This window comes from Streptomyces sp. NPDC036764 (genome assembly GCF_055609385.1).
This window is the reverse complement of record NZ_JBVJPT010000002.1, coordinates 169,495-227,165: the sequence shown is the minus strand read 5'-3', so window position 1 is coordinate 227,165 and position 57,671 is coordinate 169,495. Positions and strand designations below refer to the sequence as shown.

Here is a 57,671-nt window from a genome sequence, read left to right as displayed (position 1 = left end):
CGGGATCGCCCGAGCCGTTCCAGGTCCCGCTGGCACCGTGCCAGTTGCCCGAGCGCAGCTTGAAGCGGTCGCCGTCCGCGTCGACGATCCAGCGGCCCCGGGTGCTGAGCGGAGGCGTCCAGTCCGCGGCCGCGACCGGGGCGGCCGACTCGGCGACGGGCCGCGGCTCGGCCATGGCCTGGGGGAGGGGGGTCGCAGGGACCAGGAGCACTGCGGCGGCCAGTGCCGCTCTCACCAACGTTCCGCGCACGGGCACCATCCCGAAAGCCGTGGACTTGTCATGGCGGCGTCATGCTGAGCCGGCTCATACACCGTAGTGCACGAACGCCACCCAGGCGCTGGGATGTTCGGGCAGACGCAGAGGTTCCTCGCGCAGCGCCTCATGGAGAGCCTGGGCGCCGCCGGCATGGAAGGGGGAGTGGTTCGAGCCGTCCGCCAGGAGACGGTCGTACACGCTCCTCGTGATGCGGGAGGTGGGCCGGTCGTAGACCGGCCACAGGGTGCCGATGACCGCCTGGAACCCGGAGTACATCAGGGCGGCGGCGAGGCTGATCCACTCGTCGTGCACGAGCTCGCCGCCCGCCGCGGTGGCACAGGCCGCGAGGAAGGCGAACTCGGCCTGGAGCGAGGGTAGTTCGATCAGATCCGTGCCGGTCAGCGGAGCGTCGTGCAGGTCCAGGCGGCTGCGCAACGGATCGTCCAGCTCCTGCCGCGGAAGGGCTCGTCCAGGTACTGCACGCCGTGACAGTCGAAGTGGGCCCAGAGGTGCCGTTCCAACTCCGCGCGGACCGAATCGCCGGTTGCCGCCGGCCCTTCGAGCACGGTGCGCCGCTCCGCCGGCAACAGCTCCTCCAGGTGGGCACGGGTGCGGGCGGTGCCGGGGAGGCTCGCCTGCCCGGCGGCGTCGCTCACGGACACGTGCAGGAGGCGATGGTCCGCGGTGCGGTCGCCCGCGCCGCGCTGCTCGCGGGCCCGTACCAGAACCAGCAGATTCGGGGTGTACGACGGCACGACCCGGTCCAGCACGCCGGCACCGACAGACTCCTCGCGCTCCTCGGGTGCCGGCCGCGCGGGGACGTGCCGGGGCTCCTCCCATTCCCCGGGTGCCTGTCGTGCGGCGGCGTGCTCGGATTCCTCCCGTTCCCCGGGTACCTGCCGCACGCCGGCACCGCCGGACTCCTCCCGCCCTCCGGGGGCCTGTCGTGCGGCGGTGTGCCTGGATTCCTTCCGTTCCTCGGTTGCCTGTCGCACGCCGGCACCGCCGGACTCCTCCCGCTCTCCGGGGGCCTGTCGTGCGGCGGTGTGCCTGGATTCCTTCCGTTCCTCGGTTGCCTGTCGCACGCCGGCACCGCCGGACTCCTCCCGCTGTCCGGGCGTCTGTCGTGCGGCGGCGTGCAGGGGAAGCGCGCTCAGGGGTCCCGTCGGGCACCACCACAGGCGCGGGCGGGACGTGCCGTCGGCCCCGCCGCCCTCGTCGAGTGCGTTCAGGACCGGTTCGGCGATGACGCGCCACAGCCAGTCGAGGGTCTCGCCGACCACCCGCTCCCGCCCGTCCTCCTGACCGCCCGTCATCGCCGCGACGTACCGGCGGGCCCGGTCGTGGGCCTCGTCCTGGGTGAGGCCGGGAAGGCCGATCGTGCGCGGCTCGCGCGCGCCGTCCTCGACGATGAGCGCGGCGCACCCCAGACGGCTGACGTTGACGACGACGACCGGCCCCTCCGCGCCGGCCGGGGACAGGTCCGGCCCGAATGCGGGCATGGTGAAGACCGCGTCCGGCAGCGCCTGCTGAGCGCGTATCGCAAGGCTCGGCCACTCGCGCTGCATCCTCGCCTGCGCCCGGTTTTCCAGCTTCTCCCACCGGTACACCAGGGCCATCCGCCGGTCGTTGGGCATGCCGCCGTCCCGCTCCAGGGCGGCGGCGAGCTTGTCCATCCGCCGGGGCGAGCCGCGGCGCCACCTCGTACAGCCGGCTCCGGTCGGCACGGGTCCGCAGCAACTGCTGCCACAGCACGGCGCGGCCGCCTTCGAGCAGCTCCAGCGCGTGAGCGGGCCGGCCGGCGTCCATCGCGCACGCCGCCGCGTCGGTCGCCAGGCCGGTGTGGCCGGCCAGCATGTCCTCCCGAGCCGTACGGCTGTGCCCCCACCACGCCGCCTGCGGCAGCAGTTCGACGGCGGCCGAGAGGCCGTGAAGTCCCGACGCCGGTCCGTACCGGTCGGCGGCCGCGTAGCCGTACGCACAGGCGGCGGCGAGCCGTGTCAGGGCCGGGGCCGAGGTGGTCTCGCTCAGCCGGCGGCGCAGCTCGGCGAGGTCCGGGAGGTCCGTCGCCTCCTCGGGCAGGGCCGTGCGGGCCTCCACGGCCACGATGAGATTCGCCTTCCTCACCCATACGGCCGACACTTCGTCCGCACCGGGGCCGGAACCCGCTCATCACCCGGGCAGGCCGGCCACACCGCCCCTGTGGCCGGCCCGCCCGGCAGCGCACCGCCCTTGTGCCCTTGTGGCGCCCCGGCACCGCACCGCCCCTGTGCCCTTGTGGCACCCCGGCACCGCACCGCCCTTGTGCCCTTGTGGCGCCCCGGCACCGCACCGCCCCTGTGGCGCCCCCGCACCGAGCTGAGCATGCTCGGTGGTACCGCGTCCGCATCCCCGGGCAGGAGGCACGATCCCCATGCCGGCCAAGAACCTCACCGTGAACCGCGCGGCCCTCGGCCATCGCCTCGCCTACGCCCTGCGCCACCCGGACCGGGTGCCCCGCCATCTGGCCCGCTCGGCCCGCGACATATGGCTGCGCCGCCGCCATCGGGACCATGTCTCCTACTACCGCGCCGTGATGCGCTCCGACACCCGCGCCGACCCGGACGCGGCCGTCGGCAGCCACAACAGGGAGCGATGGCTGGCGCTCGGCCAGATGCAGTTCGACTACCTAGTCGGCCACGGCCTGCGCCCCGGGCACCGGATGCTGGAGATCGGCTGCGGCAACCTGCGCGGCGGCTGGCGGTTCATCCGGCACCTGGAGCCCGGCCACTACTACGGCATCGACATCTCGCCCGACATCCTCTTCGCCGCGCAGGACACCGTCGTGGCGATGGGCCTGCAGCGGCGGCTCCCGACGCTCACCCCGGTGCGCGACCTGACCCTGCGGTTCCTGCCCGAGGCCCACTTCGACGTCGTGCACGCGCACAGCGTCTTCTCGCACTCGCCGCTGCCGGTCATCGAGGAGTGCCTGGCCAACGTCGGCCGGGTGCTGGCGCCGGGCGGCTGGTTCGACTTCACCTTCGACCGCACCGAGGGCGAGGAACACCAGGTCCTGCGGGAGGACTTCTACTACCGCACCGAGACCCTCGTGGAGCTGGCCGAACGGCACGGACTGCGGGCCCGGTTCATGACGGACTGGGAGGAACTCCCGCACGGCCAGTCGAAGATCCGTCTCACGCACCCGATGTGAACCGACTGCCCGTCAGCAGTCCACTTGTAACCGGTCAGTAGGTCATTTGTAACCGGCCAGTAGGTCATTTGTCCCGGACTCTTGACTCGTCAAGCGCCAGTGGCCATCCTCGTCGCACATATTGCGAGGTCATGACAACCCGACCCCGCTTTCCCGTCGACCGAGGGACGTGGGCTGTGACCACTGCCGGACGCCCGTACCGCAGACGCAAGAACGTCACCGTGGTGTCGCTCCTCCTGCTCGTGCTGTCCATCGCGCTCGGACCCACCCCGAGTTCGGCGGCCGGCACCAACTGGTGGGACCCGACCGCGCGGCCCGCGCCGGACTCCCAGATCAACGTCACGGGGGAGCCCTTCGCCGGCACCAACGCCAAGGGCGAGGTCCGCGGCTTCGTCGACGCGCACGACCACATCTTCTCCAACGAGGCCTTCGGCGGCCGTCTGATCTGTGGAAAGCCGTTCTCCGAGCAGGGCGTGGCCGATGCCCTCAAGGACTGTCCCGAGCACTATCCGGACGGCTCGCTGGCGATCTTCGACTTCATCACCAACGGCGGCGACGGCAAGCACGATCCGGTCGGCTGGCCCACCTTCAAGGACTGGCCCGCCCATGACTCGCTGACCCACCAGCAGAACTACTACGCCTGGGTCGAGCGCGCCTGGCGCGGCGGGCAGCGCGTGCTGGTCAACGACCTCGTCACCAACGGCGTGATCTGCTCGGTGTACTTCTTCAAGGACCGTAGCTGCGACGAGATGACGTCGATCCGGCTCCAGGCCAAGTTGACGTACGACATGCAGGCCTTCATCGACAAGATGTACGGCGGCACCGGAAAGGGCTGGTTCCGGATCGTCACCGACAGCGCGCAGGCCCGCCAGGTCATCGAGCAGGGCAAGCTGGCCGTCATCCTCGGCGTGGAGACCTCGGAGCCCTTCGGCTGCAAGCAGATCCTCGACATCGCGCAGTGCAGCAAGGAGGACATCGACAAGGGCCTGGACGAGCTGTACTCGCTGGGCGTGCGCAGCATGTTCCTGTGCCACAAGTTCGACAACGCCCTGTGCGGCGTCCGCTTCGACTCGGGCGGACTCGGTACGGCCATCAACGTCGGCCAGTTCCTGTCCACCGGCACCTTCTGGAAGACCGAGAAGTGCACCGGCCCGCAGCACGACAACCCCATCGGCAACGCCGCGGCCGCCGAGGCCGAGAAGGAACTTCCGGCCGGCGTGGACGTCCCGTCGTACAACGCGGACGCGCAGTGCAACGTCCGAGGGCTCACCGATCTCGGTGAGTACGCCGTACGGGGCATGATGAAACGCAAGATGATGCTCGAGGTCGACCACATGAGCGTCAAGGCCACCGGCCGGGCCCTCGACATCTTCGAGTCCGCCTCCTACCCCGGCGTCCTGTCCTCGCACAGTTGGATGGACATGGACTGGACCGAGCGGGTCTACGGCCTCGGCGGCTTCATCGCCCAGTACATGCACGGCTCCGAGGGCTTCATCTCGGAGGCGAAGCGCACCGAGGCCCTGCGCGACAAGTACGGCGTGGGATACGGCTACGGCACCGACATGAACGGCGTCGGCGGCTGGCCGGGACCGCGCGGCGCCGACGCCCCGAACAAGGTCACGTACCCCTTCAAGAGCACCGACGGCGGCTCCGTCATCGACCGCCAGACCACCGGTCAGCGCACCTGGGACCTCAACACCGACGGTGCGGCCCACTACGGTCTCGTCCCGGACTGGATCGAGGACATCCGCCGCATGGGCGGTCAGGACGTGGTCGACGACCTCTTCCGGGGTGCCGAGTCCTACCTCGACACCTGGGCGGCCTCCGAGGGCCACGAGGCAGGGGTGAACCTCGCGCGCGGTGCGAGCACGTCGGCCAGCTCGTCCGAGTGGAGCCTGTTCACGAGCTACCAGCCGGGCCGGGCCGTCGACGGTGACGGCGGCACCCGCTGGGCGAGCGACTGGAGCAACGACCAGTGGTTCCAGGTCGACCTCGGCTCCACCCGCCTGGTCAAACGGGTGACCCTCGACTGGGAGCGCGCGTACGGTAAGGCCTACCGCATCGAGCTCTCCACGGACGGCGTGAACTGGCGGACCGCCTGGTCCACGACCGCCGGCGACGGCGGCCTGGACACGGCCAGGTTCACCGGCACTCCGGCCAGATACGTACGCGTCCACGGCCAGGAGCGGGGCACCGACTGGGGCTACTCCCTCTACGAGGTCGGCGTCCACAGTAGCTGACACCCACGAGAGGGACTCCATGGCACGGTTGCCGTCCGCCGAGCGGCGGCGACAGCTCACCGAAGCGGCGATCAGGGCGATGGCCCGGGACGGCGTCCCCAGGACGACCACCCGGTCCATCGCCGCCGAGGCGGGCGTCTCGCTGAGCGTCTTCCACTACTGCTTCGACTCCAAGCAGGAGCTGGTCGAGTCCGTCATCACTACCATCACCGGGCACTACGTGACGCTGGTGAAGGAGGCGCTACGGCCCCGGAGCACCCTGGAGGAGACCGTGCGGGCGGGGTTCCAGGCGTACTGGGACCACGTCCGCGCCCACCCGGACGAGCACATGCTCACCTACGAGCTGGCGCAGTACGCCCTGCGTCAGCCCGGATTCGAACATCTGGCGCGCCGGCAGTACGAGCTGTACGCCGAGACCTACGCCGACCTCATCGACCAGCTCGGGCAGACGATGGGCCTGCGGCTGCGCGTCCCCGCCCCCGTGCTGGCCCGCTACCTCGCCGCGATGACCGACGGGCTGACCCTGAACTATCTGGTGCTCGGCGACGAGGAGGTCTGGAACGACATCCTCGACACCGTGACCTCGCACATCACGGGGCTGGTGAGCGAACCCTGACCGGGGTCACGCCCGCGCGACGGCAGCCCGCTCACTGTCCGACTTGTCTGAATCATTATGAAACAGCCAGTGCATCTCCGGCTCCATCACACCGCGCAGGAGCCGCCGGACGGGCGGTGTGCACAGCACCGTCACGACCGCGGCGGCCACGAGGGTGACGGCGATCGCGCCGAGCGGCCGGTGGATCCAGGCGGGGTCGTACCAGCCCTCGTACTTGGCGCCCTGCGCGACGAAACCGTGCAGGAGATAGCCGTACAGCGTGCCCGTGCCCAGCACCGTGCACCACATCCGCCGCCCGGGCACCCAGGACAGGAAGCACGCCACCAGCACCAGCGAGCAGACGAACAGGACCGGCGTCATCACCACCCCGTACCACTGCGGCGCCCCCAGCTCGTCCGCGCTGTCGCGGTGGTAGAACCAGCCACCGGTCATCCGCGGCACCGCCCAGTACGCCATCACGAAAGCGCAGGCGAAGACGGGTACGGCCGCGATCCGCACCGCGCGGCGCCGGACCAGCCGGAAGTGCTCGGGCCTCAGGGACAGCCCCAGTACGAAGTACGGCAGGAACTGAAGGGCGCGCTGGAGGTCCAGGTCATTGCCGATGGACGGCGAGAGGGTGGCCAGCATCGCCACGACCAGTGCGAGGGGCAGCGGCAGACGCACCCGCCGCCACAGCGGGGTCGTCAGCCGCCACAGGAACAGCGCCACCAGGAACCACGTCAGATACAGCGGGTCCAGCAGGCTGATCGGCCGGTCCGGCTCCTGGTCCGTCCACCGGGTGAACAGGGTGTACGCGGTCTCGAAGACGACGTACGGCACGATCAGGCCGGTGACCAGGCGTCTGAGCTGCTTCGGGCGGCCGTCGAAGCTTCGGGAGAAATAGCCCGAGATGATGATGAACGCCGGCATGTGGAAGGCGTACACCAGCATGTACGCGGCGGAGACGGTCCGGCTGCCGTCGCGCAGCGGCTCCCACGCGTGCCCCACGGCCACCAGCACGATCGCCGCGTACTTGGCGTTGTCGAAGAACGCGTCCCGGTGCTTCGAAGGCGCAGGTGACGGCCCCGCGGGGCGGACACGGGCGGTGACTGTGGCGACGGGCTGTGACATCCCACGCGTCTCACCACTTCGGGCCGAGGCAAACATCTGCGGGTGAACACGGCTCCCCGAGCGGCGCGCCGTGTGGACATAGGGCCGTCAGGGTGTGGTCGTAACCCGTGTGATCGCTTCGGATGGTGCGTCCGCAAGACATGACTGACGGTGGATCACGTCAAGGCCTGGCTCCAGTGGTGATGAAGCGTCAGCCGCCCAGGTCATGACGGAAGGATTCACCTATGCGCTCTGTTCGCATGCTGCTCGCCACCGCGACGGCCACGGCCGCGCTGGCGATCGCACCCGCCGCCTACGCCGTCACCATGGGTGACTGGGACCCGGAGGAAAGCTCCCACAGCAAGGAGCACGACAAGTCCGAAGAGCACGGGAAGACCGAGGACCCCGGTAAGTCAGAGGAGCACGGCAAGTCCGAAGAGCACGGTAAGTCGGAGGAGCACGGCAAGTCCGAGGACCACGGTAAGTGGGAGGACCACGAGGAGGAGGGCAAGCACGACGGACCGCGTGGCGGGATCCACACGGGTGGCGGAGCGCTTGCCGCCGTGACCAACGGCGACGACTGGGGCGGTGACAAGGACCCGAAGCACGACCCGGACAGCTACCGCAGCAAGGAGGGCGGCCCCGAGAAGAGCTGGGGTGGCGGCGAGGAGGACCACGGGAAGGACTCGTGGAAGGGCGACGAGGAGGACTCGTGGGGCGGTGAGAACGACGAGGAGTCCTGGCGCTCCGGGCACGACAAGCCGCACGGCGGGATGCACACGGGCGGCGGCGGCCTCGCCTCGTCGGGTGTGACCGCGGGTGGGGTTGCCGCGCTCGCGGTCGCCGGCACCGGTATGTACGTCGTGCGCCGTAAGAAGGCCTCCGGAACCGCGGCCTGATCATGCCCGATGACATAACCGCTGTGGCCGCCGCGCGTGCGCCGCGCGTCGCGGCGGCCCCGTCGGTTGTTCCCTTCTATGCGTTCGCTGCCGTGCCCCAGTGAGGTGGTGCCCGATGACCGCCGGCCGTCCCTCTTCCCCCGACACCGATCCGGCCCCGCCCGACCCGGCCGGTTCCGCCACCTCGCGGCGGATAAGACGGGTGGCCATGGCTACGTTCTGGGGCGCGATCGCCGTGATGGTCCTGGCGGTCACCCTGAGCGGTGGCGAGGACACGGCGTCCGAGGGGTACGGCCTGCCGCGCGCGTCCTCGGCCGAGCGGCGCGCCCTCGGCGAGAACGGGTCGCACGCTCCCTCGCCCAAGAGGGAGACCTCCCCCGACTCACGGCCCGTGGGCAAGCACCTGCCCCGCGCCCGGCCGCTCAGGCTGCTCATCCCCAAGATCTCGGTCAACGCGCCCTTCGCCGATCTCGTCATCGGCCGGGCCGGCCGGCTCGAACCCCCGCCGGCCGACAACACCAACCTCGTCGGCTGGTACGCGGGCGGGGCTTCCCCCGGTGAGCCGGGCACGTCGATCATCGCCGGGCACGTGGACACGGCCACCTCGGCCGCGGTCTTCGCCAACCTCAGCGGGCTGGCGAAGGGCGACCGTTTCCAGGTGGTGCGCTCCGACGGGCGCAGCGCGTCCTTCCAGGTCGACAGCGTGGAGACCTTCGACAAGGACACCTTCCCGAGCGCCCGCGTCTACGCCGACACCCCCCGCGCCCAGGTCCGCCTCATCACGTGCGCCGGCGACTACGACCGTCAGGTCAAGGACTACACCGCGAACCTGGTGGTCTTCGCCCACCTCGTGTGAGCCACGCGCCGCCGCTCAGCATTGCGGAAGCTGGGACTTCCAGGTGTTCGGGCCGCCGGTGTCGAGGTACCAGTCGTTGACGTAGCCCCAGGACCTGGGTGTGGAGACCTGCATCCAGTAGCGGTAGTTGTGGCCGTCGGCGTCCGGGTCGCCGGTGGTCCAGCAGGACAGCTCCAGCCACTGCCCGTTGCCATAGCGGGCCACCTCGCCCGCGCCGTAACGCGGTTCGGTACGCATCACCAGGGCCGAGCCCGGGTCGATCCCGATCACCTGGGCGCAGCGCGCCGGGTCGCCCGGTCCCGCGCCGGGGCACGGACGCGGGGCGGCCTGGGCGGGCGCGGCGGTGAACAGTCCGGCTCCGGCGAGCAGGACGGCGGCCGCCCCCGTGACGGCCGCCGACCTGCGCCGGGTTGAGAGCAGGCGTGAAGTGGGCATCGGCTCCTCCGTTCGATCGTGCTGATCGTCGATGCCCTTCGACCTTGGCAGCGAACGGGGCGGGAGACAGCCTGTGATGTCTCAGGGTGGTGCGGGACCGGGCGGCGCAGGACTCTGTCCCGATCACGGCACTCCGCGTTGACCTTGTGTCTTACAGTGACTTCGACCAGTTCCGGTGTCGAATCTGTGAGGTAGTCGCGAACCATGTCGACTGAGACGTTTGAGTTTCAGGTAGAGGCCCGTCAGTTGCTTCGGCTGATGATCCACTCGGTCTACTCGAACAAGGATGTCTTCCTGCGCGAGCTCGTCTCCAACGCCTCCGACGCGCTCGACAAGCTGCGTCTGGAGAAGCTGAAGGACGACACGCTCGACGCCGATGTGTCCGACCTGCACATCGAGATCGACATCGACAAGGACGCCCGGACCCTCACGGTCCGCGACAACGGCATCGGGATGTCGTACGACGAGGTCGGGGCGCTCATCGGCACCATCGCCAACTCGGGAACGGCCACCTTCCTGAAGGAGCTCCGGGAGGCCAGTGACGAGGGCGGGGCCGAGGGGCTCATCGGCCAGTTCGGGGTCGGCTTCTACTCCGGTTTCATGGCGGCGGACGAGATGACGCTGGTGACCCGGCGCGCCGGCGAGGCCCACGGCACCCGATGGACGTCGCGCGGTGAGGCCACGTACACGCTGGAGACCGTCGACGACGTGCCGCAGGGCACCTCGGTCACCCTCCACCTCAAGCCCGCCGACCCCGAGAACCAGCTCCACGACTACACCTCGCCCTGGAAGATCAGGGAGATCGTCAAGAAGTACTCGGACTTCATCACCTGGCCGATCCGGATGGAGAAGGAGACGGGCGAGAGTGACGGCGACGGCACCGACGCGCCCGAGCCCGAGACGCTGAACTCCATGAAGGCCCTGTGGGCGCGCTCGCGCGAGGAGGTGTCCGACGACGAGTACCACGAGCTGTACAAGCACATCAGCCACGACTGGCGCGAGCCGCTGGAGACCATCCGCCTGCAGGCGGAGGGCACCTTCGAGTACCAGGCCCTGCTCTTCGTCCCCTCGCACGCCCCGCACGACCTGTTCACGCGGGAGTACAAGCGCGGCGTCCAGCTCTATGTGAAGCGCGTCTTCATCATGGACGACTGCGAGGCGCTGCTGCCGCCGTACCTGCGCTTCGTCAAGGGCGTCGTCGACGCGGCCGACCTGTCGCTCAACGTCTCCCGCGAGATCCTCCAGCAGGACCGGCACATCCGGATGATGCAGCGCCGGCTGACCAAGAAGGTGCTGTCCACGGTCAAGGAGATGATGACCAAGGAGGCCGAGCGCTACGGCACGTTCTGGCGGGAGTTCGGCACGGTCCTGAAGGAGGGCCTGGTCACCGACTCCGAGAACAGCGACGCGATCCTCGCCGTCGCCTCCTTCGCGACCACGCACGCCGACGACGAGCCGACCACGCTCGCGCAGTACGTGGAGCGGATGAAGGACGGCCAGGACGACATCTTCTTCATCACCGGCGAGTCCCGGCAGAGCATCGAGAACTCCCCGCACATGGAGGCGTTCCGGGACAAGGGCATCGAGGTCCTGCTCCTGACCGACCCCGTCGACGAGGTGTGGGTCGACACGGTGGGGGAGTTCCAGGGCAAGCGGCTGCGGTCCGTCGCCAAGGGCGAGATCGACCTCGACGCCGAGGGCGACGAGAAGACCGACGGCGAGCGGGCGAAGCAGGCCGAGGAGTACGCCGGACTGCTCGGCTGGATGGGGGAGCAGCTCGGTGAGGACGTCAAGGACGTGCGCCTGTCGACGCGGCTCACCATCTCCCCGGCCTGTGTCGTCTCGGACGCGCACGACCTGACGCCGGCCCTGGAGAACATGTACCGGGCGATGGGCCAGGAGGTGCCGGCGACCAAGCGGATCCTGGAGCTCAACCCCGAGCACCTGCTGGTGAAGGGGCTGAACCAGGCGTACAAGGAACGTGAGGACCGCTCGGGGCTCGTCGAGTCGGCCGAGCTGCTGCACACGCTGGCGGTGCTCGCCGAGGGCGGCCAGCCGAAGGATCCGGCGCGCTTCGTGAAGCTGGTCGCGGACCGTCTGGAGCGCACGCTCTAACCGGCGCCGTGCCCCATGTGGCCGTGAGCGCGGGCCGTTGTCAGTGGCCCGCGCTACCTTCCTTGCAGTCGGCTTCCGGCCCTACTCCTGGAGGATCCATGGCCTCGCGTCTCAACCCCTACATCACCTTCGCCGGCGACGCCCGCCAGGCTCTGGAGTTCTACAAGGAGGTCTTCGGCGGCACGCTGAACGTCAACACCTACGCCGAGTTCGGCCAGAAGGACAGCCCGCTTGCCGACAAGATCATGCACGGCATGCTGGAGGCCCCCAACGGCTTCACGCTGATGGCCGCCGACACTCCGACGGACGACCACAAGCCGGGCAACAACATCTCCGTGAGCCTGAGCGGCGACGACGACGCCGAGCTGCGCGGCTACTGGGAGAAGCTGTCGGACGGCGCCCACGTGACCGTGCCGCTGGACAAGCAGATGTGGGGCGACGTCTTCGGCATGTGTACGGACCGCTTCGGCATCACCTGGATGGTGAACATCGCCGGGCAGGGCGGCTGAGCGGGCCGAGGATCGCTCACTTCGGCAGCCACGCGCTCAGGGCGTGGACCAGACGGTCGAGCGCGGGCTCCTCGGCGGACAGGTCCGTCCTGACGGTGCGTGAGCCGAAGCGCAGCGTGTACTGGAACAGATCCGCGGCCTGCATGTTCTTCGTGAAGTCGGAGACGTCGTCCAGCGCCGGGTCGCCGAGCAGTGTGCGCAGCTCGGTGAACTGCGCCGCGCTGGTGCGGCGCACCGCGCGTTCGCCCTTGTCGGTGGTGTGCACGGTGCCGTCGCCCCGCAGGGCCACCTCCTTGTGCACGCCCGCGAAGCCGCCGGTGACCTCCATGGTCACCAGCAATTGATCCGGTCCGGTGACGGGGACCGGCGACGGGCGGGGGGACCCCGAGGGGGAAGTCGCAGGAGTCACCGAGGGGGACGCCTGCGCGGGCGTCGAGGCGGAGGTGGCGGTCGGAGTGCCGGCCGCCACGTCCGTCGGTTCGGCCCCGGCCGCGCCCTGCTCGGAAGCGCAGCCGGCCAGACCCAGCAGCCCGGCCACCATCACAACCGCCATCCGCCTACCGAACACACCAACCCCATCCGTGGATCGTGTCGACTGCAGTGTCCCTATCACGGAAACGGGGTGCTCCGGGCCGGGCCGGCACCCGCGCGCCGGGCAGCGGTGATTTTCGGCCCACCTGTTGACGTACTGCCCAGCAGTGCAGGTACGGGGCGTAAACCACCGGATGCCGGGAAAGGAGCTATACGGCAAACCGCGGGGAGTGGTCGTCAGCGCCCGGAGTGTCGGGCCCGAAGCGCTGAGGAGGGCCGGGCATGGGCGGGCAGCCCTTGTATCTCGAACCGCGGCTGGAACCGCGGCTGCGCTCCTTGCTGAACTCCCCGGAACTGCTGCACACCCTCACCGACGCTCTCGGGTCGCCGCTGAACGTGCTCGTGCCCGACCAACTCGCCGACAATCTGGCGCGGTTCCGCTCCGTGTACGGCACCCACCACCTCTCCGGCCAGGTGTTCCTCGCCCACAAGGCGAACCGGTCCAGTGCCCTGCTGCGCAGGCTCGCCGCCACGGACGCCGGCGTGGACGTCGCCTCGCTGGGGGAGTTGCAGCACGCCCTGGGCGCCGGACTCTCGCCCGACCGGATCACGGCGACCGGGCCGAAGAACCCGGAGTTCCTGTGGCTGGCGGCCCGCACCTCGGTCACCGTCAGCCTCGACACGCGAGGCGAACTGGAGCAACTCGCCACGCTGGTACGCAAACACGCCCTGCCCCGCGTCCGTGTCCTGCTCCGCCTCTCGGGGTTCGAGGCGTCCGGCGTACGGGTGCTGACCCGGAGCAGCCGATTCGGCACCGCCGCGCGGGAGACGGCACCGCTGCTGGAGGCCGTCGAACGGCATGCCGACGTGCTCGACCTGGTCGGCGTGGCGTACCACCTGGACACGACGAGCCTGACCGAGAAGGCCCTGGCGCTCGAGGGCTGTCTGCGGGTGCTGGAGGAGTGCCGCAGCCGTGGGCTCAGGCCCCGGGCCGTGGACATCGGCGGCGGTTTCGGCGTGAACTACCTTGCCGACGGCGGCCAGTGGGAGCGGTACACGACCGCACTCACCGAGGCCGTCATGGGCATCCGCCCGCCCCTGACCTACGGCGGGCACGGCTACGGACTGCGCAACGAAGCGGGCACCCTGCGCGGCGCGCTCGGCCTGTACCCCGCCCACCGCCCGGTCGCCGCGGCCGGCTACCTCGACGAACTGCTCTCCCAGCCGGCCGCCTCCCTCGGCGGCCGACCCCTGGCCGCACTGCTCCTGGAGCACCTCTACGACCTGCACACCGAACCGGGACGCGCCCTGCTCGACCAGTGCGGACTGACCCTGACGAAGGTGCTGGAGGTACGCGACCACGAGGCCGGCGGACCCCTGCACATACGCCTGGCGGCGAAGGCCGACGACGTCGCGCTGGAGGACCACGGCGTGCTGATGGACCCCGTCGTCGTCCGACGGGACCCGGCGCACGCCGACGACACGGCAACCGCCACCGGCACGGGAACCGGAGCCGAGCCGGTCGCCGCGTATCTCTTCGGCAACCTGTGTCTGGAGGCCGACCTGATCACCCGCCGCACCGTCTTCCTGCCCCGCCGCCCCGCCCCCGGTGACCTGTTGGCCTTCGCCAACACGGCCGGCTACTGCATGGACTTCCACACCACCCGTGCCCAGCACCAGCCCGCCGCCCGCAAGGTCGCCGCCTGGCGGGAGGGCGACAGATGGCGCTGGTGCCTGGACGACCAGTACTGGCCGACCACACCCGTGGGGGGAGCGCAGTGAGGTACGACAGCATCACCGACGCCATCGGCAACACACCGCTGGTGCGCATCGACCCGGCCGTGCACGGCCTGAACCACATCGACCTGTACGCCAAGCTGGAACTGCTCAACCCCTTCGGGTCGGTGAAGGACCGGGCCGCCTGGAACATGGCACGACCGCACCTGACCGCCGCCGGACCCGAGGAGGGCGGCCAGGTCGTGGAGCTGTCGAGCGGCAACACAGCCAAGGCCCTCGCCGTACTCGCGGGCATGCACGGCCTGACCTTCAAAAGCGTCACCAACCGGATGCGCATCCCCGAGATCAAGGACCTGCTCCTGCTGCTGGGCGCGGAGATCGAGGAATTGCCGGGCCAGAGCGAATGCCTCGACCCGACCGCCACCGACGACCCGCTCACCCAGTTCCACCGCGCGCTCTGCGAACCCGGCAGCACTCTTGTGCACACCGACCAGTACTTCAACCCGCGCAACATCGAAGCCCACTTCACCGGCACCGGACCGGAGATCGTCAAGGACCTCGACGGCCGGGCGCCGGACTGGTTCATCGCCTGCGTGGGCACCGCCGGCTCGTCCACCGGGGTCGCCCGCGCCCTGCGCGAACACGACCCCGCCGTACGGGTCGTCGGGCTGGTCGCCGCCAAGTCCGACTTCGTCCCCGGCATCCGCACCATCGACGAGGCGCACGAGGTCGGCCTGTTCGACCCCGGCACCTACGACACGATCGAGTCGGTCAGCGCCGACGAGGCGATCGAGGGCATGCTGACCCTCAACCGCCGCTGCGGCATCCTCGCCGGACCCACCGGAGGCGCAGCCTACTTCGGCGCGACACGCCAACTCCGGGACATCGACGCAGAACTGACGGAGCGGCAGTCGGCCGTGTTCATAGTCTGCGACCGCGTCGAGAGCTATCTCAGCTACGTCCGCCGGCGGCGCCCCGACCTCTTCGGCCGCCCGCGCCGCGGCAACTCCCCGGCCGACCTGACGGACGCCGAGGTCCGCAGTGCACCGGCCGTCGACGTCGCCGATGCGCGGGCGTGGATCGCCACCGGAGAACCCCTCGTCGTGGACCTGCGGGGCCCCCACGCCTATGCCGCCCTGCACATCGACGGCTCGGTCAACATCGTCGACGAGCTCTTCGAGGAACTCCTGCACGGCGGGCTGCCGTTCAGCCACAACCGCCCGGTCCTGCTGGCCTGCCCGATCGGCGAGAAGTCGGCCCGCTACGCCGCCCTGCTGACCCGGATGGGACACCCGGACGTGCGCAGCCTGACCGGGGGGATCATCGCCTGGCGCGACGCGGGCGCACCCCTCGTACGGGACTGACGCCATGACCGTACCCAGGACCGACAGCCTCATCCCGGACGCTGTCGAGGAGTTGGCCGAGTGGCAGCGGGCCCTGCGCGCCCAGTTCCCGATCATCACCGCACACCCGGAACTGGCATATCTGGACAGCGCGGCCACCGCCCAGAAACCGCAGGCCGTGCTGGACGCCGTCCACACCTACCTCACCACGACCAACGCGAACGCGGGTCGCGGCACCTACACCTGGGCCAATCGGACCACCGCCCTGGTCGAGGAGGCCCGCGACCGGGTCAAGCTCTTCCTGGAAGACCCCGCGCCGGAGCGCTCGACCGTGCACTTCACGAGCGGGACCACCGAGGGCCTGCGCACCGTCGCCCGCGACTGGCTGCCCCGGCTGCTCGCCGACGGGGACGAGATCGTCGTCCCCGTCGCCGACCACGAGGCGAACATCGCCCCCTGGCTGGCGGCCCAGCGGGAACTGGCAGGGCAGGGCGTGCACATCCGCGTGCGGCCGATGCCGTACCAGCGGGCGTCAGGCGACTACGACCACACCGTTCTCGCCGAACTGGCGGGCCCGCGCACCCGCTTCGTCGCCGTCAGCCACGTCCACCACGTGTACGGCGCCGACATGAACGTGCACCGCATCCGCCGCGCGGTCGGCCCGGACGCGGTCATCTGCCTGGACGCCGCCCAGAGCGTCGGCCATCTGCCGGTGTCGGTGGCCGATCTCGACGTCGACTTCGTCGTCTTCTCCGGCCACAAGGCCATGGCCCTGCCCGGCACGGGCGCCGTGTGGGCCCGCCTGGCCCGCGGGCCTCGGTTCGCGCCCGGCGGCTGGGCCGGCACCCCCAACACCGTCGGCATCGCCTCCCTGACCGCCGCGCTGGACTGGCTGGACGCCGCGGGCACCGACCGCATCGAGCGCTGGACCGTCGCTCTCGCGGCACGGCTCACCGAGGGCCTGCGCCATCTCGATGCCTACGAGATCCTCGGCTGCCAGGCCAGCCTGGCAGCCGACTCGCCCGTGCAGCGGCGCCAGGGCATCGTCACCCTGCGCCACCACTCCATCGACTCCTCCGACCTCGGCTTCATCCTCTTCAGCCACGGCTTCATGGTTCGCTCCGACCAGCACTGCCAGGGCGGCGCGGGAGAGAAGACGGGCTCCGTGCGGGTGAGCCTGCACGTCCACAACACCGTCGAGGAGGTGGACCGGCTGCTGAGGGTCCTTGCCTCCCTCGGGTGACGCTCCGCCGTCCGGCGTAATGGGAACCGTTTCCACCTGTAGGGTCGCGCCGACAGGGTGAGTCGGGTGCGAGACGGCGAGGTGGCACGACCGGATGGGGCTGAGCCTGGCGACGGCGGAGCGATGGGTGCACCGCTGGGAACTCCAGCAGCAGCGGTACGCCGTGGACCGCGAGGAACGCTTCACGGTGATCGCCGATGTGATCGAGCAGGCCGTGGCGGGCGACGCCGCGAGGCCGCTGGTCGTCGACCTCGGCTGCGGTCCCGGCTCGCTGGCGGCCCGGCTGGCGCGGCGGCTGCCGTACGCGGACATCGTGGGCGTGGACATGGACCCGCTGCTGCTTGAGCTCGCTCGCACCCATCACGCGGACGCGGCCCGCTATGTCGACGCGGTGATCGGCGAGGAGGGCTGGACGCACGCCCTGTGCCTGGACCGGCCGCCGGACGCCGCCGTGTCGACGACGGCACTGCACTACCTCGGCCCCGACGCCCTGCACCGCGTCTACCGGCAGCTCGCGGCCCTGCTGCGGCCCGGCGGCATCCTCGTCAACGGCGACCACTTCCCGCACGACGACCCAGCGCTCGCCGCCCTCGCCGGATGCGTCGGCAGGCGCCACGCCGAACGCCGGCGAGCCCTGGCGCACGAGGACTGGGACTCCTGGTGGACGGCCGTCGCTCAGGATCCCGAGCTGACCGACCTGCTCGCCGAACGCCGGCGCAGGCAGCCGCCCTCCGGCGCCGACTGTGCCGGCCACCTGTCGGTGTCGGCACATGAACTGCTGCTGCGGCGGGCGGGTTTCGGACACGTCGGTGCGGTCTGGCAGTACGGCGACAGTCACGTCCTCGTCGCGATCCGCTGACCGGACCGGTCGCCCTCTGGTCACCAAGCACTGCTAAAGGATTCATCAGGCACCTTGACAGCGTGCGTACTGTTTCGCGACGTTTGAGCCTCGCCACAAAGTTCGACATGGGGGACACAGTGGCGACGCGCCGAAAAGCGCGTCTTGGGGGGCATTTGGGGGGAGCGGTCGCCATGCGATCCACGAGCGCCATCACGATTCACAGACCCGAGGAACTGAACGAGCAGCTACGCCGGGCGTGGCACCGGGCGATGGAGGAATCGCCCGACTACGCCAACCCCTTCCTGGCACCGGAGTTCGCGCTCGGGGTCGCCAGGCACCGCAAAGGGGCGTACGTGGCGGTCCTGCACGACGGCGGGGAGGCCGTCGGCTTCTTCCCGTACGAGCGCAACGCCTACGGCGTCGGCCGGGCCATCGGCCTGGGCCTGTCCGACTGCCAGGCCCTGGTGCACCGGCCCGGGGTCACCTGGGACGCCCGCGAACTGCTGAAGGTGTGCGGGCTGTCCGTGTTCGAGTTCGATCACCTCGTCGAGGAACAGCAGCCGTTCGGCCCGTACGTCACGGGCACGTTCGCCTCGCCCGTCCTCGACCTGAAACCCGGCGAGGACGGCTATCCGCAGTGGCTGCGCGCCACGTACCCGGGGCTGGCCAAGACGACTCTGAAGAAGGAGCGCCGCCTCGGGCGTGACGCGGGCGAGGTGCGGTTCGTCTACGACGAGCGCGACCCTCGCGTGCTGCGCACCCTCATGCGGTGGAAGTCGGCCCAGTACCGCAGAACCGGGCGGATGGACCGGTTCTCCAGACCCTGGATCGTCGACCTCGTCGACCACCTCTTCCAGGTCCGGGAGGAACACTTCACCGGCATTCTGTCCGTGGTGTACGCCGGGGACCGACCGGTCGCCGCGCACTTCGGGCCGAGATCGCGCTCGGTGTTCGCGGCCTGGTTCACGGCGTACGACCCGGAGTTCGGCTACTACTCGCCCGGGCTGATGATGCATCTGCGGCTGGCGCAGGCCGCGGGCCGGGACGGCGTGACGCTCATGGACATGGGGCGCGGGGAGAAGGAGTACAAGGACTGGCTGAAGACCCGTGAGCTGCGGGTGGCAGAGGGGTTCGCGGTGCGTCCGCACCCGGTGGCGGCGGCCCACCGGATGTGGCGCAGACCGGTGCGCGGTCTGCGCAACACGGTCCTGGCCCATCCCCGGCTGCGCGAGCCCGCCGACCGGCTGCTGAAGACCGTCGGCACGCTGCGCACCTCCGGCCCGGCCCAACCGCCGGGCGCGGGAGCGCGCGCCCGCTGAACGCATCTCGCTCTCATCACGCACCCGCCGGCGCCGTACCCGTGGCCCCGTGCGGTCCCGCATCCCTCGCACGGCGGCCTCGAACGACGTTCGAGAACGCGCTCCGCCCGCTCCGGGCGACCCATCGTCCGACCCTTCCACGGAAGAGGTGACCATGCCGTACGGATCGCGGCTCGCCGCGATGATGACACGGCGCATCGGACGCGAATGCGTCTACACGCCCTCGGCCCGACTGGCCCTCTATCTGGCGCTGCGGCGCTGGTGCCGGCCGGGCGGACGGGTGCTGATGTCCCCGGTGAACGACGACGTGATCCTCTTCGTCGTCCTCGCCGCCGGACTGCGCCCGGTCCAAGCCCCCGTGTCCCAGTGGGACGGCAACATCGACCCGGCCGCCGTACCGGAGTCCACCTGGCGCAACATCGACGCGGTCCTGACCACCAACCTGTACGGCCTGCCGGACCGGGTCGTCGAACTGCGCCGCCGCTGCGACCAGTTGGGGATCCCCCTGATCGAGGACGTGGCGCACGCGATCGGCACCCACGTGGACGGGCAGCCGATCGGTACCTTCGGGACGGCCGCGGCGTTCAGCCTGTCCAAGCACGTCGCCGCGATGGCCGGCGGCTTCCTCGCCGTCGACGACGCCCGCGCCCGCCGCGAGCTGGAGCTGCTGCGCGACGACCTGCTCACCCCGCGCAAGCTGCGCGACGACCTCGCCACCACGCTGCGCCCCCTGGCGCGCTCCGCCGTACGCACGCTCCACCTGGTGCGGCCCGCCTGGCGCACGATGCAGCGCCTCGGGCTCCTGGAACGCGACGACTTCCGCATGGCCCTGCACGCGCCCCGCCTCGCCGGCAGCGCCCGCCACGCGCCCAGCCTGGCCGCCTACGAGCCCTGGGTACGCGTCGACCTGCACGGCTTCCGCTCCCGCCACGGGGCCCTGGTGCGCGGACAGCTCGAGCTGCGGATGTCGCTGCTCGACGGCGACCTGGCCCGCCGCAGGGCCGGTGTCTCGCTGCTGTCCGGCACCACCTGGGCCACCCCGGCGCTGCGTGACCGCAGCACCCAGGAGGGCCCGCCCTCCCTCTTCCGGGTCCCGCTCCTGGTGCACGACCGCAACGCCCTCGTGGAGCGCCTGGTCAACCACGGCGTGGTCGCGGGCTACATCTACGACCCGCCGCTCGACGACTACGCCGGCGCCGAGTTCGTCGAACCGTCCCCCGCGCCAGAGGCGGCCCGCTGGTTCGCTGCGCACACGCTGCCCGCCGATCCCCTGGCGGCCCGCAGGATCGCTGCCGCTCTGACGAAGGAAGCGGCAACGCCGGCCCATCCGTCCCTGTCGGCCCGCCAGACCGCCCCCGATCCGACGAACTCCCCACCGACGCCCCTGGGCCATTAGGACCCGGCGAAGTCGACAACGGTTCGACCGCGCCCCTGAAGGGGGCGCGGGGCTGTATCGATGCGCGCCGCCGCCGCGTGGGCGCGACCAGCCACAACGAACCCGCGGACAGAAGACGACCAATCGCGGCACCTCCCTCCCCCGTCTACCCTGAACAGGTGGCACGGTCCAACGACGAGGTCGCCGCGCTGTTCCAGGAGTACGCGGACCTGATCTCGATCACCGGCGGAGACGCGTTCAAGGTGCGTGTCTACGAGAAGGCCGCCCGGGCGATCGGCGGCCACCACGCGGATGTGTCCACGCTCGACGTCAAGGGCCTGAAAGAGATCCCCAACGTCGGCAAGTCGATCGCCGAGAAGGTCGTCGAGTACTTCGCCACCGGCAGCGTGTCCGCCGTCGAGGAACTGCGCGCGAAGATCCCCGCCGGTGTCCGCCAGCTCACCGCGATCCCCACGCTCGGCCCGAAGAAGGCCCTGGTCCTGTACGAGGAACTGGGCATCTCCACCACCGAGGAACTCGCGGACGCCATCCACGAGGAGCGGCTGCGCGACCTGAAGGGCTTCGGGCCGAAGACCGAGGAGAACATCCTGCACGGCATCGACCTGCTCCGGTCCTCCGGCGACCGGGTCCTGATCGATGTCGCGATGAGCCTCGCCGAGGACATCGTCGCCGAGATGTCGCAGGTGAAGGGCTGCGAGCGGTGCGCCTACGCCGGATCGCTGCGCCGCGCCCGCGAGACGATCGGCGACATCGACATCCTCGTCGCCGCGAAGCAGGCGGCGCCCGTCATGCGGGCCTTCACCGAACTGCCGTACGTCTCCGAGGTCATCGCGCACGGCGAGAAGAAGACGTCGGTCCGTACCACCAAGGGGCTCCAGGTCGACCTGCGTGTCGTACCGCCGGACTCCTGGGGCGCGGCCATGCAGTACTTCACCGGGGCGAAGGCGCACAACATCCGCACCCGGGAGATGGCCGTCCACAAGAAGCTCAAGCTCTCGGAGTACGGGCTCTTCGACACCGAGACCGGAGAGAAGATCGTCTCCAAGACCGAGGAGGACGTCTACGCCCGCCTCGGCCTGCCCTGGATCCCGCCCACGCTGCGCGAGGACCGGGGCGAGATCGAGGCCGGGCTGCGCGGTGAGCTGCCCGAGCTGATCCAGGAGAAGGACATCCGCGGTGATCTGCACACCCACACCGACCTCACCGACGGACTCGCCCCGCTGGAGGAGATGGTCGCCGCGGCCGCCGAGCGCGGCTACGCCTACTACGCGGTCACCGACCACGGCCCCGACATGGCCATGCAGCGGATGACCGACGAACGGATCCTCGCCCAGCGCGACCGCGTGCGCGAACTCGACGAGGAGTACGGCAGGCGCGGCTCGCGCGGCGGCATGCGGGTGCTGCACGGCGCGGAGCTGAACATCGGCCCCGACGGCGAGGTGGACTGGCAGGCGGAGTTCCTCGCCGGCTTCGACCTGTGTGTGGCCTCGGTGCACTCGCACTTCAATCAGGACCGCGAGGCGCTGACCCGGCGCATCGTCAGGGCCTGCGAGAATCCGCACGTCCACATCATCGGGCACCCCACCACCCGGCTCATCGGCAAGCGCCCCGCCATCGACGTCGACCTCGACGCGGTGTTCGCCGCCTGCGCCCGCACCGGTACCGCCCTGGAGATCAACTCCCATCCGGACCGGCTCGACCTGCGCGACGAGGACATCCTGCGGGCCAGGCGGCACGGCGTGAAGTTCGCCGTCGACAGCGACGCCCACGCCGTCGTCCACCTGGCCAACCTGCGCTACGGCGTGGGCACGGCGCAGCGCGGCTGGCTCACCAAGGACGACGTGATCAACACCTGGCCGCTGACCCGGCTGCGGCGCTTCCTGGACAAGGGCTGACCAAGGTCAGAGGAACGGCGTGCCCGGGTCGACGCCCGACAGGACCCGGCCGTAGATCTCCAGGTTGGTGGCCGGGTTCACGAACGAGTGCAGGCTCAGCGCGTTCAGGTCGCGCACGGCCCGCTGCACGGGCACGTCCAGGTTCAGGGACGACGCCCCGGAGGCCGAGCCGAGCAGGTCGACGGCCTCCTTGCACAGCCGGGTCACATAGCCGTTCTGGGCGCGGATCCTGGCCCGCTCCTCGGGTGTGTACGGCTCGCCGGACCGGGCCCGTGTCTCGATGACGGTGATGAACTCGTCGGTGAGCGCTTCGGCGCAGGAGATCTTCATGGCCGCCTCGGCCACCTGCAGATGGGTGACCGTCGCCTCGCTCTGCCGGGTGTGGGGGCTGTAGGTGATGCCCCGGCGGTGGCTGCGCTCGGTGAACTCGGCCAGGGCGGAGCGGGCTAGGCCCAGGGCGTTGGGCGCCGTCCACACGCAGAACATCAGCAGGACGGGCATCCGGTAGAACGGGTCCTCGGCACTGGCCTTGGAGGGGAACACACCCGCCAGCAACGGGCCGACGGGCAGCGTACGGTGTCCGGGTACGAACACGTCCCGTGCGACGACGCCGGCGCTGCCGGTGCCCGCCAGCCCCGAGACGTACCAGTCGTCGAGGATCTCCAGTTCGGCCATCGGCACCGCCGTCCACAGCAGCTCGGGCGGTCCGTCGCCGGAGGCGGACTCGACCCGGACCGTCAGCAGATGCCAGTCGGCGTCGTGGCACCCGGTGGCGAAGCCCGAGGTGCCGTTGACGAGGTAGCCGCCGTCAGTCCGGACCGCCGTCGCGTCGGGGATGAGGGTGCCGCCGACCTTGACGTCGGGACCGGTGAAGATCTCGTCCTGCGCCTCGTCGGGGAAGAGCGCCGCGATGAAGGAGCAGCCGGCCTGGATCACGGTCTTGAACGCGGTCGAGCCGCACGCCGCGGCGATCTCGGTCACCGCGTCGACCTGGGTGCGCGGCCGGCTCTGGTAACCGCCGTACCGCCGGGGGACGTTCATCCGGTGGATCCCGGCGTCCGTCAGCGCCGCGGCGACCTCGGGCACCACCCGCCGCTCCCGCTCGGTGCGCGGCGCGTGCTCGCGTACGAGCGGCCCCAGCGCCCGTACCCGTGCGACCAGATCGGAGTCGGTACGTCCTGCTGCCATTGGGTGACCTCCCGGGCACGACGAGTCATCACCGTGACGCGGATGCCGCACCCTGTCAACGCCGCGTCCGCGAAGCCGAGTTGACGCGCCGATCGGCTCCCGGGGCTTCGATGATCTTCGCCACTTCGCCGCCCGTTTGAGCGAGGGTCGAAGAGGGGAGCGTGCGGAACGTGGGCGGAGCCGAACGGGTCCGGCTTTGCCCATGTCGCCGCAGAGGGGTTGTCCTTACATTCCGTCCCTGCCTAGGGTCGCCCTCGAAGTGCAAGCGCTTTCTGAAGCGGGCTGTCCGCCGGCCGTCCGAGGAGAACCGCATGTCCCCACGCCCCGTCCGCCGCCGCGTCGCCGTGATCGGCACCGGCGCCATCGTCAGCGGCAGTCACCTCCCCGCGCTGAGATCGCACGCCGACCGGGCGGAGCTGGTCGCCGCCGTCGACGTGGACCCGGCCCGGTTGGCGGCCTTCCGCGAACTCGCGGGCGAGCAGGTCGCCGGGTACACCTCGACCGGCGACATGCTGGACGCCGTACGTCCCGACCTCGTCCTCATCGGCACCCCGCCCTCCCTGCACCGGGAGCAGACGATCGCCGCGCTCAAGGCGGGCGCATGGGTGCTGTGCGAGAAGCCGCTGTGTCTGTCCCTCGCCGAGTACGACGACATCGCGGCGGCCGAGGAGGCGTCGGGCGCGTACGCGTCGGTGGTCTTCCAGCACCGGTACGGCTCCGGCGCCGTGCACGCCCGTGAGCTGATCGCGAGCGGTGAACTGGGCGCCCCGCTGGTCGCGCACTGCCAGACGACCTGGCACCGCGACGCCGCGTACTACGCCGTGCCGTGGCGCGGACGCTGGGCCACCGAGGGCGGCGGGCCGACGATGGGGCACGGCATCCACCAGTTCGACCTGCTGCTGCATCTGCTCGGCCCCTGGGCGGAGATACGCGCCATGGCCACGCGCATGGTCCACGACACCGAGAGCGAGGACGTCTCCACGGCCCTCGTACGGTTCGCGAACGGCGCCCTCGCCACCGTCGTCAACAGCGTCCTGTCCCCGCACGAGGTCAGCCGTATCCGCATCGACTGCGCCGACGCGACGGTCGAGCTCACCCATCTGTACGGCCACCGCAACGACGACTGGGTCTACACGCCGGCCCCGCACGTGCCTTCCGAGCGGGCCACCGCCTGGCGTACCCCGGCCGCGGACCTGCCCAGCTCGCACACGGCACAGCTCGGCGCCCTCCTCGACGCCCACGACAACGGTGTCCGGCCGCCCGGCAGCGGCCCGGACGCCCGGGCCACCCTCGACTTCGCCGCGGCCCTGTACAAGGCCGCGTTCACGGGGCACCCGGTGCACGCGGGCGAGATCGCGCCGGGCGACCCGTTCTATCCGGCCATGCACGGAGACCACCCCCACTGGGCCCCCAAGGAGCGCGCATGAGCATCCGCGTCACCCACGCGCACGGCGACCACATCGCGGTGACGGCAGCGAACGGCACCGAGATCCTCCGCTACGTCTACCGCCCCGACCCGGACGCCTTCGAGTCCCGCAAGCCCTACGCCCACCCCGTGCGCACCCTCGCCGGGCACACCGTGACCGGCTACCGGCCCAGCGACCACCGCTGGCACAAGGGCCTCCAGATGACGGCGAGCCATCTGGCCGGCCAGAACTTCTGGGGCGGCAACTGCTATGTGCACGGCCAGGGTTACCTGCCGCTGCCCGACCGGGTCGGCTCGATGCGGCACGACGGCTTCCCGGTGTTCGCCGTCGAGGACGACCGGCTGACCTTCGCCGAGGAGCTCACGTGGGTCGAGAACGGCGGCGATGAGTGGGCGCGCGAGGTGCGCGGGCTCGTCGTGCACTCGGTGGACGAGGAGGCCGGCGCCTGGGCCCTGGACTGGTCGATCCGGCTCACCAACACCCGTGCCGAGCCCCTGCGGTTCGGGTCCCCGACCACCGAGGGCCGGGAGCTGGCCGGTTACACCGGGCTCCAGTGGCGCGGCCCGCGCGACTTCACGGGCGGGACCGCCTTCGCGCCGGACTCCGACGCGGACGCCGACAAGCTGATGGGCAGTCAGGGTCCGTGGCTGGCCTTCACCACCGAGCACGACGACATCGACGGACACTCCACGCTGGTGTTCGCGCACGCTCCGGAGAACCTGGAGGCCCTGCACGAGTCGCACTGGTTCGTGCGCTCCGAACCGATCCCCACGGTCGCGTTCTCGTGGGCGTTCTTCGAGGAGTTCGAGCTGCCACCGGGCGAGTCCTTCGCCTACCGGTACCGCGTCGTGTTCGCCGACGGGGCCTGGGACCGGGAACGGGTGGCCGGCCACCTGAAGGGATTGCCGTGGTGAAGCCGCACCTGCCGCATCCGCTGCCGGGCGCCGTCGGCCTGTCCCACCTCAGCGCCTACGACTGGGAGGCCGCCGACGGCGTGTGCGGTGGCAGCCCGCATCTGCACCTGGTGTGCACCGAGGCGTACGTCGTCACCGGCGGACAGGGTGCCGTCCAGACACTCAGCCCCGACGGCTACCGGGACATCCCCCTGGAGCCGGGCTCCGTCGCCTGGTTCACACCCGGCACCGTGCACCGCATGGTGCAGGGCGGCGATCTGCGGATCACCGTGCTGATGCAGAACAGCGGGCTGCCCGAGGCCGGGGACGCCGTCTTCACCTTCCCGCCCGAGGTGCTCGCCGATCCGGAGAAGTACGCGGCCGCCGCCGTACTCCCGCCCGGCACGGGCCCGGAGACCGCCGACGCGGCCCGGCGCCGCAGGGACCTCGCCGTCGAGGGCTACCTGGTCCTGCGCGAGGCGCTCGTCGCCGGTGACAACGGCCCGTACCTGGAGTTCCAGCGCTCCGCGGCCCGCCTCGTGCGCGCCAAGGTGTCCGACTGGCGGGAGCTGTGGCGGGCCGGCGCGCGGGCGGCGGCCGAGCGGACGGGCGCCCAGCTCGACGCGCTGGCGGCGGGTGAACCGGCGTACCTCGGCGACGCGACCGCGTACGAGGCCGGGCCCACCAGGCTCGGCGGGTTCGGGATGTGCGGCCGCCGGGACGAGTACAACCTGCCGGGCACGACGCTGCCGTACGGCGGCGAATAGCACCGCTTGCTCAGGGGGGGCACAGGGGGGCTGTCAAGAAGAGCCCGAGGAGAGGAGAGGTGACCTCGGCATGCCCGGACACAGGACAAAGGGGTTCTGCGCTTCGGCCGCGGCACTGGCGCTCTGCGCGATGCTGGCGGGCTGCTCAGGATCCGGGGAGTCGGTCGGCGGCGGCAAGGTCGTGCTGCGCTACACGTGGTGGGGCAACCCCGACCGCGCGCAGCGCACCGAGCAGGCCCTCGCCCTGTTCGAGAAACAGCATCCCGACATCCAGGTGCAGACGTCGTTCTCGGCCTACGACGCCTACAAACAGAAGCTCGCCACCCAGGCCGCGGGCGGCGACGCCCCCGACGTGATGCAGCTCGACTACCGCCAGATCGACCAGTACGCCTCCGGTGGCGTCCTGCTCGACCTCGGCGAGCAGAAGGCCGTACTGCGCACCGGTGAGATCGACGCGGGCCTGCTCGCCACCGGCCGGCTGGACGGCACGCAGTACGCCGTCCCGCAGGGCCGAGGCACCGAGACCATCGCCTACGACGTCAAGGCATGGAAGGCGACCGGCGTACCGCTCCCGGACGAGAGCTGGACCTGGGGCGAATGGGCCGACACCATGCGGGCCCTGGCCGAGAAGACCGGCAAGCCGGGCGCCACCGACCCAGGGCAGAGCGAGGACTGCTTCGAGGTCTGGCTGCGCGGCCAGGGCAAGTCCCTCTACACCAAGGACGGCAAGCTCGGCTTCGGCGCCGACGACCTGACCCGCTGGTGGACCTTCACCGACGAGCTGCGGCGCGAGGGCGTCGTCTCGCCCGCCGAGCAGACCACCCAGCTCGACGGCTCCGTCGAGAACACCCCGCTCGGCCGCGGCGAAGCCCTGAGCGACGCCAACTGGGACGCGCCGGCCAGCGGTTACCTCGCCCTCATACCGAGCGGCGTCGCGCTCGCGCCGATGCCCGCCGGCGAGGACGGCACACCCGGCCAGTACTTCAAGCCGTCGATGTTCCTCGGCGTCGGCGCCGGCACCGGCCATCCGAAGGAGGCGGCCCGGCTCGTCGACTTCCTCATCAACGACGAGGAAGCGGCGAAGATCCTCGGCGCCACCCGCGGCATCCCCGTCAACGACTCCGTCCGCAAGGAGATCGAGCCGCAGCTCAAGGACTTCGACAAGACCATCTCCGCCTACCAGACCTCCCTGGAGGGCACCCTCGAGTCACCGCCGCAGGCCCCGCCCTCGGGCGACAACGCCCTCCAGACCACCTTCCAGCGCGACTACGACCAGGTGTCGTACGAGCGCATGTCGCCCCGCGAGGCGGCCGAGAACTACGTCACCGAGGCGAAGGCGGAGCTGCGGTCATGACCACCACCACGATCCCCGCGAAGGCGAAGCCCGTCGGCGCCGCCACCCCGAAACGCCGGACCGCGCGCGAACGGCAGGGCCCCGCCTGGGTGTTCCTGTCCCCGTGGGTGCTCGGCGCGGTCGCCCTGACCCTGCTGCCGATGGCCGTGTCGCTGTACCTGTCCTTCACCGACTACGACCTGTTCAACCCGCCGCGCTGGGTGGGCCTGCGCAACTATGTCCAGATGTTCACCGAGGACCCGCGCTACTGGCGCTCGGTGGTGACCACCCTGACGTATGTCGTCATCGCCGTGCCGCTGCAACTCGCGCTCGCCCTCGTCGTCGCGCTCGCCCTGAAGTCCATGAAACGCGGAAAGGCCTTCTACCGGTCGGCGTTCTACGCCCCCTCGCTGCTCGGGGCGTCGATGTCCATCGCCCTCGTGTGGCGCGCGATCTTCAACGACGGCGGCACCGTGGACAACCTGTTCGGCACCGGCGGCTGGGTGAACCGGCCCGGTTGGGCGCTGCTCGCCGTGGCGCTGCTGACGGTGTGGCAGTTCGGGGCGCCCATGGTCATCTTCCTCGCCGGACTCCAGCAGATCCCGGCAGAGCTGTACGAGGCGGCGGCCGTCGACGGGGCGGGGAAGTGGCGTCAGTTCCTGTCCGTCACCGTCCCCATGCTGTCCCCGGTCCTGTTCTTCAACCTCGTGCTCCAGACCATCCAGGCATTCCAGGTCTTCACACCCGCCTTCGCGATCGGCGCCGGCAAGGGCGGCCCCGCCGACTCGACCCTCGTCTACACGCTCTACCTCTACGACCGCGGCTTCGTCGCCTCCCACATGGGCTACGCCTCCGCCATGGCCTGGGTGCTGCTGATCGTGATCGGCGCCGTCACGGCGGTGCTGTTCCGCACCTCGCGCTCCTGGGTCTTCTACACCTCCGAGGGGGACCGATGACCGCGACCGCCGTCAACCGTAAGCCCGCCCGCCGGGGCCGGGTCGCCCTGCACCTCGGCTGCCTGGCCGCCCTGCTGGTGATGCTGTACCCGCTGGCCTGGCTGCTGGCCACCTCGCTCAAGCCGGCCGACGAGGTCATCGCGAGCCTCGACCTGCTGCCCGGACGACTTGAGTGGTCGAACTACTCCACGGCCCTGGACGGCGTCAACGACGTGTCCATCTGGCGGTTGCTGAGCAACTCCCTGCTGATCGCGGGCGGCGCGGTCCTCGGCAACGTGGTGAGCTGCTCGCTGGCCGCCTACGCCTTCGCGCGGCTGAGGTTCCGGTTCCGCGGGCCGCTGTTCGCGTTCATGATCGCCACGATCATGCTGCCGCACCACGCGGTGCTGATCCCGCAGTACATCATCTTCAACCAGCTCGGCCTCGTGAACACCTACTGGCCGCTGATCCTGCCGAAGTTCCTGGCGACGGAGGCCTTCTTCGTGTTCCTCATCGTGCAGTTCATGCGCGGTCTGCCGCGCGAGCTGGAGGAGGCCGCGCGCATCGACGGCTGCGGCCCCTTCCGCAGCTTCTTCCAGGTCGTGCTGCCACTCACCCGTCCCGCGCTGATCACCACGGCGATCTTCACCTTCATCTGGACGTGGAACGACTTCTTCACCCAGCTCATCTACCTCTTCGACCCGGACAAGTTCACGCTCACCCTCGCCCTGCGTTCGTTCGTCGACGCCTCCAGCACCTCGGCGTTCGGCCCGATGTTCGCGCTGTCCGTGATCGCGCTGCTTCCGATCGTCCTGTTCTTCCTCGCCTTCCAGCGCTTCCTGGTGGAGGGCATGGCCGGCTCCGGACTTAAGGGGTGAGCGGGGTGCCGGCACGTGAGGCGGGCGAGGTGTTCGGCCCGCGCATGACCCTGTTCGCCGACGTGCTGAGCGTCGGCCTCGCAACTGCCGTGGCCTGTCTGCCCCTGCTGACCGCCCCGGCCGCGCTGTCGACCGCCTGCGCGGTGCTGCGCGGCGTGGCGGAGGGCCGGCCCGCCACCGCCGGGCGGTACTTCGCGCTGCTACGGCGAAGGCTGCGCGCCGGCGACCTCGCGGCGGGCATCCTCGCGTCGGCGGGCGTCCTGCTGCTGGCCGCGGATCTGGCGCTGGCCCGAGCGGGACTGCCCGGCGGGGCGGCCTTCGCGGTGATCGCCGCCGGTATCGGGGCCTGCGCCATGGTGGCGGGCCTGCGTGCCTGCGCCCGCCCCGAGTCGCTCACCGACTGGCGGACCGCCCTGCGGGAGGCCGCCCGCGATGCCGTACGGGATGCGGGAGGCAGCGGCCTCGTGCTGCTCGCGGTGGCGACCGCCGCCCTGTGCGCCTGGATGCTGCTGCCGCTCGCGTTCCTGGTGCCGGGACCGCTCGCACTGGCGGTCACCGCCGTGGACGTACGCAGGGGAGGATGACGTCGAGTTCACCCCCTGATCTCCTTGCATGTCCATGAGTTAACGGGCCATTAGGCGGCATGCGGTGTGAAAGGGCCGTTCCGGTGTCAATCATCTTGTCATGAACCTGCGACCCGACGGGCGGGTCGCAGCCTCATGGAGGTGTGGAATGCACCGCAGACTCGCCACCGGTCTTGCCGCCTCAGCCCTCTCCCTCGTGACGGTCGTCGCCACCGCGGCGGCCGCCGACGCCGCCCCCGCCGACAAGCCCCAGGTCCTGTCCGGTTGGACCCAGACCAGCGCTTCCAGCTACAACGCCTGGGTCGCCGCCCGCAACAACCAGTCCGCCTGGTCCGCGTACGGCTTCGACTGGTCCACCGACTACTGCTCCTCCTCGCCCGACAACCCCTTCGGCTTCCCCTTCTCCACGTCCTGCGCCCGCCACGACTTCGGCTACCGCAACTACAAGGCGATCGGCGCCTTCGACGCCAACAAGTCGCGTCTGGACAGCGCCTTCTACGAGGACCTCAAGCGCGTGTGCGCGAACTACGGCGGAGCGACGAAGGCCGCCTGCAGCAGCACCGCCTGGACGTACTACCAGGCCGTGAAGGCCTTCGGCTGATCACGTCGTCGAAGGCGAGGGGGTGCCGCGGGTGCGGCACCCCCTCGCTCGGTGAGTCGTCAGTTCGCGGCCCGGAACGAGCGCAGCCGCAGGGAGTTGCCGACCACGAACACCGAGGAGAAGGCCATGGCCGCCCCGGCGATCATCGGGTTGAGCAGACCGGCCGCGGCGAGCGGCAGGGCGGCGACGTTGTAGGCGAAGGCCCAGAACAGGTTCGACCGGATGGTGCCGAGCGTCCTGCGGGAGAGCCGGATCGCGTCGGCGGCCACGCGCAGGTCGCCGCGCACCAGCGTGAGATCGCCGGCCTCGATCGCCGCGTCCGTCCCGGTGCCCATCGCCAGCCCCAGGTCCGCCTGGGCCAGCGCGGCAGCGTCGTTGACACCGTCGCCGACCATCGCGACCGAACGGCCCTCGCCCTGAAGGCGCTTGACGACATCGGCCTTGTCCTGCGGCAGTACCTCGGCGATGACGTTCTCGGGCGCGATGCCGACCTCGCGGGCGACGGACTGTGCGACGGCCCTGTTGTCGCCGGTCAGCAGGATCGGGGTGAGGCCGAGGGCGCGCAGCCGCCGGATCGCCTCCGGGCTGGTCTCCTTCACCGCGTCGGCGACCTCCAGCACGGCCCGCGCCTCGCCGTCCCAGGCCACCGCGATGGCGGTACGACCGGCCGCCTCGGCGTCGGACTCGGCCTGCCGCAGGTCGTCCGGCAGCTCCATGGCCCACTCTTCGAGCAGCCGCTCCCGCCCCACGAGCACCGCATGTCCGTCGACGATGCCCTGCACTCCGAGGCCGGGCACGTTGGCGAAGTCCTCGGGTGTGGGCAGCGAACCCAGCTTCTCCAGCGCCCCGTCGGCCACGGCACGGGCGATCGGGTGCTCGGAGGCGTGCTCCAACGCGCCCGCGAGACGCAGGACTTCGGTCTCGTCGGTGTCGTCGGCGGTGTGCACGGCGAGCAGGGTCATCCGCCCGGTGGTCACGGTGCCCGTCTTGTCCAGGACGATGGTGTCGACCTTGCGCGTGGACTCCAGCACCTCGGGGCCCTTGATCAGGATCCCGAGCTGCGCGCCCCGCCCCGTGCCCACCATCAGCGCGGTCGGCGTGGCCAGGCCCAGGGCGCACGGGCAGGCGATGATGAGGACGGCGACCCCGGCGGTGAACGCCGCGGCCGGCCCGGCGCCGTTGCCGAGCCAGAAGCCCAGGGTGGCCAGCGCGAGGGCGATCACGATCGGCACGAAGACGGCGGAGATCCGGTCGGCGAGCCGCTGCGCCGCGGCCTTGCCGTTCTGCGCGTCCTCCACCAGTCGCGCCATCCGCGCGAGCTGGGTGTCGGCGCCGACCCGGGTCGCCTCGACGACGAGCCGGCCGCCCGCGTTGATCGTCGCCCCGGTGACCGGGTCGCCCTGGGCGACCTCGACCGGCACGGACTCGCCGGTGAGCATGGAGGCGTCCACCGCCGAGGAGCCCTCGACGACCGTGCCGTCGGTGGCGATCTTCTCGCCGGGACGTACGAGGAAGCGGTCGCCGGCCTTCAACTCCGAGACGGGTACGGTCCGTTCGCGGCCGTCGGCACCGAGCACGGTGACGTCCTTGGCGCCCAGCTCCAGCAGTGCCTTCAGTGCAGCCCCCGCCTTGCGCTTGGAGCGGGCCTCGAAGTAGCGCCCGGCGAGGATGAACGCGACGACCCCGGCGGCCGCCTCCAGATAGATGTTCCCGGAGCCGTCACCGCGGGAGATGGTCAGCTCGAAGGGGTGCGTCATGCCCGGCTCGCCCGCCGTGCCGAGGAACAGCGCCCACAGGGACCACAGGAACGCGGCGGTCGTACCGACCGAGATCAGCGTGTCCATGGTGGCCGCGCCGTGCCGCAGATTGGTGAACGCCGCCTTGTGGAAGGGCCATCCGGCGTACACCACGACGGGCGCCGCCAGCGTGAGCGACAGCCACTGCCAGTACTCGAACTGGAGGGCCGGGACCATGGCCATCGCGACGACGGGCACGGCCAGCGTCACGGCCGTGATCAACCGCTGCCGCAGCGGCCGTAGTTCGTCGTCCCCGCCGGTGTCCTCGGGCGTGTCCTGGACGGGTGGTGCCGGCTCCCGCGCGGTGTATCCGGTCGCCTCGACGGTGGCGATCAGGTCCGGGACGGCGACGTCACCGCCGTAGCTGACCTTGGCCTTCTCGGTGGCGTAGTTGACCGTGGCGGTGACGCCGGCCATGCGGTTGAGCTTCTTCTCGATGCGCGCCGCGCACGAGGCGCAGGTCATGCCGCCGATGGCGAGTTCTACCTCGGTCGTGGGGTCGGACGCGGTGGTGGTCATCGCTGCTCCTCGTGCGGGGTACGGGCGGAGCCCGGGGCGGCCGGGCTCCGCGGTCGGGGTGCGGGTCAGGCCGCGCGGCCGGTCAGCTCGTAACCGGCGTCGTCGACCACCTCGCCTATAAGGGCGTCGTCGGGCTCCGTGGCGCTGGTGACGGTGACCTGGCCGGTCGCGAGATCGACGTCGACCCCGGTGACGCCGTCCAGTTCGCCGATGGCCTTGGTGAGCGTGGCCTTGCAGTGGGCGCAGCTCATACCGGAGACGGCGTAGGTGGTGGTGGACATGGGTTCCTCCTGGGATGCGCGGTCGCGGTCGACCTTGATACGGGGTGGGGGTATCCTTGCCGGTGTCCATGTATACCCCTAGGGGGTAGGCGCCGCAAGCTCGGATCCGGGTTGACTTCATACCCCCTGGGGGTATGGTGAGGTGCATCGAAGGACCGTATCGAAGGATCAGACCCGTAGGAGACCGCCATGCATGCCGGACTGAGGATCACCGCGTTCGCGGCCGCCCTGGCCGCGACCTTCGGCACCGCCTACGGCGTGGGCAAGGGTGTCGACCCCGTCGTGGAGGACCCCGCGCCCGCCCGTCACGAGAGCCACGGCGAGGCGTCGCCGGATCCGGCGGGCGGAGGCGGTCACGGGGGGCACGAGACGGCTCCGGCGGGCGGAGGCGATCACGGCGGGCGCGAGATGCCCCCGGCGGGCGGGCTCCAGATCTCCGAGGGCGGCTACACCCTCGACCTGCGCACCCCGACCGTCACCGCCGGAAAGCGCGCCGAGCTCAGCTTCGCCATCCGTGACGGCGCCGGCCGCGCGGTCACCGCCTACCAGCGCGAACACGACAAGGAACTGCACCTCATCGTGGCCTCACGCGACCTGGCCACCTACCGCCACCTGCACCCCACCCGCGCCGCCGACGGCACCTGGAGCATCCCCGTCGAACTGCCCCGCGCGGGCGGCTACCGCGTCTTCGCCGACTTCACCCCGGCGAAGAAGGGCGCCGAGAACCTCACCCTCGGCGCGGACCTGGCCGCGTCCGGCTCCTTCGAGCCGCAGCGGATGCCCGCACCGAACACCACCGCGAAGATCCACGGTTACGAGGTCCGCCTGGACGGCGGCCTGCGCCCGGGCAAGGCGAGCGAGCTCAAGCTGAACGTCTCCCGAGGCGGCCGCCCGGTGACGAATCTGCAGCCCTACCTCGGCGCCTACGGCCACCTGGTGGCCCTGCGCTCCGGCGACCTCGCCTACCTCCACGTCCACCCCAACGGCGAACCCGGCGACGGCAGCACGAAGCCCGGCCCGCAGGTCTCGTTCACCGCCACGGCCCCGAGCGGCGGCACCTACCGCCTGTTCCTCGACTTCAAGCACGAGGGTCAGGTCCACACCGCTCAGTTCACGGTCCGAGCCGGCGCGGGAGTGGCCACCGCCACGGACGCGCCCGCGCACGACGAGGGGGCCGGGGAGCACGGCCACTGAGGGCTCAGATGCGCCCCGCCCTCCGCTGCCGGCGCAGCAGCAGTCCCAGGTAGACCCCGCCGACGACCGCCGTGACCACGCCGACCGGTAGCTGGGCCGTCTCGTGGATGCGCTGCGAGGCGAAGTCCGCGACCACCACGAGCAGGGCGCCGGTGCAGGTGGCGGCGAGGAGATTGGGGCCGGGGGAGCGGGTGAGCCGGCGGGCCAGTTGCGGGGCGATGAGCGCGACGAACGGGATCGGGCCGGCGGCCGCCGTGGCCACCGCACAGGCCGCCGTGGCCAGCACCAAAATCACCAGCCGGGTGCGCTGGACCGGCACGCCGAGCCCGCCCGCCACGTCGTCGCCCATCTCCAGGATCCGCAGCCGGCTCGCGGCGAACGCCACCAGCGGCAGCACGACCAGCAGGCCGAGGGCCGCCGGGCGGACGTCCGCCCAACTGCGGCCGTTGAGGCTTCCGTTGAGCCACACCATCGCCTGCGCGGCCTGCGTGAAGCGGGCCTTGGCCAGGAGATAGGCGTTCACGCCCTGGAGCAGCGCGCTCACACCGATGCCGACCAGCACCAGCCGGTAGCCGTGGATGCCCTGCCGCCACGCCAGCAGATACACGAGGACGGCGGTCACGAGGCCGCCGCCCACCGCCCCCACGGCGATCTGCCCGCCGCTCCCGCCGATCAGCAGCACGACCAGCAGACCCCCGGTCGCCGAGCCGTAGGTGAAGCCCACGATGTCCGGGCTGCCCAGCGGATTGCGGGTCAGGCTCTGGAAGAGGGCACCGCTCAGCCCGAGCGCCGCGCCGACCAGGATGCCGATCAGCAGCCGGGGCAGCCGGAGGTCGTTGATCACGAAGTCGGTGCGCGGGCTGCCGTTGCCCAGCAGCGTGCGGACCACGTCCGCCGGGGAGATGGTGTACTCGCCGGTGCCGAGTGCGAGGACGCCGACCGCGGCGGTGCCCGCGAGCACCAGCACGCAGACCGTCACCGCGCGCACGTCCACGCGTAGCGAGAGACGATGCGAGCGGCTCCGTACGACATGGGTACGGGCGCGCGGCGGGGTCTGCGTCGTCATGCCGTCACCGTCCTGCGGTAACGGACCAGGGCGATGAACACCGGTGCGCCGACCACGGCCGTGACCACGCCCGCGTCCAGTTCGTCGGGGCGTACGGCGACCCGGCCGAGGACGTCCGCGAACAGCAGCAGTGCCGGCGCCAGCAGCATCGACAGCGGCAGCGTCCAGCGCTGGTCGGCTCCGGCGATCAGGCGGGCGATGTGCGGCACGGCGAGCCCGACGAAGACCAGCGGCCCGACAGCCGATGTCGCGGCCCCGCACAGCAGCGTCACCGCCACCAGCCCGACGAAGCGTGTGCGGTCCACATGCGCGCCCAGCGCCCGTGCGCCGTCGTCGCCCAGCGCGAGCGCGTTCAGCGGCCGGACCAGCGCCAGCGCGAGCAGCAGGCCCACCACGACGAACGGTGTGATCGCCGTCAGCGTCGCGCTGTCGGCCCGCGCGAGCGACCCCACGCTCCAGAACCGCAGTTGGTCCAGGGCCTGGGCGTCGAGCAGCATCAGAGTCTGGCCGATGCCGGTGAACACCGCCGCGATCACTGCGCCGCCGAGCGCGAGCCGCTCCGGAGTGGCGCCGCCGCGACCGCCGGAGGCCAGCGAGTACACCAGCAGCCCCGCCACTACTGCGCCCGCCATCGCGAACCACACCGACGCCCACAGGCTGGTGACGCCGAGCGCGGTGATGGACAGCACGACTCCGGTGGCGGCGCCCGCGTTGATGCCGAGCAGCCCCGGATCGGCCAGCGGGTTGCGGGTGAGCGCCTGGATCAGCGCACCCGCGACGCCGAGCGCCGCACCGGCCGCGATGCCCGCGAGCGTGCGCGGCACACGGACGTCCCAGATCACCGAGGCCGCGGTCGAGCCGTCGTCGTGGAGCAGTGCGTCGAACACCACCGACGGCGACAGCGCGCGCGAACCGACGGCCAGGCTGAGCACGGCAGCGACGACGAGCAGGAGCAGGGCCCCGAACACGGCCACAGTGCGCGTCGAGTTGCGACGCCTGCGCGGTCGCGTGTCCGTCCGTACAACAGGGGCCGTCTCGGCCTCAGTCGCCACCGATGCCCTCCGCGCGACGGCGTTCGGCGATCAGCCGGCCGAGCGTCTTCTTGTCGATCTTGCCCACCGAGGTCCGGGGAAAGGCCTCGATGACCTCCACCCGGTCGGGGAGCTTATAGGCGGCGACCCCGCGTTCGGTGAGAAATGCCGCCAACTCCCGCTGTCCCGGGGCCTGTCCGCGTGGCACGAGGTAGGCGCAGGTGCGTTCGCCCATCGTCTCGTCGGGCATGCCGACCACGGCCGCGTCGTGCACGCCCGGATGCGCGAGGATGTGGTTCTCCAGCTCCTCGGCGGAGATCTTGTCGCCGCCCCGGTTGATCTGGTCCTTGGCCCGGCCCTCCACGACCAGATGCCCGGAGGGCAGGACCCGCACCAGGTCGCCGGTGCGGTAGTAGCCGTCGGCCGTGAAGGCACGGGCGTTGTGCTCGGCGGCGCGGTAGTAGCCGCGCAGGGTGTACGGGCCGCGGGTGAGCAACTCACCGCGCTCGCCCGGGGCCACGTCACGGTCGTCCTCGTCGACCACGCGGACCTCGTCGGCGGGGGACAGCGGGCGTCCCTGGGTGCCGGTCACGAGCTCGGGCGGATCGTCGAGGCGGGTGTAGTTGAGCAGGCCCTCGGCCATGCCGAACACCTGCTGGAGCGTGCAGCCGAGGGCCGGTTCGACCCGGGCGGCCGGCTCGGCGCCCAGCTTGGAGCCGCCGACCTGGAGCAGGGCGAGGGAGGAGAGGTCGGCCTCCTCCCACTCCACCGCGTCCAGCCACAGCAGCGCGATGGGCGGCACCACGGCGGTGGCCGTGACTCCCTCCCGCTCGATCAGCCCGAACGCGTCCTCGGGGCTCGGCGTGGGGGAGAGCACGACGGTGCCGCCCGCCATCAGCGTGCCCAGCAGCCCGGGGCAGGCCAGCGCGAAGTTGTGCGCGGTCGGCAGCACCACCAGATAGACGGTGTCGCGGTCGAAGCCGCAGACCTCGGCGCTCGCGCGGACGTTGTAGGTGTAGTCGTCGTGGGTGCGCGGGATCAGCTTCGGCTTGCCGGTCGTGCCGCCGGACAGCAGCAGCACGGCCACGTCGGCCGGGTCGGGCTCGGGCAGCGCGGCCGGTTCGGCGTCGACGTCTGTGAGCGCGGTGAACTCCTCCGCGTCGCCCGCCACCAGGACGTGCTCGACGCCGGGCACGGCCTTGCGCAGGGCGCGGGCGAGGTTGCGGAGGTCGAAGCCGTCGTGCAGGTCGGGGATCGCGTACGCCGTCGCGCCGGACACCTCGGCGACATGCACGATCTCGCTCTCGCGGTGCGCCGGCAGGGTGAGCACCGGTATCGCACCCGCCCTCAGCAGGGCGAAGAACAGCACCACGAACGCGTCGGTGTTGGGGAGCTGGACGACCACCCGGTCACCGTCGCCGATGCCAGTCCGCCGCAGCCCCGCCGCCATCCGGTCGGCACGCAGATCGAGTTCGGCGTACGTCCACCGGTTGCCCTCGGCGTCCACGAGCGCGGTCCGCCCGGGTGTGCGCTCGGCGCTCTCCCTCAGCAGCCGGTCGAGCGGCCGCCCCTGCCAGTAGCCCTCCGTGCGGTACTTCTCGGCCAACGGGTCCGGCCAGGTCACCCAACCGTCGAGCATGCTCAACTCCCGCCTGCTGTTTAGGAAAGGCTTGCCTAATGAATCTGCGCGGTCAAGCCTGGGAGCGTGATCTGGACGGCATCGCGCCGCGGAGGCTAGGGTCTGTTCTGAATTAGGTTAGGTTAACCTAAGTCCAGGGAGGTAGGTCCTTGCTGCGTTATCGGAGCGCGGAGACGGAACTGCCGGGAGACCCCGTCCAGTTGGCGGCGAGGCTGGCGGAGTCGGGCTTGTTCGACCAGTACGTGATCTACGAACAAAGCGGCGACATCTGGTTCGCCGGAGGAGCGCTCGGCGAGATCCTGATCGGCCGCTCCGAGATCCGCCGCCGCTGCCTCGACGGGGAGACCGTCGCCCCGCTCGGGCCGCATCCCCTGCGCCAGGTCCACGACGAACTCGACCGGATGGCCGTCGAGGGCTGGAACGCCTACGGCTGGATGGCGTTCGAGTTCTCCCATCTCCACGCCGGCCGCCCCGACCGGGCGGGCGACGACGACCTGCTGCATCTGCTGGTCCCGCACAGCGAGGTGAGGATCGGTCAGAGGGGCGTTCTCATCCGCAGCGCCGACGACGAGACGCTGGACACGCTGACCCGCTTAGTGGGCCGCGTCGAGGCGCGACCCACCGTCGTACCCCGCCCCATCGACGTCACGGACGCCGAGGGCCGCTACCCGGACATGGTGGCCCAGGCGATCGAGGACATACGGACCTCCGACCTTCAGAAGGTCATCCTCTCCCGGTCCGTCGACGTGCCCTACCCGGTCGACTTCGTCGCCACCTACGTCCACGGCCGCTCGCACAACACCCCCGCCCGTTCCTTCCTGTTGAACCTCGGCGGGCGCCGGGTCGCCGGATTCAGCCCCGAGACGGTCGCCGAGGTCAGCGCGGACGGCGAGGTCGTCACCCAGCCGCTGGCCGGCACCCGCGCACGCGGCTTCGGCGAGCGCGAGGACGAGCGGCTGCGTGCCGAACTCCTCGCCGATCCCAAGGAGATCTCCGAACACGTGCTGTCCGTCAAACTCGCCGAGGAGGAGATGGCCACCGTCTGCCGGCCGGGCACCGTCTCGGTGCGCGACCTGCTGAGCGTCCGCAGACGGGGCAGCGTGCAGCACCTCGGCTCCAGCGTGCACGGCCTGCTGGCCGACTCGGCCACCGCCTGGGACGCCCTGCGCGCGGTGTTCCCCGCGGTGACCGCGTCCGGCATCCCCAAGGCCCCGGCCTACGACTGCATCGCCCGTCTTGAGAAGGAGCCGCGCGGCATCTACAGCGGGGCGGTGATCCGGGCCGGCAGCGACGGCTCCCTCGACGCGGCACTCGTGCTGCGCAGCATCTTCGAGGAGGACGGCCGCACCTGGCTGCGGGCCGGCGCCGGCATCCTCGCCGGATCGACCCCGGCCCGGGAACTGGAGGAGACCTGCGAGAAGCTGCGCAGCGTCGCCCCCTATGTCGTCCCGGCACAGGGTCAGGGGTGCGCGTGAAGCTGGGTGAAGTAGTCGTGGACGTGGCGCCGTTGCGCTCCAGCAGAGACTTCAGGCTGGTGTTCGCCACCCAGGCGATCTCCATGGTGGGCACCCACCTCACCTCGGTGGCGGCCAGCCTCCAGATCTACACACTGACCGGATCGTCGGTCCAGGTCGGTCTGATGAGCCTGGTGCTGGGCCTGTCACTGCTGGTCGGCCTGGTCGCCGGCGGGCTGCTCGCCGACCGGGTCGACCGGCGCCGGGTCATGCTCGTCACCCGGGCGGTGACCGCGGTGGTGATCGCCGGGCTCGCGGTGAACGCGGCGGTGCCCGATCCGCAGGTGTGGTTCGTCTTCGTGGCGGCCGTACTGGCCGGCTTCACCGCCGGACTGGGCGGCCCGGCCCTGATGGCCGCCACCCCCACCCTGGTGGCACCAGGCCAACTCGCCGCCGCCGGCGCGCTGACCACGCTCACCGCCCAACTGGGCGGCATGGTCGGCCCGTCGCTGGCCGGTGTGATCGCGGCCGGACCCGGCCTCGCCTGGTGCTTCGCGATCGACGCGGCCATATACGTGGTGGGACTCGCCCTGCTCGCCCCGCTGCCGAAGCTCGCCCCCGAGGGGCCGGCCGAGGCGCAGCATCCGCTGAAGGCGATGGGGGAGGGGCTGCGCTTCCTGCGCGGCAACCAGGTGGTCGCCGGGCTGCTGCTGATCGACGTCTGCGCGGTGGTCTTCGCGATGCCGTACGCGCTCTTCCCCGAGCTCGGCACCGAGCACTTCGGCGGCGGCCCGTCCACCGTCGGACTGCTCTACACCGCCCCCGCGGTCGGCTCCTTCTTCGGCGCGCTGACCAGTGGCTGGACCGGCCGGGTGCACCACACCGGGCGGGCGCTGATCGGCGCGGTCGCGGTGTGGGGCGTGGCGATCACCTGCTTCGGTCTCAGTCCGAACCTCTGGTTCGCGCTGTTCTTCCTCGGTCTCGCCGGACTCGGCGACACCGCCTCGGAGATCCTGCGCCGGGCCCTGCTCCAGCACTACACGCCGGACCGGCTCCAGGGCCGCGTCGGCAGCCTGTGGCTCGCCCAGGCCACCGCCGGGCCCTCCGTCGGCAACGTCGAGGCGGGCCTCGTGGCCAGGGCGCTCGGCTCGACGAGCGGTGCCGTGGTGCTCGGCGGCGTGATCTGTCTGGCGGGCGTGGGCGCGCTGGCCCTGGCCATGCCGGGGCTGCGCAGGGCCACCCTCAGCCGGCCTCCGGACGCCGACGGGGACGACCGGGCGGCGCCCGCCGCCAAGACCTCCCCGGCGGCCGACTGACCCAGCCTCAGGACGACAGGGCGGAGAACCATGCCGAGCGCGCGGATCAACGGGATCCGGCTCCACTACGAGGACACGGGCGACGGCGATCCGGTCGTCCTGGTGATGGGCCAGGGCGCCGGAGGCCGTGCCTGGCACCTCCACCAGGTCCCGGCGCTGGTCGAGGCCGGGTACCGGGTCGTCACCTTCGACAACCGGGGCATCCCGCCCACCGACGAGTGCCCGCAGGGGTTCTCCGTCGGCGACCTGGTGGCCGACACGGCGGGCCTGGCCGAGCACCTCGGTCTCGCGCCGTGCCGTTTCGTCGGCGTGTCCATGGGGGCGTACGTCGTCCAGGAGTTGATGCTGGCGCGTCCCCGACTGGTGCGGCAGGGCGTGCTGATGGCCACCCGGGGCCGTACGGACGCCCTGCGCGCGGCGATGGCACGGGCCGAACGTGCCCTGTACGACAGCGGATCGGAGCCGCCGGTCGCCTACGGCGCCTGGATCCGCGCCCTGCAGAACCTGTCCCCGGCCACCCTGGACGACGAGCGCCAGGTCCAGGACTGGCTGGAGCTCTTCGAGTTCTCACCGCAGCGGCAAGGGCCGGGCGTACGGGCCCAGTTGGACCTTGAGGTTCCTGAGGGCCGGCTCGCGGCCTACCGGGCGATCGACGTGCCCTGTCTGGTCGTCGGCTTCGCGGACGACGTCGTCCTGCCGCCGCACCTGGGTCGCGAGGTCGCCGACGCCATCCCTGGCGCCGTCTACCAGGAGATCAAGGGCTGCGGCCACTACGGCTATCTGGAGCGGCCTGACGAAGTGAACCGGCTGCTCCTTGAGTTCTTCCACGACCGTGCTTCCACACCCGGCCATGCTGAATTAGGTTAGCCTCACCTAAGTAGTCTTCTCAGGGGGTCATGGTGCACCGCACCTTGCTGAACGGCAAGATCCACCGAGCCACCGTCACCCAGGCGGATCTGCACTACGTGGGATCCCTGACGATCGATCAGGACCTCCTGGAGGCCGCCGACATCGTCGAGGGTGAAGCGGTCCAGGTCGTCGACATCGACAACGGCGCCCGACTCACCACCTACGCCATCACCGGCGAACGCGGCAGCGGCGTCATCGGGATCAACGGCGCCGCCGCCCATCTCGTCCACCCCGGTCACCTGGTGATCATCATGTCCTTCGCCGCGCTCGACGAGTCCGAGCGCGCCACCCATCGGCCGCGGGTCGTCCACGTCGACAAGGCCAACCGGATCGTCGCGCTCGGCGCCGACCCCGCCGAACCGGTGCCCGGCGCGGACGACCAGTTCTCCGGCACCTTCACCGACCGTGCGCCGCGCCCGTCCGGCGAGCAGGAGAGGAACTGAGCCATGGCCAACCCCTTCGACGACGACAACGGCGTCTTCCGCGTCCTGGTCAACGACGAGGGCCAGTACTCCCTGTGGCCGGACTTCGCGCCCGTACCCGACGGCTGGACTTCCGTGCACGGCCCCGCCGGCCGGGCCGCCTGCCTCGACCACATCGAGCGGCACTGGACGGACATGCGCCCGCGCAGCCTGGCCGAAGCCATGCGCAGGGCCGAGGGCTGATGGCCGGCCGCCCGGTCGTGGAGGACGTCCTTCCCCTGTCACCCATGCAGGAGGGGATGGTCTTCCACGCCCTGTACGACGAACGCGGCCACGACGTCTACACCGGCCAGATGACCCTGCGCCTCGAAGGCCCGGTGGACGAGCTGTACATGAGCGCGGCGGTCGCGAAACTGCTCGCCCGCCACGCCAACCTGCGGGCCGCGTTCCGCACGCAGCGCTCAGGCCGCCCGGTCCAGGTGATCAGAAGCACGGTGACGACCCCCTGGCAGGTCACGGATCTGTCCTCCCTGCCGCCGGAGGAACGCGAGCCGGCCTTCGAACGGCTGCTGGCCGAGGACCGCGCCGAGCGGTTCGACCTGGCCCGGCCACCGCTGGTGCGGTTCCGGCTCGTCACCTTCGACGCCCTGAACCACCGCCTGATGATCTCCTCCCACCACCTCCTCTGGGACGGCTGGTCCGCCCCCGTCCTGGTCCGGGAGCTGTTCCATCTCTACGCGGCGGGCGCCGACACTCTGCCCCGCGTCCGGCCGTACCGCGACTACCTGGCCTGGCTCGCCCGGCAGGACCGCGCCGCCGCCGAGCGCGCATGGCGGGCCGCTCTGACGGGACTTGACGAGCCGTCACTCGTCGTACCGGACGCGCGGGACCTCCCCGCCGAGGAACCCGAGAGGCGGGTCTGGGAACTCTCCGAGCGCGACACCGAGGCGCTCACCGGCACCGCCCGCGCCCACGGAGTGACGGTCAGCACCGTGCTCCAGGCCCTGTGGGCCGTGCTGCTCGGCCGGCTGACCGGCCGCACGGACGTCGTCCTCGGCGCCACCGTCTCCGGCCGCGACGCCGACGTGCCCGGAATCGAGTCCATGGTCGGCCTCTTCATCAACACCCTGCCGGTACGCGTACGGTTGCGCCCCGCCGAACCGCTCGCCGACCTGCTCACCCGGCTCCAGTTGGAGCAGTCCGCGCTCCTCGACCACCGCCACCTCGGCCTCGCCGACATCCAGCGCGCCACCGGGCACACGGTCCTCTTCGACACACTGCTGGTGTTCGAGAGCTACCCCATCGACGACGAGGGCATAGCCCGAGCACTCGGCACCGACGGCCTCCGTATGACCGGGGTTTCGGTCCACGACGCCACCCACTACCCGCTTACCCTCACCGCCCTGCCCGGCGACCGGCTGACCTTGACCCTCAGCCACCGTCCCTCCGCGCTGGACGACGCGGCGGTGACCGGCGTCGCCGATCAACTCAACGTCCTGATCCGGGAGTTCACAGAAAGCCCGGCGACCCCCGTCGCCAGGCTCGGCCTCCCCCCGTCCGATCAGCCGCCCGCGCGGGACGAGCACCCGCTCCCGCACCCCACGGTCCGCGCCCTCTTCGAGGACCAGGCGACCCGCACCCCCGACGCACCCGCCGTCCTGCACGGCGACACGACGCTGACCTTCGCCGAACTCGACGCCCGTGCCGGGCGGTTGGCGGCCGCCCTGGCCGATCGGGGCGCCGGACCCGAGACCGTGGTCGCGGTCGCCCTGCCGCGCGGCCCCGACCTGGTCGTCGCACTCCTCGCGGTGCTGAAGGCCGGCGCCGCCTGTATGCCGATCGACCCCGGGTATCCGCCCGAGCGCGTCACACTGATGCTCGACGAGGCCCGGCCCCGCCTCGTGATCTGCGACGCACCGACCGTCCAACAGCTCGGCATCGAACCGGAGTCGGTCTGCGCGCCGGACGCGGAGGCCGCCCTACGACAGCAACCGCCCCTGTCACCCGACCACCCGGCGTACATCATCTTCACCTCGGGCTCCACCGGCCGCCCCAAGGGTGTGATCGGCACCCAGCGGGCCCTCGCCAACCGACTGCACTGGGGCCGGGACCTCGGGAACCCGGACGGGACACCCGGCGTCCGCGTCTCGAAGAGCCCGCTCAGCTTCATCGACGGACTCACCGAGCTGCTCGGCGCGCTCGTCGCCGGCGAGGCCGTGGCACTGGCCGACGACGAGGCGACCGGCGATCCGACGGCCCTCGCCGCCCTGGCCGACCGCCACCGGGCCACCCTCATCACCGCGGTACCCAGCCTGTACTCGACCCTCGTCGAATCCGCCCCGCCGGGCGCCTTCTCCACCGTGCGCACCTGGGTCTCCAGCGGTGAGACCCTCCCCGCCGAACTGGCCGACGCCATCGTCCGGCGCTGGCCGCGGGCCCAACTGGTCAACCTCTACGGCTGCTCCGAGGCGGCCGGCGACAGCCTGATCCACGTCCACGACGGCGGCGAGGGCGCGGTGCCGCTCGGACGGCCGATCGCGGGCACGCGCGTCCACGTCCTCGACCCGTTCCTGCGACCGTCCCCCACCGGCGCGGTCGGCGAGCTGTACCTGTCCGGGGCCGGACTGGCCCGCGGCTACCTCCGCCAACCCGGCCGCACCGCCGAACGCTTCGTCGCCGACCCCTTCGGCCCCCCGGGCAGCCGCCTCTACCGCACCGGCGACCTGGCCAGGCTCCGGGCCGACGGCACGGTGGAGTTCCTCGGCCGGGCCGACGACCAGGTGAAGATCAGGGGCTTCCGGATCGAACCCGGCGAGATCGAGGCGGCCATCAGCGCGCTGCCGGGCGTCGCCGGCGCCGCGGTCGTTGCCAGGGAGGACAGCTCGGCACCACGGCGCCTGGTCGCCTACGCCGTGCCGGAGCCCGGGGCCGTCCTCGAACCCCTTGCCGTGCGGCGGGCCCTCGCCGAGCGGCTGCCCGCACACCTCGTACCTTCGGCCGTGATCGTGCTGGCGGAGCTGCCGCGCACCCCCAGCGGCAAACTCGACCGACGCGCCCTGCCCGCCCCCGACTTCACGAAGACGTCCGCCTTCGAACCGCCGCGCACCGAACCGGAGAAGGTGCTGTGCGCACTGTTCGCAGAGGTGCTCGGGCTGGAACGGGTCGGGGTCCACGACGACTTCTTCGAGCGCGGCGGCGACAGCATCGTCTCGGTCCGCCTGTCCGACCGCGCCCGCAGAGCCGGACTCGCGCTGTCCCCACGGGACGTCTTCACCCACCGCACCCCGGCCGGCCTCGCCCAGGCACTGCCCGACGAAACCGGAGCCGTGCCCGAGGAGTTCACGCCCACCGGCGCCCCACTGGTGTCCCTCAGCCAGTCGCAGCTCGACAACGTCAAGGCGAGGTGGAGGACCCGATGAGCCAGGCACCCGGGGACGACGGTTCCCTGGTCGAGGACGTACTGCCGCTCTCCCCGCTCCAGCAGGGCCTGCTGTTCCACGCCCTGTTCGACGAGGGCGCCCAGGACGTCTACACCATGCAGTCCCTGGTGGAGATCGAGGGCCCCCTGCGCCCCGCCCTCCTGCGCACGGCCGCCGAGGAACTCTTCGTCCGGCACGCCAACCTGCGCAGCGCCTTCCTGCACGAGGACCTGGACGAGCCCGTGCAGGTCGTGCTCAAGCAGGTGCCGGTGAACTGGGCGGAGGGGGATGGGGATGCCGCCGGCCTGATCGCCGCGGACGCCGCCGCCCGCTTCGACCTCACCGACCCGCCGCTGCTGCGCCTGACGCTCCTGCGCCGGGCCGCCGACCGCTGGCTGCTGATCCTCACCAACCACCACCTCCTGCTGGACGGTTGGTCCATCCCGCTCCTCGTCCGCGAACTCCTCCAGCTCTACGCCGCCCAGCTCGCCCCCGGCACCACGGCCCCGCTGCCCGCCGTACGCCCCTACCGGGACTTCCTCGCCTGGCTCGCCTCCCGCGACCGGGAAGCGTCCGCCGACACCTGGCGCGCGGCACTGGCCGGAGCGACACCGACGGTACTGGCGCCCTCGTCCGCCGGACTCCTCCCGGTCCTGCCCGAGCTGCACACGCTGCGACTCACCGAGGAACTCACCGGCCGGGTGCAGGAGTTCGCGAGGAGTCGCGGAGTCACCGTCAACACGGTCGTCCAGGGCCTGTGGGCCCTGCTGCTGGCGCGGCTGACCGGTCGGGACGACGTGGTCTTCGGGGCGACGGTGGCGGGACGGCCCGCGGAGCTCGCCGGCGCGGAGTCGATGATCGGCCTGTTCATCAACACGGTGCCGGTCCGGGTGACCGTCCCGCCCGGCGAGCGCGCGGGTGCCTACCTGCGCCGGCTTCAGGACGGACAGTCCCGGCTGATGGACCATCAGTACCTGGGCCTGACGGAGATCCAGCGCCTGGCCGGCGCGGGCGATCTCTTCGACACCCTGCTGGTCTTCGAGAACTACCCGATCGACGAGGCGGCGGTCGCGGAGGCGGAGGCATCAGCAGGGCTGAGGATCCTGGAGGTCAAGGGTTCGGGCGCCACCCACTACCCACTGACCCTCGCCGTGCTCGCCGAACGACGGCTCGGTGTCGTCTTCGAGTTCCGCCCCGACTGCTACGACCGCACGGGAGTGGAGGAGCTGTCCGGCCGCTTCGAGCGGCTGCTCCACGCGTTCCTGGCCACCCCGGAAGCCCCCCTGGCGGCACTGGACGTCCTGGCGCCCGGGGAGCGGACCGCGCTGCTGGCGGGCGGGGCGGGGGACCGGCTGCCGGTGCCGTACCGCACGATGCCCGAGGTGTTCGAGGCACAGGCGGCCCGCACGCCGGACGCGGTGGCGGTGGTGGGTGACGGTCGACGTCTGACATTCGAGCAGCTCAACGCAACGGCAAACCAACTGGCCCGGCATCTTGTGGAGTTGGGTGCGGGGCCGGAGCAGATCGTGGCGTTCGCCCTGCCTCCGACCCCGGACACGATGACCGCACTCCTGGCGATCCAGAAGGCCGGCGCGGCCTATCTGCCACTGGACCCGACATGGCCCGAGGAGCGCCTCGCGGCCATGCTGAAAGACGCGAATCCCGTGGCTGTCGTCACCACGACGACTGCGGCGCCCTGTCTTGAGGGGCGCGGGGAACTGCGCGATCAGCCACAGACAACCGGCACTCGCTCCCCGGTACCGCCACCCCACCGCTTCGTACTCCTCGACGCCCCCGAAACCCGCCGGCGCCTCGCCCACACCGACCCTTCCAACCTCGCAGTCCCCCTCCTTCCCGAACACCCCGCCTACGTCATCCACACCTCCGGCTCCACCGGCCGCCCGAAAGCCGTCGTCATCCCCCAACGAGCCATCGTCAACCTCTTCACCGCCCACAACGCGGCCCTGCACGAACCGGCGTCGAAAGCCGCCGGGGGCCGCCCGCTGAGGATCGGCCACGCCTGGCCCATCGCCTTCGACGCCTCCTGGCAGCCCATGCTGTGGATGTTCGCGGGACACGAACTGCACATGGTTCCCGAGGACGTCCGCCGCGATCCCGCGGCCCTGCGGGACTTCCTGGCCCGCCACGGCATCGAGTTCATCGAGCTGTCCCCCTCCCTGCTCGGCGAGCTGGTCGCCCAAGGCGGCGACTGGCAGGCCGAGTTGAAGGTGCTCGGCGTGGGTGGCGAGGCCGTACCGCCCGACCTGTGGCGAACCCTGCGCGACACCGACGGACTCGCCGCGCACAATCTCTACGGCCCCACCGAATGCACCGTCGACTCCGCCGACTGCGACCTCGCCCTCAGCGAGCGGCCCTCCATCGGCCGCCCTGTGGCGGGCGGCACCCTCTACATCCTCGACGGGCACCTCAACCCCGTCCCCGTGGGAGTCGACGGCGAGCTGTACGTCGCCGGTGCCGGCCTGGCACGCGGATACCTCGGCCAACCCTCCGCCACCGCGGCCCGCTTCGTCGCCGACCCCTTCTGTGACCACCCCGGCGCCCGCATGTACCGCACGGGCGACATCGCCCGCTGGACCGAGGACGGCCTGGTCGAGTGCCTGGGCCGGGTCGACGACCAGGTCAAGATCAGGGGCTACCGGATCGAACCCGGCGAGATCGAGGCGGTGCTGCTGGGGCACGAGCTCGTCGAACGGGCGGCGGTCGTCGTCCGCGAGGACACACCCGGCGTACGGCGTCTCGTCGCCTACGTCGTCCTCACCGCGCCCCCGGCCGAGGACACGGCGGAAGTGCTGCGCCGGGCCGTGGCCGCCGTACTGCCCGACTACATGGTGCCGTCGGCGTTCGTACCGGTGGACGGCTTCCCGCTCACCCTCAACGGCAAGCTCGACACCGCCGCCCTCCCGGCCCCGTCCCGCTCCGCCGGACCGGCCGCGCAGCCGCCCCGCAACCCGGTCGAGGAGCGGCTCGCGAAGCTCTTCGCGCAGGTGCTCGGGCTGGACACGGTAGGCGTGCACGACAGCTTCTTCGCACTGGGCGGCGACAGCATCGTGTCGATGCGGCTGGTCGGGCAGGCGCGGGCCGCCGGGCTGGCGATCTCACCGCGCGACGTGTTCGAGCGGCCCACCGTCGCGGAACTCGCCGAACGCGCCGACGCCGCGCACCGCGAGGGCGACGCCGAACGCACCGACGCCGCGCACCGCGCGGGCGACGCCGAACGCCGCGTGACGGACCCCGACGCGGGGACCGGTGACATCCCGCTCACCCCGATCCTGACCTGGCTCACCGAGCGGGACGGCCCCTTCCGCGCCCTCAGCCAGGCCCGCTTCCTGCGGACCCCGCCCGGCACGGACCTCGACGGACTGCGCCGCACCGTCCAGGCTGTCCTGGACCGGCACGATCTGCTGCGCTCCGCCTTCTGGCGGGCCGAGGACGGGTCCTGGCGCTTCGAGGCCGCGCCCGTGGGCTCGGCCCGCGCCGCCGACTGCGTGCGGCGCGTCGACGCCGGGCAACTGGAGCACACGGCGATCGGCACGCTGGTGCCGGAGGCGATGGACGACCTGGTCGCCGAGCTCGACCCGGCCGCCGGCGCGATGGCGCGGTTCCTGTGGTTCGACACCGGCCCCGGTCGCGAGGGGCGGCTCCTGGTCGTGCTCCACCACCTGGTGACCGACGCGGCGTCCTGGGGCGTACTGGTCGTCGATCTGGCCGCCGCATGGGAGGGCGGAGAGCTGTCGCCGGTGGGCACGTCCTTCCGGGAGTGGGCGCAGGCGCTTCGCGAGCTGGCGCCGGAACGGGCGGACGAACTCCCGTTCTGGCAGCAGGTGTTGGAGCGCCCCGAGCAGCCCCTGGGAACCGGCCCGCTGGACCCCGTCCAGGACACCAGGGCCACCATCCGCAGGCACTGGACCACGCTGGGCCCGGACATCACCGCACCCCTGACGGCCACCTCCGTCCAGGAGGTGCTGCTGACCGCGCTGGCACTCGCCGTACCGGACTGGCGTGCAGCCGCACCGGATCTCTACCGGTCACCGGGGCCTTCCCTCTCCCGCGACCCCAGCGTGCTGATCGCCCTGGAGGGGCACGGCCGCGAGGAGCACCTGCTGCCCGGCGCCGACCTGTCCGGCACCCTCGGCTGGTTCACCACGGTCTTCCCGGTCAGGCTCGACCCCGGGACCACCGACCACGTGTCCCGTATCCGCGACCAGTTGGCCGCCCTTCCCGACAAGGGCATCGGCTACGGCCTGCTACGCCACCTCACCCCGGACACGGCCGCGCAACTCGCCCAACTCCCCGAGCCCCAGATCCAGTTCAACTATCTGGGCCGGATGACGGTGAGCGAGCGCCGCGAGAACGCCGTGTTCACCAGCGCACCCGAGACCGGTGCCATGGGCAGCGGCGCCGACCCCGGCATGCCCGTCCCCTACGCCCTCGTCGTCGACGCGGTGATCACCGGGACGCAACTCTCGGTGTGCTGGCAGTGGCCGGAACGGCTCTTCACCGAGCCGGAGATCCAACGGCTGGCCGGGCTCTGGACCAAGTCCCTGGAACGGCTTCTGAAAGGCGAAGACCAGTGACGGAGACCCCCACCGCCGACCTCGCCGCACGCAAGCGCGAACTGCTGCGCCGCCGAATGGAGATGGCGGGCCTCGCCGACACGGCCCGTTCGGAGAGGATCCCGCCGCGCCCCGCGGACACGGCACGGCTGCCGCTGTCGTACGCCCAGTCCCGGATGTGGCTGCTTCAGCAGCTCGACCCGGCAAGCCCCGCCTACAACGTCTGCCTCGCCATCCGGCTGCGCGGCCCACTCGACCCGGCCGCGCTGCGCACCGCCCTTCAGGGCCTGATCGACCGGCACGAGATTCTGCGCACCCGCTATCCGGTGACCGAGGACGGCACCCCGGAGCAGATCGTCGACGCCGCGGCGCGGGTCGAGTTCGCCACCGCCGATCTGCGCGGCCTGACGGAGGGCGAGCGGGACAGCCGTGCGGCGGACCTCGCCCGCACCGCCTCGGCGACTCCGTTCGACCTGGCCGCCGACCACCCCCTGAGCACCCTGCTGATCCGGCGCGCCGAGCAGGACCACACCCTGGTGCTGACCGTTCATCACATCGCCTGGGACGGAGGGACGTTCAACGCCCTGTCCCGCGACCTGACCGCCCTCTACCGGGCGGCGGCCACCAAAGAGCCCTCCGAACTCGGACAACTCCCCCTCCAGTACGCCGACTTCGCGCGCTGGCAGCGCACCGCCTGGACCGAGGAACGGTTGGCCGAGCACCTCGACCACTGGCGCTCCGCCCTCGTCCCGCCGCCTCGCCCCCTCGCCCTGCCCACGGACGCGCCCCGCACCGCCCGTCCCGCCGCGGACGGCGACCGCCGCTTCCACACCTTCGCCCCCGACGTCACCGACCGGCTCACCGTTTTCGCGCGCGGTGCGCGCGTCACCCCCTTCATGGTGCTGTTCGCGGGGCTGGCGGCCCTGCTGCACCGCACCACCGGCGCCACCGACGTCCCCATCGGCTCGGCCGTCATGAACCGCGATCTGCCCGGCCTCGAAAACCTGATCGGCAACTTCGGCAACACCCTCGCCCTGCGCGCCGACCTCGCAGGCGACCCCGGGTTCGGTGAACTCGTCGAGCGGGTGCGGCAGTTGTGCACGGACGGCTACGCCCACCAGGACATGCCCTTCGACCAACTGGTGGAGCGGCTCAAGCCTGACCGGCAGCCGGGGCGCTCCGTCTACTTCGACGTCATGCTCCTCTTCCTCACCCAGGGACTCCAAGGGCCGCAGTTCCCCGGGGTGAGCGCCGAATGGGAGACCGTCCACAACGACACCACCCAGTTCGACCTGTCCCTGGAGGCGTTCCTCACCGACGGCCGGCTGCGCATCGAGGCCACCTACCGCAGCGGCCTGTTCACCCCGGACACAGTCGACCGCCTGCTCCGGCAGCTTGAGACGCTCCTCGCCGCCGCCCTCGGCGACCTCGAACTCGCCGTGTCACGACTTCCGTTGTTGACGGATGCCGAGGAACTGCTGGTCCTCCAGGAGTGGAACGCCACCGGCCGCCCCGTCCCGGTCACCCATCTCGCCGACCTCCTCGCCCGGCAGGCCGCACGCACCCCCGACGCACCAGCCCTCCTTGCCGACGACGGCACGCCCGCCCTCGACTACGCCGGCCTGCACTCCCGCGCCAACCGGCTCGCCCGGCTGCTGATCGCCCGCGGCGTGGGCCCCGAGCACCTGGTGGGCGTCGCGCTGGACCGCGGCACCGACCTCGTCGTGGCGCTGCTCGCCGTGCTCAAAGCGGGTGCCGCCTACGTCCCGCTGGACACCGGATACCCCGCCGAACGGCTGGCGTTCATGGTCGAGGACGCCGCGCCCACCGTCGTACTGACCTGCGCACAGGCTGCCGGGGCCCTGCCCGACGGGACACCCTTGCTGCTGCTCGACGCCCTGCCGAGCGCCGGTCTCGACGACGCCGAACTCACCGACGCCGACCGGCTCCAGCCCCTGCGCCCCGAACACCCGGCCTACGTCATCCACACCTCCGGCTCAACCGGCCGCCCCAAGGGCGTGGTCGTCCCGCACTCCGCGATCGTCAACCGGCTGCTGTGGATGCAGGAGACGTACGGACTCGCCTCCGGGGACCGGGTGCTCCAGAAGACGCCGGCGAGCTTCGACGTGTCCGTCTGGGAGTTCTTCTGGCCGCTGATCACGGGGTCCGTGCTGGTCCTCGCCCGGCCCGGAGGTCACCGCGACGCCGGCTATCTCGCCGGGCTGATCCGCGAACGGCGGGTCACGACCGCGCACTTCGTCCCCTCGATGCTGCGCGTCTTCCTGGACGACCCCGCAGCCGAGCAGGTGCGCGGCGTCCTGCGCCGACTGGTGTGCAGCGGAGAGGCGCTGCCCGGCGAACTCGCCGAGCGCTGCGCCGAGTCGCTCCCCGGCACGGAACTGCACAACCTGTACGGCCCCACCGAGGCCGCCGTGGACGTCACCGCCTGGCCGTGCGCCGACGGGACGCGCTCCGGCGCCGGCTCCGTGCCGATCGGGCGGCCGGTGTGGAACACCCGCACGCTCGTCCTCGACGCGACCCTGCGTCCGGTGCCGCCCGGCGTCCCGGGCGAGCTCTATCTGGGCGGTACCCAGCTCGCCCGGGGCTACCTCCGGCGCCCCGGCCTGACCGCCGGCCGTTTCGTCGCCGACCCCTACGGCCCGCCCGGCGCCCGCCTCTACCGCACCGGAGACCTGGTGCGCTGGAGCGCACAGGGGGCGCTGGAGTTCCTCGGCCGGTCCGACGACCAGGTGAAGATCCGCGGCTTCCGTGTCGAACCGGGCGAGACCGAGGCCGCCGTGGCAGCACTGCCGGGCGTCTCCCAGGCCGCGGTGACCGTACGTCAGGACCTGGCGGACGACGCGAGGTTGGTCGCGTACGCCGTGCCCCGGCCCGGGGTCTCGCTGGAGCCGCTGCGGGTCAGACAGGACCTCAGGGCGACGCTGCCGGAGCATCTGCTCCCCGCCGCCGTGGTGATCCTTGACGACCTGCCGCTGACCCCCAGCGGCAAACTCGACCGAGCGGCCCTGCCCGCACCCGACCTGTCCGGCCTCACCACCGCCACCGCGCCCCGCACACAGGCGGAGGCGAGCCTGTGCGTCCTGGTCGCCGAACTGCTCGCACTGCCCTCCGTCGGTATCCACGACGAGTTCTTCGCCCTCGGCGGCCACTCCGTCATGGCCACCCGCCTGGTCGCCCGCATCCGGGCCGAGCTGGGCGCGGTCGTCCCGTTGCGGGCCGTCTTCGACACGCCGACCGTGGCCGGGCTCGCCCCGCTCCTGTCCGCCCCGGCCGCCGAGCGACGCCCCCCGCTGCTGCCGGGCCGGCGTCCCGACCCGCTGCCGCTGTCCTCCGCGCAGGCCAGGCTCTGGTTCCTGTACCGACTGGAGGGGCCGAGCCCGACGTACAACATCCACACCGCCGTACGTCTCACCGGACGACTCGACGCCGAAGCACTGCGGAGTGCGCTTGATGACGTCGTGGGACGGCACGAGGCGTTGCGCACGGTCTTCCCGGACGACGACGGCACGCCCTGCCAGCGGATCCTTCCCGAGGCGGCCGTGCCCTTCGCGGTCGTGCCGACCCGCGCCGATGACCTCCACGGACACCTGCGCGAGGCCGCCGCCTACGCCTTCGCGCTGGACACCGAGATCCCCGTACGGGCCACGCTCTACGCCCTCGGCCCCGACGAGCACGTCCTGCTCCTCCTCGTCCATCACATCGCGACCGACGGCTGGTCGGCGGAGCCGCTGCTGCGGGACCTGGAGACGGCCTACGCGGCGCGGCGCCGCGGCATCGGCCCCGCATGGCCGCCGCTGGCGGTGCAGTACGCCGACCACACGCTGTGGCAGCGGCAGTTGCTCGACGACGGGGGCGTGGCGGACCGCGAACTCGACTACTGGTCACGGCAGTTGGAGGGAGTGCCGGAGGAACTCCAGCTACCCGTCGACCGGCCGCGCCCGGCCGTCGCCGGATACCGTGCCGGTGCTGTGGACTTCGCCCTCGACGCCGAGGTGCACGAAGCGCTGCGGGAACTGGCGGCGGAGGCCGGCGGCACCGTCTTCATGGCGCTCCAGGCCGCCCTTGCCGTCCTGCTCGGCCGCATGGGCGCCGGGGACGACATCCCGATCGGCACTCCGGTCGCCGGCCGGGGCGACGCGGCCCTCGACGATCTCGTGGGCCTCTTCGTCAACACCCTCGTGCTGCGCACCGACATCTCCGGCGCCCCGACGTTCCGCACACTGCTCGCCCGGGTGCGGGAGCGGGACGTGGACGCCTACGCCCACCAGGAACTGCCCTTCGAGCGGCTGGTGGACGTGCTCGCCCCGGCCCGGTCGATGGGCCGCCATCCACTGTTCCAGGTGATGCTCGCCCACCAGCAGGCCCCGGACGGCCCACGCGACTTCGCGGGGCTCACGCTGGACGAACTGCGCGTCGACTTCTACACGGCCAAGACCGACCTCGCCTTCCACGTCTTCGAACGGCCGGACGGCGGCGGCATCACCGGCTCACTCGTCCACAGCCGCGACCTGTACGACCACGACACCGCCCAGGACATGGTGGAGCGGTTCGTGCGGCTGGTGGGCGAGCTGGCCCGGCGCCCCGACCGGCCGGTCGCCCTCGCCGACGTCCTCACCCCGCGTGAGCGCGCGCTGATGCTGGGGGAGTGGAACGACACCGCCCACCCCATGCCCGCGACCACCCTGACCGCCCTGGTCGAGGAACAGGCGGCGAGGACCCCCCGGCTCACCGCCGTGGAGTACGGCGTCGAGGGCGGCACGCGTCTGACGTACGGCGAGCTCAACGCCCGCGCCAACGCCCTGGCCCGGCAGCTCATCTCACTCGGCGTCGGGCCCGAGCGGTGCGTCGGCATCCATCTGGAACGCTCGGTGGAGATGGTCGTGGGACTGCTCGCCGTGCTGAAGGCGGGCGGGGCGTTCGTGCCGCTGGAGCCGTCCTGGCCGGCGCGCCGGATCGCCGAGGTGTGCCGCAGCGCGGCGCTGACCGCGGTGCTGGGCAAGCCGGGGCACCCAGGGGTTCTCGGGGACGACGCGCCACCGTTCGTCGAGGTGCGCCTGGACGGCCCCCACCAGCCGGACAACCCGGCCGTCCCCGTCGATCCGGAGGGCCTCGCCTACGTCATCCACACCTCCGGCTCCACCGGCGTCCCCAAGGGCGCCATGATCCGCCACCGCGCCATCGCGCACCGACTGCTGTGGCAGCGCGGCCTGCTCGGCTTCGGCACCGACGACGCGGCCCTGTTCAAGGCGCCGCTCGGCTTCGACATCTCCATCAACGAGATCTTCCTGCCGCTGGTGAACGGCGGACGCGTGGTGATCGCCGAACCCGGCGGCGAACGCGACGTCGACTACCTCCTCGACACCGTCGAACGCCACCGGGTCACCTTCACCTACCTCGTCTCCTCCATGCTCGACCTGCTCCTGGAACTGGACGGCTTCGCCCGGCGGGCCGGCTCGCTCCGACACGTGTGGTGCGGCGGCGAGGTCCTCACCCCGGAGCTGTTCGCCCGCTTCCGCACCGCGAGCCCCGCGGTGATGTACCACGGGTACGGACCGGCCGAGGCCACCATCGGCGTCAGCCACGTCGTCTACCGCACCGGCGCCATCCGCAGTGCCGTCTCCATCGGGCGGCCCAACGGAAACACCCGGCTGTACGCCCTGGACGACCGGCTCCAGTTGGTGCCGGTCGGCGTGCCGGGCGAGCTGTACGCCGGCGGCGTCTACCTCGGCCGCGGCTATGTCAACGACCCCCGCCGCACCGCCGACCACTGGGTGGCCGACCCGTTCGGCCCGCCCGGCGAGCGGCTCTACCGCACCGGTGACCTGGTGCGGTGGCAGCGCGACGGCACCCTGGAGTTCCTCGGCCGCGCCGACCACCAGGTGAAGATCCGCGGCATGCGGGTCGAGCTGGAGGAGATCGAGGCGATCCTCGAACAGCACCCGGGCGTCCGGCGCGGCGTGGTGGTGCTCCGGGAGGACGCCCCGGGCGTCAAGCAGCTCGCCGGGTACTACCTGGGTGCCGACGACCTCGGCGACCTGCACGACCAACTGCGGGAGCGGCTGCCCGAGCACATGGTGCCGCGCACCCTCACCGCCCTCGACGCCTTCCCGCTGCTGCCCTCCGGCAAGGTCGACCGCGGCTCCCTGCCCGCACCCGTGACCACCGCGTCCGGTACACCGGCCCGGGAGCCCGCGGACGAACGCGAGCGCCGGCTCTGCGAGTTGTTCGCCACCGTCCTCGGGCTGAGCCAGGTCCGCGTCGACGACAGCTTCTTCGAGCTCGGCGGCGACAGCATCGTGTCCATCCGCCTGGTGACCCTGGCCCGCAAGGCCGGTATCGCGCTCAGTCCCCGGCACGTCTTCCAGACCCCGACACCGGCCGGGCTGGCCGCCTCCGTCGAGCCGACCGGCACCGCTGTCGTAGACGACCCGGTCGGCGAGGCGGAACCGACCCCGATCATGCACTGGACGGCGGGCCCCGACGGCTCCCACGACGGTCTCGCCCAGGCGGTCCTGCTCGTGACCCCGCCGGAGCTCACGTACGACACCGCCGTCGACGTGCTCCAAGCGGTGCTGGACCGTCACGAGATGCTCCGCGCCCGGTTCACGGACAAGCTGGTGGTGCCCGCCGAAGCCGCGGTGCGGGCGGGCGACCTGCTGACCCGGGTACGCGACGCGGCACTTGACGCCGAACTGGCCGCCGCCGTCGCCCGGCTCGACCCGGCGGCCGGGCGCATGCTCCAGGCCGTGTGGTTCACCGACTCGGGCCGGCTGCTCCTGGTGGCCCACCATCTGGTCGTGGACGGTGTGTCCTGGCGGATCCTCACCTCCGCCTTGGCGGAGGCGTGGCAGTCCGGCGGAGCCCTCCCGCGCGCAGGCACTTCCTTCCGCACCTGGAGCGGCCTCCTGCACGAG

43 protein-coding genes (2 of these 43 only partly in view) are annotated in these 57,671 nt (G+C 71.6%); 31 read left to right on the top strand and 12 right to left on the bottom strand.

Annotated features, from left to right (window positions below; all coding sequences use genetic code 11):
- The 3 genes in view from ACZ69Q_RS12565 to ACZ69Q_RS12555 are tightly spaced (at most 45 nt apart) and all read right to left on the bottom strand, a layout consistent with a single transcriptional unit that may run on beyond the window.
- Positions 1 to 259: the start of a glycoside hydrolase family 5 protein gene (locus ACZ69Q_RS12565; protein ID WP_471040744.1), read on the bottom strand. It extends 1,670 nt beyond the left edge of the window; 259 of the gene's 1,929 nt are visible here — the first part of the coding sequence; its start codon is at positions 257 to 259; its stop codon lies off the left edge, out of view.
- A 45-nt stretch (positions 260 to 304) separates the two neighbouring features.
- Positions 305 to 691 carry a CHAT domain-containing protein gene (locus ACZ69Q_RS12560; protein ID WP_471040741.1) on the bottom strand — a complete coding sequence of 129 codons (387 nt, stop codon included), beginning with the start codon at positions 689 to 691 and terminating at the stop codon, positions 305 to 307.
- The gene (locus ACZ69Q_RS12555) at positions 655 to 1,932 is read right to left on the bottom strand and encodes a CHAT domain-containing protein (RefSeq protein ID WP_471040738.1); all 1,278 of its coding nucleotides are present in this window, start codon (positions 1,930 to 1,932) and stop codon (positions 655 to 657) included. Before ACZ69Q_RS12555 ends, ACZ69Q_RS12560 begins: the two co-directional genes overlap by 37 nt.
- Before the next feature lie 737 nt (positions 1,933 to 2,669).
- Here ACZ69Q_RS12555 and ACZ69Q_RS12550 point away from each other — a divergent pair.
- The 3 genes from ACZ69Q_RS12550 to ACZ69Q_RS12540 all read left to right on the top strand — a co-directional run bounded on the left by ACZ69Q_RS12550 (position 2,670) and on the right by ACZ69Q_RS12540 (position 6,302).
- Entirely contained in the window at positions 2,670 to 3,446 is a 777-nt protein-coding gene (locus ACZ69Q_RS12550) for a class I SAM-dependent methyltransferase (RefSeq protein ID WP_471040735.1), read from the top strand.
- Positions 3,447 to 3,622: 176 nt separating this feature from the next.
- Positions 3,623 to 5,686: a discoidin domain-containing protein gene (locus tag ACZ69Q_RS12545; RefSeq protein ID WP_471040732.1), complete on the top strand. Its 2,064-nt coding sequence runs from the start codon at positions 3,623 to 3,625 to the stop codon at positions 5,684 to 5,686.
- A gap of 19 nt (positions 5,687 to 5,705) precedes the next feature.
- Positions 5,706 to 6,302, top strand: coding sequence for a TetR/AcrR family transcriptional regulator (locus tag ACZ69Q_RS12540; protein ID WP_471040729.1), 597 nt, complete (start codon positions 5,706 to 5,708; stop codon positions 6,300 to 6,302).
- Positions 6,303 to 6,308: 6 nt separating this feature from the next.
- On the opposite strand, the gene ACZ69Q_RS12535 is transcribed toward ACZ69Q_RS12540, so the two are convergent.
- Positions 6,309 to 7,412, bottom strand: a complete 1,104-nt coding sequence (locus tag ACZ69Q_RS12535) for an acyltransferase family protein (protein WP_471040726.1) — start codon at positions 7,410 to 7,412, stop codon at positions 6,309 to 6,311.
- Positions 7,413 to 7,636: 224 nt separating this feature from the next.
- On the opposite strand from ACZ69Q_RS12535, the gene ACZ69Q_RS12530 reads away from it, so the two are divergent.
- On the top strand, positions 7,637 to 8,290 hold the full coding sequence (locus ACZ69Q_RS12530; protein ID WP_471040723.1) for a hypothetical protein: 654 nt from the start codon (positions 7,637 to 7,639) through the stop codon (positions 8,288 to 8,290).
- A 115-nt stretch (positions 8,291 to 8,405) separates the two neighbouring features.
- Positions 8,406 to 9,146, top strand: a complete 741-nt coding sequence (locus ACZ69Q_RS12525; RefSeq protein ID WP_471040720.1) for a class F sortase — start codon at positions 8,406 to 8,408, stop codon at positions 9,144 to 9,146.
- Between the two features lie 15 nt (positions 9,147 to 9,161).
- Here ACZ69Q_RS12525 and ACZ69Q_RS12520 read toward each other — a convergent pair whose 3' ends face one another.
- Positions 9,162 to 9,581 (bottom strand): hypothetical protein, encoded by a 420-nt coding sequence (locus ACZ69Q_RS12520; protein WP_471040718.1) that lies wholly within the window; start codon positions 9,579 to 9,581, stop codon positions 9,162 to 9,164.
- A 204-nt stretch (positions 9,582 to 9,785) separates the two neighbouring features.
- Here ACZ69Q_RS12520 and htpG point away from each other — a divergent pair, with 204 nt between their 5' ends.
- Complete coding sequence (gene htpG, locus ACZ69Q_RS12515) at positions 9,786 to 11,696, top strand: molecular chaperone HtpG (protein ID WP_471040715.1); 1,911 nt, start codon at positions 9,786 to 9,788, stop codon at positions 11,694 to 11,696.
- A 98-nt stretch (positions 11,697 to 11,794) separates the two neighbouring features.
- Complete coding sequence (locus tag ACZ69Q_RS12510; protein WP_471040713.1) at positions 11,795 to 12,205, top strand: VOC family protein; 411 nt, start codon at positions 11,795 to 11,797, stop codon at positions 12,203 to 12,205.
- Positions 12,206 to 12,221: 16 nt separating this feature from the next.
- Here the strand turns inward: ACZ69Q_RS12510 and ACZ69Q_RS12505 are convergent, their stop codons facing one another.
- Positions 12,222 to 12,758, bottom strand: coding sequence for a hypothetical protein (locus ACZ69Q_RS12505; protein ID WP_471040710.1), 537 nt, complete (start codon positions 12,756 to 12,758; stop codon positions 12,222 to 12,224).
- Between the two features lie 260 nt (positions 12,759 to 13,018).
- Between ACZ69Q_RS12505 and ACZ69Q_RS12500 the strand changes: the two genes are divergently transcribed.
- The 7 genes from ACZ69Q_RS12500 (at position 13,019) to polX (ending at position 22,510) form a co-directional block, all read left to right on the top strand.
- Positions 13,019 to 14,518 carry a type III PLP-dependent enzyme domain-containing protein gene (locus tag ACZ69Q_RS12500; RefSeq protein WP_471040708.1) on the top strand — a complete coding sequence of 500 codons (1,500 nt, stop codon included), beginning with the start codon at positions 13,019 to 13,021 and terminating at the stop codon, positions 14,516 to 14,518.
- Complete coding sequence (locus ACZ69Q_RS12495) at positions 14,515 to 15,837, top strand: pyridoxal-phosphate dependent enzyme (RefSeq protein WP_471040705.1); 1,323 nt, start codon at positions 14,515 to 14,517, stop codon at positions 15,835 to 15,837. Before ACZ69Q_RS12500 ends, ACZ69Q_RS12495 begins: the two co-directional genes overlap by 4 nt.
- 4 nt (positions 15,838 to 15,841) lie before the next feature.
- Positions 15,842 to 17,059, top strand: coding sequence for an aminotransferase class V-fold PLP-dependent enzyme (locus ACZ69Q_RS12490; RefSeq protein ID WP_471040702.1), 1,218 nt, complete (start codon positions 15,842 to 15,844; stop codon positions 17,057 to 17,059).
- A gap of 94 nt (positions 17,060 to 17,153) precedes the next feature.
- Positions 17,154 to 17,918 (top strand): class I SAM-dependent methyltransferase, encoded by a 765-nt coding sequence (locus ACZ69Q_RS12485; RefSeq protein ID WP_471040699.1) that lies wholly within the window; start codon positions 17,154 to 17,156, stop codon positions 17,916 to 17,918.
- Positions 17,919 to 18,091: 173 nt separating this feature from the next.
- The gene (locus tag ACZ69Q_RS12480) at positions 18,092 to 19,219 is read left to right on the top strand and encodes a GNAT family N-acetyltransferase (protein WP_471040697.1); all 1,128 of its coding nucleotides are present in this window, start codon (positions 18,092 to 18,094) and stop codon (positions 19,217 to 19,219) included.
- Positions 19,220 to 19,373: 154 nt separating this feature from the next.
- Entirely contained in the window at positions 19,374 to 20,615 is a 1,242-nt protein-coding gene (locus ACZ69Q_RS12475) for a DegT/DnrJ/EryC1/StrS family aminotransferase (protein WP_471040694.1), read from the top strand.
- A gap of 158 nt (positions 20,616 to 20,773) precedes the next feature.
- A complete protein-coding gene (gene polX / locus ACZ69Q_RS12470; RefSeq protein ID WP_471040691.1) occupies positions 20,774 to 22,510 on the top strand; it encodes a DNA polymerase/3'-5' exonuclease PolX in 1,737 nt (578 codons plus the stop codon).
- 6 nt (positions 22,511 to 22,516) lie between these two features.
- Here polX and ACZ69Q_RS12465 read toward each other — a convergent pair whose 3' ends face one another.
- Positions 22,517 to 23,698: a flavin-dependent monooxygenase gene (locus ACZ69Q_RS12465; protein WP_471040689.1), complete on the bottom strand. Its 1,182-nt coding sequence runs from the start codon at positions 23,696 to 23,698 to the stop codon at positions 22,517 to 22,519.
- Positions 23,699 to 24,009: 311 nt separating this feature from the next.
- On the opposite strand from ACZ69Q_RS12465, the gene ACZ69Q_RS12460 reads away from it, so the two are divergent.
- The 8 genes from ACZ69Q_RS12460 to ACZ69Q_RS12425 all read left to right on the top strand — a co-directional run bounded on the left by ACZ69Q_RS12460 (position 24,010) and on the right by ACZ69Q_RS12425 (position 31,116).
- Positions 24,010 to 25,125, top strand: coding sequence for a Gfo/Idh/MocA family protein (locus ACZ69Q_RS12460; RefSeq protein ID WP_471040686.1), 1,116 nt, complete (start codon positions 24,010 to 24,012; stop codon positions 25,123 to 25,125).
- On the top strand, positions 25,122 to 26,039 hold the full coding sequence (locus ACZ69Q_RS12455) for a DUF6807 domain-containing protein (protein ID WP_471040683.1): 918 nt from the start codon (positions 25,122 to 25,124) through the stop codon (positions 26,037 to 26,039). The genes ACZ69Q_RS12460 and ACZ69Q_RS12455 overlap by 4 nt, the downstream gene beginning before the upstream one ends.
- Positions 26,033 to 26,785 (top strand): cupin domain-containing protein, encoded by a 753-nt coding sequence (locus ACZ69Q_RS12450; protein ID WP_471040680.1) that lies wholly within the window; start codon positions 26,033 to 26,035, stop codon positions 26,783 to 26,785. Before ACZ69Q_RS12455 ends, ACZ69Q_RS12450 begins: the two co-directional genes overlap by 7 nt.
- 70 nt (positions 26,786 to 26,855) lie before the next feature.
- The gene (locus ACZ69Q_RS12445; RefSeq protein WP_471040678.1) at positions 26,856 to 28,139 is read left to right on the top strand and encodes an ABC transporter substrate-binding protein; all 1,284 of its coding nucleotides are present in this window, start codon (positions 26,856 to 26,858) and stop codon (positions 28,137 to 28,139) included.
- The gene (locus ACZ69Q_RS12440; RefSeq protein ID WP_471040675.1) at positions 28,136 to 29,074 is read left to right on the top strand and encodes a carbohydrate ABC transporter permease; all 939 of its coding nucleotides are present in this window, start codon (positions 28,136 to 28,138) and stop codon (positions 29,072 to 29,074) included. The genes ACZ69Q_RS12445 and ACZ69Q_RS12440 overlap by 4 nt, the downstream gene beginning before the upstream one ends.
- Positions 29,071 to 29,931, top strand: a complete 861-nt coding sequence (locus ACZ69Q_RS12435) for a carbohydrate ABC transporter permease (RefSeq protein ID WP_471040673.1) — start codon at positions 29,071 to 29,073, stop codon at positions 29,929 to 29,931. The genes ACZ69Q_RS12440 and ACZ69Q_RS12435 overlap by 4 nt, the downstream gene beginning before the upstream one ends.
- A gap of 44 nt (positions 29,932 to 29,975) precedes the next feature.
- Positions 29,976 to 30,515: a hypothetical protein gene (locus ACZ69Q_RS12430; RefSeq protein WP_471041530.1), complete on the top strand. Its 540-nt coding sequence runs from the start codon at positions 29,976 to 29,978 to the stop codon at positions 30,513 to 30,515.
- A gap of 148 nt (positions 30,516 to 30,663) precedes the next feature.
- Complete coding sequence (locus ACZ69Q_RS12425; protein WP_471040670.1) at positions 30,664 to 31,116, top strand: phospholipase; 453 nt, start codon at positions 30,664 to 30,666, stop codon at positions 31,114 to 31,116.
- Positions 31,117 to 31,175: 59 nt separating this feature from the next.
- On the opposite strand, the gene ACZ69Q_RS12420 is transcribed toward ACZ69Q_RS12425, so the two are convergent.
- Positions 31,176 to 33,431: a heavy metal translocating P-type ATPase gene (locus ACZ69Q_RS12420; protein WP_471040667.1), complete on the bottom strand. Its 2,256-nt coding sequence runs from the start codon at positions 33,429 to 33,431 to the stop codon at positions 31,176 to 31,178.
- Positions 33,432 to 33,496: 65 nt separating this feature from the next.
- Entirely contained in the window at positions 33,497 to 33,712 is a 216-nt protein-coding gene (locus ACZ69Q_RS12415; protein ID WP_471040665.1) for a heavy-metal-associated domain-containing protein, read from the bottom strand.
- A gap of 189 nt (positions 33,713 to 33,901) precedes the next feature.
- Here ACZ69Q_RS12415 and ACZ69Q_RS12410 point away from each other — a divergent pair, with 189 nt between their 5' ends.
- A complete protein-coding gene (locus ACZ69Q_RS12410; protein ID WP_471040663.1) occupies positions 33,902 to 34,906 on the top strand; it encodes a hypothetical protein in 1,005 nt (334 codons plus the stop codon).
- Positions 34,907 to 34,910: 4 nt separating this feature from the next.
- On the opposite strand, the gene ACZ69Q_RS12405 is transcribed toward ACZ69Q_RS12410, so the two are convergent.
- From ACZ69Q_RS12405 to ACZ69Q_RS12395, 3 genes are read right to left on the bottom strand one after another with little or no spacing between them, the layout of a single operon-like run.
- Positions 34,911 to 35,972, bottom strand: coding sequence for a FecCD family ABC transporter permease (locus tag ACZ69Q_RS12405; protein WP_471040661.1), 1,062 nt, complete (start codon positions 35,970 to 35,972; stop codon positions 34,911 to 34,913).
- Entirely contained in the window at positions 35,969 to 37,024 is a 1,056-nt protein-coding gene (locus ACZ69Q_RS12400; RefSeq protein WP_471040658.1) for a FecCD family ABC transporter permease, read from the bottom strand. Before ACZ69Q_RS12400 ends, ACZ69Q_RS12405 begins: the two co-directional genes overlap by 4 nt.
- A complete protein-coding gene (locus ACZ69Q_RS12395) occupies positions 37,014 to 38,642 on the bottom strand; it encodes a (2,3-dihydroxybenzoyl)adenylate synthase (RefSeq protein ID WP_471040655.1) in 1,629 nt (542 codons plus the stop codon). The genes ACZ69Q_RS12400 and ACZ69Q_RS12395 overlap by 11 nt, the downstream gene beginning before the upstream one ends.
- A 149-nt stretch (positions 38,643 to 38,791) precedes the next feature.
- Here ACZ69Q_RS12395 and ACZ69Q_RS12390 point away from each other — a divergent pair, with 149 nt between their 5' ends.
- The 8 genes in view from ACZ69Q_RS12390 to ACZ69Q_RS12355 are tightly spaced (at most 56 nt apart) and all read left to right on the top strand, a layout consistent with a single transcriptional unit that may run on beyond the window.
- Positions 38,792 to 40,117 (top strand): salicylate synthase, encoded by a 1,326-nt coding sequence (locus ACZ69Q_RS12390; RefSeq protein WP_471040652.1) that lies wholly within the window; start codon positions 38,792 to 38,794, stop codon positions 40,115 to 40,117.
- Positions 40,114 to 41,412: an enterobactin transporter EntS gene (gene entS, locus ACZ69Q_RS12385; RefSeq protein ID WP_471040650.1), complete on the top strand. Its 1,299-nt coding sequence runs from the start codon at positions 40,114 to 40,116 to the stop codon at positions 41,410 to 41,412. The genes ACZ69Q_RS12390 and entS overlap by 4 nt, the downstream gene beginning before the upstream one ends.
- Before the next feature lie 30 nt (positions 41,413 to 41,442).
- On the top strand, positions 41,443 to 42,279 hold the full coding sequence (locus ACZ69Q_RS12380; protein WP_471040648.1) for an alpha/beta fold hydrolase: 837 nt from the start codon (positions 41,443 to 41,445) through the stop codon (positions 42,277 to 42,279).
- 29 nt (positions 42,280 to 42,308) lie between these two features.
- Positions 42,309 to 42,764: an aspartate 1-decarboxylase gene (gene panD / locus ACZ69Q_RS12375; RefSeq protein WP_471040646.1), complete on the top strand. Its 456-nt coding sequence runs from the start codon at positions 42,309 to 42,311 to the stop codon at positions 42,762 to 42,764.
- 3 nt (positions 42,765 to 42,767) lie between these two features.
- Positions 42,768 to 42,986: an MbtH family protein gene (locus tag ACZ69Q_RS12370; RefSeq protein ID WP_471040645.1), complete on the top strand. Its 219-nt coding sequence runs from the start codon at positions 42,768 to 42,770 to the stop codon at positions 42,984 to 42,986.
- Positions 42,986 to 46,162 carry an amino acid adenylation domain-containing protein gene (locus tag ACZ69Q_RS12365; RefSeq protein ID WP_471040644.1) on the top strand — a complete coding sequence of 1,059 codons (3,177 nt, stop codon included), beginning with the start codon at positions 42,986 to 42,988 and terminating at the stop codon, positions 46,160 to 46,162. The genes ACZ69Q_RS12370 and ACZ69Q_RS12365 overlap by 1 nt, the downstream gene beginning before the upstream one ends.
- Positions 46,159 to 50,757: an amino acid adenylation domain-containing protein gene (locus ACZ69Q_RS12360; protein ID WP_471040641.1), complete on the top strand. Its 4,599-nt coding sequence runs from the start codon at positions 46,159 to 46,161 to the stop codon at positions 50,755 to 50,757. The genes ACZ69Q_RS12365 and ACZ69Q_RS12360 overlap by 4 nt, the downstream gene beginning before the upstream one ends.
- Positions 50,758 to 50,813: 56 nt before the next feature.
- Positions 50,814 to 57,671, top strand: partial view of an amino acid adenylation domain-containing protein gene (locus tag ACZ69Q_RS12355; protein WP_471041528.1) — the 5' portion only. 915 nt of this gene lie beyond the right edge of the window; only the first 6,858 of its 7,773 coding nucleotides appear in the window; it begins with the start codon at positions 50,814 to 50,816; the stop codon falls past the right edge of the window.

What these genes read in the sequence shown, in the direction of transcription:
- ACZ69Q_RS12415 (WP_471040665.1), bottom strand. Translation starts at nt 33,712, where the DNA reads ATGTCCACCACCACCTACGCCGTCTCCGGTATGAGCTGCGCCCACTGC.
- ACZ69Q_RS12500 (WP_471040708.1), top strand. Translation starts at nt 13,019, where the DNA reads ATGGGCGGGCAGCCCTTGTATCTCGAACCGCGGCTGGAACCGCGGCTG.
- ACZ69Q_RS12430 (WP_471041530.1), top strand. Translation starts at nt 29,976, where the DNA reads ATGACCCTGTTCGCCGACGTGCTGAGCGTCGGCCTCGCAACTGCCGTG.
- ACZ69Q_RS12485 (WP_471040699.1), top strand. Translation starts at nt 17,154, where the DNA reads ATGGGGCTGAGCCTGGCGACGGCGGAGCGATGGGTGCACCGCTGGGAA.
- ACZ69Q_RS12425 (WP_471040670.1), top strand. Translation starts at nt 30,664, where the DNA reads ATGCACCGCAGACTCGCCACCGGTCTTGCCGCCTCAGCCCTCTCCCTC.
- ACZ69Q_RS12535 (WP_471040726.1), bottom strand. Translation starts at nt 7,412, where the DNA reads ATGTCACAGCCCGTCGCCACAGTCACCGCCCGTGTCCGCCCCGCGGGG.
- ACZ69Q_RS12505 (WP_471040710.1), bottom strand. Translation starts at nt 12,758, where the DNA reads ATGGCGGTTGTGATGGTGGCCGGGCTGCTGGGTCTGGCCGGCTGCGCT.
- ACZ69Q_RS12475 (WP_471040694.1), top strand. Translation starts at nt 19,374, where the DNA reads ATGCCGTACGGATCGCGGCTCGCCGCGATGATGACACGGCGCATCGGA.
- ACZ69Q_RS12405 (WP_471040661.1), bottom strand. Translation starts at nt 35,972, where the DNA reads ATGACGACGCAGACCCCGCCGCGCGCCCGTACCCATGTCGTACGGAGC.
- ACZ69Q_RS12525 (WP_471040720.1), top strand. Translation starts at nt 8,406, where the DNA reads ATGACCGCCGGCCGTCCCTCTTCCCCCGACACCGATCCGGCCCCGCCC.
- ACZ69Q_RS12360 (WP_471040641.1), top strand. Translation starts at nt 46,159, where the DNA reads ATGAGCCAGGCACCCGGGGACGACGGTTCCCTGGTCGAGGACGTACTG.
- ACZ69Q_RS12555 (WP_471040738.1), bottom strand. Translation starts at nt 1,932, where the DNA reads ATGGACAAGCTCGCCGCCGCCCTGGAGCGGGACGGCGGCATGCCCAAC.
- ACZ69Q_RS12550 (WP_471040735.1), top strand. Translation starts at nt 2,670, where the DNA reads ATGCCGGCCAAGAACCTCACCGTGAACCGCGCGGCCCTCGGCCATCGC.
- ACZ69Q_RS12410 (WP_471040663.1), top strand. Translation starts at nt 33,902, where the DNA reads ATGCATGCCGGACTGAGGATCACCGCGTTCGCGGCCGCCCTGGCCGCG.
- ACZ69Q_RS12380 (WP_471040648.1), top strand. Translation starts at nt 41,443, where the DNA reads ATGCCGAGCGCGCGGATCAACGGGATCCGGCTCCACTACGAGGACACG.
- ACZ69Q_RS12370 (WP_471040645.1), top strand. Translation starts at nt 42,768, where the DNA reads ATGGCCAACCCCTTCGACGACGACAACGGCGTCTTCCGCGTCCTGGTC.
- ACZ69Q_RS12395 (WP_471040655.1), bottom strand. Translation starts at nt 38,642, where the DNA reads ATGCTCGACGGTTGGGTGACCTGGCCGGACCCGTTGGCCGAGAAGTAC.
- ACZ69Q_RS12435 (WP_471040673.1), top strand. Translation starts at nt 29,071, where the DNA reads ATGACCGCGACCGCCGTCAACCGTAAGCCCGCCCGCCGGGGCCGGGTC.
- panD (WP_471040646.1), top strand. Translation starts at nt 42,309, where the DNA reads ATGGTGCACCGCACCTTGCTGAACGGCAAGATCCACCGAGCCACCGTC.
- ACZ69Q_RS12445 (WP_471040678.1), top strand. Translation starts at nt 26,856, where the DNA reads ATGCCCGGACACAGGACAAAGGGGTTCTGCGCTTCGGCCGCGGCACTG.
- ACZ69Q_RS12530 (WP_471040723.1), top strand. Translation starts at nt 7,637, where the DNA reads ATGCGCTCTGTTCGCATGCTGCTCGCCACCGCGACGGCCACGGCCGCG.
- ACZ69Q_RS12480 (WP_471040697.1), top strand. Translation starts at nt 18,092, where the DNA reads ATGCGATCCACGAGCGCCATCACGATTCACAGACCCGAGGAACTGAAC.
- ACZ69Q_RS12455 (WP_471040683.1), top strand. Translation starts at nt 25,122, where the DNA reads ATGAGCATCCGCGTCACCCACGCGCACGGCGACCACATCGCGGTGACG.
- ACZ69Q_RS12520 (WP_471040718.1), bottom strand. Translation starts at nt 9,581, where the DNA reads ATGCCCACTTCACGCCTGCTCTCAACCCGGCGCAGGTCGGCGGCCGTC.
- ACZ69Q_RS12510 (WP_471040713.1), top strand. Translation starts at nt 11,795, where the DNA reads ATGGCCTCGCGTCTCAACCCCTACATCACCTTCGCCGGCGACGCCCGC.
- ACZ69Q_RS12465 (WP_471040689.1), bottom strand. Translation starts at nt 23,698, where the DNA reads ATGGCAGCAGGACGTACCGACTCCGATCTGGTCGCACGGGTACGGGCG.
- ACZ69Q_RS12460 (WP_471040686.1), top strand. Translation starts at nt 24,010, where the DNA reads ATGTCCCCACGCCCCGTCCGCCGCCGCGTCGCCGTGATCGGCACCGGC.
- ACZ69Q_RS12420 (WP_471040667.1), bottom strand. Translation starts at nt 33,431, where the DNA reads ATGACCACCACCGCGTCCGACCCCACGACCGAGGTAGAACTCGCCATC.
- ACZ69Q_RS12440 (WP_471040675.1), top strand. Translation starts at nt 28,136, where the DNA reads ATGACCACCACCACGATCCCCGCGAAGGCGAAGCCCGTCGGCGCCGCC.
- ACZ69Q_RS12365 (WP_471040644.1), top strand. Translation starts at nt 42,986, where the DNA reads ATGGCCGGCCGCCCGGTCGTGGAGGACGTCCTTCCCCTGTCACCCATG.
- ACZ69Q_RS12540 (WP_471040729.1), top strand. Translation starts at nt 5,706, where the DNA reads ATGGCACGGTTGCCGTCCGCCGAGCGGCGGCGACAGCTCACCGAAGCG.
- htpG (WP_471040715.1), top strand. Translation starts at nt 9,786, where the DNA reads ATGTCGACTGAGACGTTTGAGTTTCAGGTAGAGGCCCGTCAGTTGCTT.
- ACZ69Q_RS12490 (WP_471040702.1), top strand. Translation starts at nt 15,842, where the DNA reads ATGACCGTACCCAGGACCGACAGCCTCATCCCGGACGCTGTCGAGGAG.